At 50.0% G+C, this 57,671-nt stretch carries 43 protein-coding genes (1 of these 43 running past the window's edge); 12 read left to right on the forward strand and 31 right to left on the reverse strand.

Annotated elements, in window-relative coordinates:
* Nucleotides 1-399: 399 nt before the first annotated feature.
* Nucleotides 400-954, forward strand: coding sequence for a hypothetical protein (locus tag A8O25_RS08285; RefSeq protein WP_066833447.1), 555 nt, complete (start codon nucleotides 400-402; stop codon nucleotides 952-954).
* A 414-nt stretch (nucleotides 955-1,368) separates the two neighbouring features.
* Here the strand turns inward: A8O25_RS08285 and A8O25_RS23775 are convergent, their stop codons facing one another.
* The 8 genes from A8O25_RS23775 to A8O25_RS08325 all read right to left on the reverse strand — a co-directional run bounded on the left by A8O25_RS23775 (nucleotide 1,369) and on the right by A8O25_RS08325 (nucleotide 13,257).
* Nucleotides 1,369-1,992, reverse strand: a complete 624-nt coding sequence (locus A8O25_RS23775; protein ID WP_241498967.1) for a YqaE/Pmp3 family membrane protein — start codon at nucleotides 1,990-1,992, stop codon at nucleotides 1,369-1,371.
* 387 nt (nucleotides 1,993-2,379) lie between these two features.
* Nucleotides 2,380-4,023 (reverse strand): ABC-F family ATP-binding cassette domain-containing protein, encoded by a 1,644-nt coding sequence (locus A8O25_RS08295; protein ID WP_066833450.1) that lies wholly within the window; start codon nucleotides 4,021-4,023, stop codon nucleotides 2,380-2,382.
* Nucleotides 4,024-4,175: 152 nt separating this feature from the next.
* Complete coding sequence (locus tag A8O25_RS08300) at nucleotides 4,176-4,589, reverse strand: response regulator (protein ID WP_066833452.1); 414 nt, start codon at nucleotides 4,587-4,589, stop codon at nucleotides 4,176-4,178.
* 8 nt (nucleotides 4,590-4,597) lie between these two features.
* Entirely contained in the window at nucleotides 4,598-7,132 is a 2,535-nt protein-coding gene (locus A8O25_RS08305) for a PAS domain-containing sensor histidine kinase (protein ID WP_074987955.1), read from the reverse strand.
* A gap of 491 nt (nucleotides 7,133-7,623) precedes the next feature.
* Nucleotides 7,624-8,802 carry a Na+/H+ antiporter NhaA gene (nhaA, locus tag A8O25_RS08310; protein WP_066833458.1) on the reverse strand — a complete coding sequence of 393 codons (1,179 nt, stop codon included), beginning with the start codon at nucleotides 8,800-8,802 and terminating at the stop codon, nucleotides 7,624-7,626.
* Nucleotides 8,803-8,957: 155 nt separating this feature from the next.
* The gene (treF, locus tag A8O25_RS08315) at nucleotides 8,958-10,562 is read right to left on the reverse strand and encodes an alpha,alpha-trehalase TreF (protein ID WP_082893524.1); all 1,605 of its coding nucleotides are present in this window, start codon (nucleotides 10,560-10,562) and stop codon (nucleotides 8,958-8,960) included.
* Nucleotides 10,563-10,735: 173 nt separating this feature from the next.
* A complete protein-coding gene (locus tag A8O25_RS08320; protein WP_066833460.1) occupies nucleotides 10,736-11,422 on the reverse strand; it encodes a potassium channel family protein in 687 nt (228 codons plus the stop codon).
* A gap of 11 nt (nucleotides 11,423-11,433) precedes the next feature.
* A complete protein-coding gene (locus A8O25_RS08325) occupies nucleotides 11,434-13,257 on the reverse strand; it encodes a TrkH family potassium uptake protein (protein WP_153042655.1) in 1,824 nt (607 codons plus the stop codon).
* Nucleotides 13,258-13,695: 438 nt separating this feature from the next.
* Between A8O25_RS08325 and A8O25_RS08330 the strand changes: the two genes are divergently transcribed.
* Complete coding sequence (locus tag A8O25_RS08330) at nucleotides 13,696-13,992, forward strand: sll1863 family stress response protein (RefSeq protein ID WP_066833463.1); 297 nt, start codon at nucleotides 13,696-13,698, stop codon at nucleotides 13,990-13,992.
* Nucleotides 13,993-14,178: 186 nt separating this feature from the next.
* Nucleotides 14,179-14,628: a DUF2750 domain-containing protein gene (locus A8O25_RS08335; protein ID WP_066833466.1), complete on the forward strand. Its 450-nt coding sequence runs from the start codon at nucleotides 14,179-14,181 to the stop codon at nucleotides 14,626-14,628.
* Nucleotides 14,629-14,781: 153 nt separating this feature from the next.
* Here the strand turns inward: A8O25_RS08335 and A8O25_RS08340 are convergent, their stop codons facing one another.
* The 3 genes from A8O25_RS08340 to paaN form a co-directional block, all read right to left on the reverse strand.
* Nucleotides 14,782-15,192, reverse strand: coding sequence for a response regulator (locus A8O25_RS08340; protein ID WP_066833469.1), 411 nt, complete (start codon nucleotides 15,190-15,192; stop codon nucleotides 14,782-14,784).
* Entirely contained in the window at nucleotides 15,185-17,089 is a 1,905-nt protein-coding gene (locus tag A8O25_RS08345) for a PAS domain-containing sensor histidine kinase (RefSeq protein WP_082893525.1), read from the reverse strand. The genes A8O25_RS08340 and A8O25_RS08345 overlap by 8 nt, the downstream gene beginning before the upstream one ends.
* A gap of 748 nt (nucleotides 17,090-17,837) precedes the next feature.
* Nucleotides 17,838-19,541 (reverse strand): phenylacetic acid degradation protein PaaN, encoded by a 1,704-nt coding sequence (paaN, locus tag A8O25_RS08350; RefSeq protein WP_066833475.1) that lies wholly within the window; start codon nucleotides 19,539-19,541, stop codon nucleotides 17,838-17,840.
* Between the two features lie 184 nt (nucleotides 19,542-19,725).
* Between paaN and A8O25_RS08355 the strand changes: the two genes are divergently transcribed.
* Nucleotides 19,726-22,554, forward strand: coding sequence for a S8/S53 family peptidase (locus A8O25_RS08355; RefSeq protein WP_066833479.1), 2,829 nt, complete (start codon nucleotides 19,726-19,728; stop codon nucleotides 22,552-22,554).
* Between the two features lie 97 nt (nucleotides 22,555-22,651).
* Here the strand turns inward: A8O25_RS08355 and A8O25_RS08360 are convergent, their stop codons facing one another.
* Nucleotides 22,652-24,925: an aconitate hydratase gene (locus tag A8O25_RS08360; RefSeq protein WP_066833481.1), complete on the reverse strand. Its 2,274-nt coding sequence runs from the start codon at nucleotides 24,923-24,925 to the stop codon at nucleotides 22,652-22,654.
* A gap of 154 nt (nucleotides 24,926-25,079) precedes the next feature.
* On the opposite strand from A8O25_RS08360, the gene A8O25_RS08365 reads away from it, so the two are divergent.
* The gene (locus tag A8O25_RS08365; protein WP_082893526.1) at nucleotides 25,080-26,333 is read left to right on the forward strand and encodes a peroxiredoxin family protein; all 1,254 of its coding nucleotides are present in this window, start codon (nucleotides 25,080-25,082) and stop codon (nucleotides 26,331-26,333) included.
* Nucleotides 26,334-26,511: 178 nt separating this feature from the next.
* On the opposite strand, the gene A8O25_RS08370 is transcribed toward A8O25_RS08365, so the two are convergent.
* A complete protein-coding gene (locus A8O25_RS08370; RefSeq protein ID WP_241498968.1) occupies nucleotides 26,512-26,940 on the reverse strand; it encodes an SRPBCC family protein in 429 nt (142 codons plus the stop codon).
* Nucleotides 26,941-27,097: 157 nt separating this feature from the next.
* Nucleotides 27,098-28,075, reverse strand: coding sequence for a polyprenyl synthetase family protein (locus A8O25_RS08375; protein ID WP_066833484.1), 978 nt, complete (start codon nucleotides 28,073-28,075; stop codon nucleotides 27,098-27,100).
* A 438-nt stretch (nucleotides 28,076-28,513) separates the two neighbouring features.
* Here A8O25_RS08375 and A8O25_RS08380 point away from each other — a divergent pair, with 438 nt between their 5' ends.
* Both A8O25_RS08380 and folK read left to right on the forward strand, forming a co-directional pair.
* Entirely contained in the window at nucleotides 28,514-29,374 is an 861-nt protein-coding gene (locus A8O25_RS08380) for an alpha/beta hydrolase family protein (RefSeq protein ID WP_066833485.1), read from the forward strand.
* A 78-nt stretch (nucleotides 29,375-29,452) separates the two neighbouring features.
* Nucleotides 29,453-29,854: a 2-amino-4-hydroxy-6-hydroxymethyldihydropteridine diphosphokinase gene (gene folK, locus A8O25_RS08385; RefSeq protein WP_338152739.1), complete on the forward strand. Its 402-nt coding sequence runs from the start codon at nucleotides 29,453-29,455 to the stop codon at nucleotides 29,852-29,854.
* A 353-nt stretch (nucleotides 29,855-30,207) separates the two neighbouring features.
* Here folK and A8O25_RS08390 read toward each other — a convergent pair whose 3' ends face one another.
* The 3 genes from A8O25_RS08390 to A8O25_RS08400 all read right to left on the reverse strand — a co-directional run bounded on the left by A8O25_RS08390 (nucleotide 30,208) and on the right by A8O25_RS08400 (nucleotide 35,910).
* The gene (locus A8O25_RS08390; protein ID WP_066833486.1) at nucleotides 30,208-32,118 is read right to left on the reverse strand and encodes a polysaccharide biosynthesis protein; all 1,911 of its coding nucleotides are present in this window, start codon (nucleotides 32,116-32,118) and stop codon (nucleotides 30,208-30,210) included.
* A gap of 34 nt (nucleotides 32,119-32,152) precedes the next feature.
* On the reverse strand, nucleotides 32,153-33,019 hold the full coding sequence (gene fabD, locus A8O25_RS08395) for an ACP S-malonyltransferase (RefSeq protein ID WP_066833488.1): 867 nt from the start codon (nucleotides 33,017-33,019) through the stop codon (nucleotides 32,153-32,155).
* Between the two features lie 146 nt (nucleotides 33,020-33,165).
* Nucleotides 33,166-35,910 carry a T9SS type B sorting domain-containing protein gene (locus A8O25_RS08400; protein WP_066833491.1) on the reverse strand — a complete coding sequence of 915 codons (2,745 nt, stop codon included), beginning with the start codon at nucleotides 35,908-35,910 and terminating at the stop codon, nucleotides 33,166-33,168.
* 345 nt (nucleotides 35,911-36,255) lie between these two features.
* Between A8O25_RS08400 and A8O25_RS08405 the strand changes: the two genes are divergently transcribed.
* The 4 genes from A8O25_RS08405 (at nucleotide 36,256) to A8O25_RS08420 (ending at nucleotide 40,837) form a co-directional block, all read left to right on the forward strand.
* A complete protein-coding gene (locus A8O25_RS08405) occupies nucleotides 36,256-36,942 on the forward strand; it encodes a succinate dehydrogenase cytochrome b subunit (RefSeq protein WP_066833493.1) in 687 nt (228 codons plus the stop codon).
* Nucleotides 36,943-36,954: 12 nt separating this feature from the next.
* Nucleotides 36,955-38,868 (forward strand): fumarate reductase/succinate dehydrogenase flavoprotein subunit, encoded by a 1,914-nt coding sequence (locus A8O25_RS08410; RefSeq protein ID WP_066833496.1) that lies wholly within the window; start codon nucleotides 36,955-36,957, stop codon nucleotides 38,866-38,868.
* Between the two features lie 143 nt (nucleotides 38,869-39,011).
* Complete coding sequence (locus A8O25_RS08415) at nucleotides 39,012-39,764, forward strand: succinate dehydrogenase/fumarate reductase iron-sulfur subunit (protein WP_066833499.1); 753 nt, start codon at nucleotides 39,012-39,014, stop codon at nucleotides 39,762-39,764.
* A 548-nt stretch (nucleotides 39,765-40,312) separates the two neighbouring features.
* Nucleotides 40,313-40,837 carry an NADPH-dependent FMN reductase gene (locus tag A8O25_RS08420; protein ID WP_066833508.1) on the forward strand — a complete coding sequence of 175 codons (525 nt, stop codon included), beginning with the start codon at nucleotides 40,313-40,315 and terminating at the stop codon, nucleotides 40,835-40,837.
* Between the two features lie 613 nt (nucleotides 40,838-41,450).
* On the opposite strand, the gene ftsZ is transcribed toward A8O25_RS08420, so the two are convergent.
* The 14 genes from ftsZ to mraZ form a co-directional block, all read right to left on the reverse strand.
* Nucleotides 41,451-42,971, reverse strand: a complete 1,521-nt coding sequence (gene ftsZ / locus A8O25_RS08425) for a cell division protein FtsZ (RefSeq protein ID WP_066833511.1) — start codon at nucleotides 42,969-42,971, stop codon at nucleotides 41,451-41,453.
* 22 nt (nucleotides 42,972-42,993) lie between these two features.
* Nucleotides 42,994-44,319: a cell division protein FtsA gene (gene ftsA, locus A8O25_RS08430; protein ID WP_066833514.1), complete on the reverse strand. Its 1,326-nt coding sequence runs from the start codon at nucleotides 44,317-44,319 to the stop codon at nucleotides 42,994-42,996.
* 9 nt (nucleotides 44,320-44,328) lie between these two features.
* Nucleotides 44,329-44,913, reverse strand: a complete 585-nt coding sequence (locus A8O25_RS08435; protein WP_241498969.1) for a cell division protein FtsQ/DivIB — start codon at nucleotides 44,911-44,913, stop codon at nucleotides 44,329-44,331.
* Between the two features lie 163 nt (nucleotides 44,914-45,076).
* On the reverse strand, nucleotides 45,077-46,486 hold the full coding sequence (gene murC / locus A8O25_RS08440) for a UDP-N-acetylmuramate--L-alanine ligase (protein ID WP_066833520.1): 1,410 nt from the start codon (nucleotides 46,484-46,486) through the stop codon (nucleotides 45,077-45,079).
* Nucleotides 46,483-47,589 (reverse strand): undecaprenyldiphospho-muramoylpentapeptide beta-N-acetylglucosaminyltransferase, encoded by a 1,107-nt coding sequence (gene murG, locus A8O25_RS08445; protein WP_066833522.1) that lies wholly within the window; start codon nucleotides 47,587-47,589, stop codon nucleotides 46,483-46,485. The genes murC and murG overlap by 4 nt, the downstream gene beginning before the upstream one ends.
* Nucleotides 47,582-48,751: an FtsW/RodA/SpoVE family cell cycle protein gene (locus A8O25_RS08450; protein WP_066833524.1), complete on the reverse strand. Its 1,170-nt coding sequence runs from the start codon at nucleotides 48,749-48,751 to the stop codon at nucleotides 47,582-47,584. Before A8O25_RS08450 ends, murG begins: the two co-directional genes overlap by 8 nt.
* A complete protein-coding gene (murD, locus tag A8O25_RS08455) occupies nucleotides 48,748-50,091 on the reverse strand; it encodes a UDP-N-acetylmuramoyl-L-alanine--D-glutamate ligase (protein ID WP_066833527.1) in 1,344 nt (447 codons plus the stop codon). Before murD ends, A8O25_RS08450 begins: the two co-directional genes overlap by 4 nt.
* Before the next feature lie 49 nt (nucleotides 50,092-50,140).
* Nucleotides 50,141-50,521, reverse strand: coding sequence for a four helix bundle protein (locus tag A8O25_RS08460; RefSeq protein WP_066833610.1), 381 nt, complete (start codon nucleotides 50,519-50,521; stop codon nucleotides 50,141-50,143).
* Nucleotides 50,522-50,561: 40 nt separating this feature from the next.
* Complete coding sequence (gene mraY, locus A8O25_RS08465; protein WP_066833530.1) at nucleotides 50,562-51,779, reverse strand: phospho-N-acetylmuramoyl-pentapeptide-transferase; 1,218 nt, start codon at nucleotides 51,777-51,779, stop codon at nucleotides 50,562-50,564.
* 60 nt (nucleotides 51,780-51,839) lie between these two features.
* Nucleotides 51,840-53,306 (reverse strand): UDP-N-acetylmuramoyl-L-alanyl-D-glutamate--2,6-diaminopimelate ligase, encoded by a 1,467-nt coding sequence (locus A8O25_RS08470; protein WP_066833533.1) that lies wholly within the window; start codon nucleotides 53,304-53,306, stop codon nucleotides 51,840-51,842.
* Nucleotides 53,245-55,398 carry a penicillin-binding protein gene (locus A8O25_RS08475; RefSeq protein ID WP_066833536.1) on the reverse strand — a complete coding sequence of 718 codons (2,154 nt, stop codon included), beginning with the start codon at nucleotides 55,396-55,398 and terminating at the stop codon, nucleotides 53,245-53,247. The genes A8O25_RS08470 and A8O25_RS08475 overlap by 62 nt, the downstream gene beginning before the upstream one ends.
* Nucleotides 55,388-55,828: an FtsL-like putative cell division protein gene (locus A8O25_RS08480; RefSeq protein WP_082893527.1), complete on the reverse strand. Its 441-nt coding sequence runs from the start codon at nucleotides 55,826-55,828 to the stop codon at nucleotides 55,388-55,390. The genes A8O25_RS08475 and A8O25_RS08480 overlap by 11 nt, the downstream gene beginning before the upstream one ends.
* A gap of 20 nt (nucleotides 55,829-55,848) precedes the next feature.
* A complete protein-coding gene (gene rsmH / locus A8O25_RS08485; protein ID WP_066833539.1) occupies nucleotides 55,849-56,796 on the reverse strand; it encodes a 16S rRNA (cytosine(1402)-N(4))-methyltransferase RsmH in 948 nt (315 codons plus the stop codon).
* A gap of 5 nt (nucleotides 56,797-56,801) precedes the next feature.
* The gene (gene mraZ / locus A8O25_RS08490) at nucleotides 56,802-57,269 is read right to left on the reverse strand and encodes a division/cell wall cluster transcriptional repressor MraZ (protein ID WP_066833541.1); all 468 of its coding nucleotides are present in this window, start codon (nucleotides 57,267-57,269) and stop codon (nucleotides 56,802-56,804) included.
* A 328-nt stretch (nucleotides 57,270-57,597) separates the two neighbouring features.
* On the opposite strand from mraZ, the gene A8O25_RS08500 reads away from it, so the two are divergent.
* Nucleotides 57,598-57,671: the beginning of a hypothetical protein gene (locus A8O25_RS08500; protein WP_153042656.1), read on the forward strand. Its footprint extends 382 nt past the window's final position; the window shows 74 of its 456 coding nt (coding positions 1-74); it begins with the start codon at nucleotides 57,598-57,600; its stop codon lies off the right edge, out of view.

Below are 57,671 nucleotides of genomic sequence, written 5' to 3' on the forward strand. Positions count from 1 at the left end.
CGGCTGTTTTTGGAAAAACAGGCCGAAAACAGAATACCTCTCCACCCTCCTGTGCCTTGAAACCGGTAATCTTTAAAAGCAGGCAGTGTCTCTACCCCTCTTTCTTATGTTGCCAATAGTGATTGCCCAATGCAGCTCTGAAACTGCAAATTGTTCCTGCACTCTGTAGAAGCTATTCCAGATGGGTGAACGTTGCGTAAAACGAGGAGCGAACCACTCCACAAAATTACCTAGACAACAAAGCAGAAACCCTTTGTGGCCACCCATTTCTTAAAGCTGGGTTCTGTCATCAACCTGCTCCCTAAGCCACCGTCACCATTCCTGACAGAAACGAACATAGTCTTTGGGTTCCCGTAAGCACCTAGCACATAACTTGTTTAGGCCAAACATGTACCTGCTATGAAAAAGAGTATTACACTGTTTCTGTCACTTGTCGCCTCCTTCACAGCCCTCTGCCAGGATTTTCCGGTGGAAGGGAAAAAGAATCACATTGTCTATAGGGGGAATAAAAGAGATACGGTCAAAATAGACTATGACCTGAAGCCGAAAGTCAAAGAATGGCTCAAAGAAAATAAAGAAAAAGCCCATGGCTTTACCTTTCACCCAGAATCCAACACCTATACCGGCACCTTTCATACTGTGCTTAAATATGTTGATGCACAGGGGGTGGAGCAGCGGTATCCGTTGTATTTCACCATGAACCTTGCAGTGGTAGAAAGCAGCGTCCTGAAAGAGAGCACCTACAGATATGAGCTCAAAGATTTTCAAGTACTGGGTAAAAAAAGGAAGGCGTTTCCCGCCGAACAGCTTTTGATCAACGGGGAGAATGATAAAAAAGACCAGATACCCGCTGAAAAATTACATGAGATACAGCTACAGGCCACCACTTTTATAGACAACCTGTTGGAGAGCCTCCACAAGAAGATGCTGGCCAGGGCAATTGCCCAAAATTAGCAGCCCCACCTCATTGTTTCTTTGCAGTAAATTTATGAAAGGGGAACGCTTCTTTTGCATTGGTTATAAATCCCGCCCCCTTGTAGTTCATTTTCTAACCACTGGCAATCAAATTAAACTAGAAGTCATTTCTTAACCACTTCGGTAGGACTTGCAGCTTTCTACAACACAAATAATGTCTTTTGTTTTTGGCCTGTTTTTAGAAAAGCAGGCTAAAAACAGAAAAAGGCATTGGGTATAAACCATTGATGAGACAGCTTCTTAACAAGAAGGCCCGGCAGACTACATCTGCCGGGCCTTCTTGTTAGGATAAGTTTTACCTTGGAGCAATTCTAACCCATAGATGCGTGAACAAAAAAAGGGGTAGGCTATGATATGCCTACCCCTTTTTTGTTCGCATAGATTTCAATATCACTAGATGGTATCAGTCACCACTAACAGGGCGTAGATCATACCTGGTATGTAGAATAGCAGGGTAAGCAAAAGGCTGATCCAGAAGCGGGAAGTGATGCCTTCATACAGACCAACGGCCAACGGCGGTATCAGAATAGCCAGTATAATCATAAGAATATTGCTGGAGGCATTGGCATCACGAAGGGTATTTTTTACCTCTTTCCTGAATTCGCGTTTCTCTGCTTTGGTCATGGAAGCCAGTTTTTCTTTGGCCATCACCAGCACCTCTTCTTCCTTGATAGTTTTCTTCTCAGCCGGGGCAACAGCCGGTTTCACCAGTGGGGCTTTGCTTTCAGAAAGGTTTCTTTTTTCAAAGAGCACAGGCTTGGGGGCTTCGGCACTGGCTTCCAGATGGGCTTCTGCCTCTAGCAGTGATTGACTCTCTGTGACAGAGGCCAGCTGCTCAGCAGCCGGGGCTGGGGCGGCTTGCTCCATCTCTGGGGTGGCTGCCGGCTTGGCTTTTGTTTTCTGGTAATAGTCTGGCTTGGTAGCTGAGAAGCGGTAGTACTCTGCAGTACTGCAAGAGAATAAAAATTGCCCTACGGTGAGTACTGCAATCAACTGTAGTAGAACTTTTGACTTCATAAAAAAAGAAATAAGGGTTAAACAAAAAGTATAGCCTTCCCCCTCTTCCTTTCTGCCGCGTTCATGAAGGCTACTTCTTTTACTCCCCTTTTGCCAGATAGTTCTACTGCCCTTTAAACTTTCTTCAATTTTTTATTAACATTCAAAAGTTTTGGAGCTTACTAGTTCATCCTCTGTCATGTTGAACGGAACCAGATCCCAAACCTGTCCTTCTACCTTTACCACCTTGGCACCAACTCTTTATAAAACCCAGAAAACTGGCTGTCAGGCCTTTATGACTCACTTGTCAGGCCTCCGCAACTTCTACAAAACTTAGCACCTTCATCATCATGGAAGAGGGCAGCCCTTGCGGGGCTGCCCTCTTCCATGTTTTGCAAAGGGTGAAAACTACGCAGTCACTTTTCTTTCAATGTCCCTCAGGTTTTCCATTTTTTTGTTTCTCAGGAAGCCGTTAATGTCCTCAAAGTGCTCTTTTATGCGTTTGTTGCCAAACTCAAACACTTTTTCAGCTAAACCGTCCAGAAAATCACGGTCATGGGAAACCAGGATTAACGTACCGTCAAAGGCTTTGAGGGCATCTTTCAGGATATCTTTGGTTTTAATGTCCAAATGGTTGGTGGGCTCATCCAGAATCAGCAGGTTTACCGGCTGCAACAGAAGCTTTATCATGGCCAATCTGGTCTTCTCGCCCCCAGAGAGCATTTTCACCTTCTTGTCAATGGCATCACCACTGAACATGAACGCGCCCAGGATGTCTTTGATTTTGGTCCTGATTTCCCCCACGGCAATTTGGTCTATGGTCTGGAAGATGGTAAGGTCTTCATCCAGCAAGGCCGCCTGGTTCTGCGCAAAATACCCGATCATGGAGTTGTGCCCTAACTGAAGCTGCCCCTCATAGTCAATCTCGCCCATGATGGCTTTAATCAGCGTAGACTTCCCTTCCCCGTTCTTCCCTACAAAGGCCACCTTCTGGCCCCGCTCAATGGTAAGGGAAGCGTCCTGAAACACCGTATGCTCCCCGTACTTCTTAGTAAGGCCGTCTACAATAACGGGGTAATTCCCGGAACGGGGCGCTGGCGGAAACTTCAGGTTCAGGGCAGAAGTATCTACCTCGTCTACCTGAATGATTTCAATCTTCTCCAGCATTTTCACCCGTGACTGCACCTGCAGGGTTTTAGAGTAAGTTCCTTTGAAACGCTCAATGAACGCGGTGATTTCTGCTATCTCTTTTTGTTGATCATCATACTGGCGCTGCTGCTGCTCCCGCCGCTCTTTGCGCAGCTGCAGGTACTGGGTGTATGGCACCTTGTAATCATAGATCCGGCCCATGGTCACTTCAATGGTACGGTTGGTGATATTGTCTACAAAGGCTTTGTCATGGGAGATGACTATCACCGCTTTGGCGTTGTTTACCAGAAAATCTTCCAGCCACTGCACAGATTCAATGTCAAGGTGGTTGGTAGGCTCATCTAGCAGAATCAAATCTGGCTTCTGCAACAGGATCTTGGCCAGCTCAATGCGCATGCGCCAGCCCCCGCTGAATTCCCGGGTGGAACGGGCAAAGTCTGGTCGCAGGAAACCAAGCCCCAAAAGGGTCTTTTCTACTTCGGCGTCAAAGTTGATCTCCTCAATGGAATAGTATTTTTCACTCAGCTCTGAGACCTCTTCAATGAGTTTCATGTACCCGTCAGACTCATAGTCTGTACGCGTCTCCAGTTGGGTGTTCAGGTCCTCCATCTTCGCCTTCATCTCCAGGATATTGGCGAAGGCTTTAGACGCCTCTTCAAACACGGTGCAGTTGTCTTCTGTGAGCAGGTGCTGGGGCAGGTAGGCAATGACCGCATCTTTGGGCGCAGACACTTTGCCTTTGGTGGGCTTGTTCACCCCGGCAATAATTTTCAGGAGGGTTGATTTTCCGGCCCCGTTCTTCCCCATGAGGGCAATGCGGTCGGTTTCATTGATATTGAACGTTACGTTACTGAAAAGCGCTGAGCCGTTGAACTCAACAGATACTGCGTCAACTGAAATCATCTTTTTGGGAAAATAAGGACGCAAAGATACTATTTAGTTCCCCTTGTTGTATATTCTTCACTTGCAGATAGAAACACAGGGGAAGGAACTCAGCACCCATACCTTCTCAATATCCGTTTTGGGGCTGTTTTCTGAAAAACAGCCCCAAAACGTCAAGCCTGCAGCTCGGCCTGTAACTGGCTGGATTGCATTTCCTCTAAGATAAGGGCAATGTCTTCCTGCTTGAGCGGCTTGTGCAGGAGCCGTTGCACCAGCGGGAACTCATTGCATTTTTCCAGATCAGACTTGGCCAACGATGATGTTAGAATATAGAACCTGCTGGTCTGCGCTAAGACAGGGGTGTACGGCTCTAACGCTTTTAAAAACTCCCACCCGTTCAAGACCGGCATCTCTAAATCTAAAAATACCAGCATGGGGGCTTTATGCGGAAGGGCCTGCACCACGGCCAGGAACGCCTCTTCTGCAGATCCAAAGGGAACCACCTGAGCACCCAGCCCTTCCAGGGATAGTAGTTGTTCTGTCAGAAAAAGACTGATGGGATCATCATCAATTAAAAATGTTTTCATGGGTATGCTTAACTCAGGGTGATTATAAAACGGGTTCCTTCATTCAATTTACTTTCAACGGCAATCTTCCCACCCATGGCCTCTACCTGGGTTTTCACAAGGTAGAGGCCTATGCCCCTGCCCTGTTTGTTTGTATGAAACCTCTTATAAAGTTTAAAGACATTGTTCCCGGCTTTTGCCTGGTCAAAACCAGTGCCGTTATCAGAGAAAATGATAGTCTTCCCCTCAGGAATGTGGTAAGCTTTGACTTCAATTTGCAACGGCCTGTGGTCTGACCGGTATTTGATGGCATTGGAGATGAGGTTATAGAAGATGCTGAACAGGTAGGCGCGGTCTGCCTTCACTGACAGACCAGTCTCTATGTCAAACCGCATGGAACCGCCGCAGCCGCTCAATGACTCCTGAAAATTCTGCCAGGCCTGCTCACAGATATCAGCCAGACTCACCGGTTCTTTTTCAAGCACCTCCTGTTTGTCTCTGATGGAAAGCACCAGACTCAGGTCCCTGAGAATGGTGTCTAATTTAAATACGCTTTTTTTGAGGTTGGCCAGCGCCTGTTCAAAGACGTTAGAGGTTTTGTCTACTTTGGTGAGCAAATCTGCCAGGCCCAACGCATTGGCCACTGGCGCCCGCAGGTTATGTGACACAATGTAGGTAAACTGTTGCAGGTCTCTGTTTTGGTGGAACAGGTCCTGGGTCATTTTAATCTGGCTGGCCTCAATCTCTTTTCTGAAGGTCACATCTGTTTGTATGGTGATGAACTTTGCAATCTGCCCATTTTCATCTAAAACCGGGGTGATATCCAGGTTCAGCCAAATCTTCTCCCCGTTTTTGCAGTAATTGAGGACTTCTTCAGAAACGGGCTGCGCAAGCTTCAGTTTTTCTAACATCTGATCTAGCACATGCCCGTCTGTCTCCGGCCCCTTTAACAGCTCTAAGGGAAATTCACCCACTACCTCCTCCAGCTCATAGCCCGTGATATTGGTAAAGGCCTGGTTAATCCATTCGGCCCGGCCTTCTGCATCTGCAATCATAACGCCGTTGCTAGTCTTGCTGGCTACCAGAGAGAGCTTTTCCAACTCCTGGCGTGACTTTATCTGCTCTGTGATATCTGAGAAGTAAACTGACAGCCCCTCTTCAGAAGGATATGCTTTTACTTCTAACCAAGCTCCCAGCTTCTCCAGGAAAGCCTCAAAATGCACCGTGGTTCCCGTGGCCATGGCATACTGGTACTGCCTGTAAAACTGCCCGCCCAGGTCCTCAGGAAACACATCCCATAAGTTTTTACCTAATTGGTCTCCTCCTGGGGAAAGGTTGAGGAGTTGTCTGAACTGATCGTTGATAAAGATAAAATTCCAGTGCTTGTCAACGGCGAAAAAAGCATCTGTTATGCTTTCAAAAACATTTTTCAACTCAGACGCCTGTTTCTGAATGGTTCTTTGGGCCAACGCCACCTCTGAGACATCCCGTAAAACAGCATACACCGCCATTACTTCTTCCCCCACCACAATAGGGATTTTGCTCAGGTGTAAGATAACTTTTTGCCCGCTCCCCCCCGGCAATTCTATCTCACAGGAGACTTTATTCCCCTCAAAGGCTTCCCGCAGTTTCTGCTCACAAACGGGGGCCACCTCGGGGGGCAAAAATTCAGACTGGTGCCTGTTCACCACTTCCTCCTTTGACAAGTGCAGCGTGTCCAGAAAAGTGGGATTGGCTTCTAGAATGTTCCCGTTCCGGTCTTCTACCAGAATCATATCTGGGTTATTCTCAAACAGAGCCCTGAATTGCTGCTCACGTTGCTGCAGCTGCTCCCTATGGTAGATTCTCTCCGTTATTTCCCGTGAGCTTAGCACCAGCGCATTGATATAGGGGTTCTGCAACTGATTTCTCCCAATGGTTTCTACCCACACCCAGTTGCCGCTTGCAGTCTTACATCTGAATTCAATGACAGAGGTATTCTCTTCTTCTGAAAGCTGTCGGAAAATATCTAAGATCCTGGGCTGGTCTTCTGGGTGCACAAAACTTAAGACATTTCTGCCAAGCAACTCTTCTAACCCATAACCCAGCGTGCGAAAAACAGCTCCCCCGCAGTGAAGGATCCCTCCCTGTGGGTCTACCAGGGCAAACATATCTGCTCCGCTTTCCATCAACGCCTTGTGAAGCTCCTCCTGCTTGCGAAGCTGTTGATGGGTTTGGCTCTGCTCTGCTGTCTTACGCCCTATACCAAAGTGCGCCTGATCTTCTTCCAGCCAGGAGAAAGACCATATCAGGTTAACTGGCGCACCATTTCTCTGTAGTAAACAATTCTCTAAAAAGTCTTTGGGTGTCTTTCCATTCTCTATCTGCTCCAGGTATTGCCCGGTCTTCTTCTGATCACGCGGGTGCACATGGGTTATGAAAGAGGTGCCTTCCAATTCTTTTGAATCATACCCTAGAATGGGAACAGCAGCTTCACTGACTTGTAGAATGTTACCGTCTATACCAATGGCACAAATTAAGTCAAACCTATTGCACATGATTTGATCCCTTACATTGAAAGCCATAGTACTCCTATTGGTATATTTACAGTTTTCCTGTTTGATTTTTTATAAAATAAATAGTTTTATAAAGATAGCTCTGTTATTTATTTAAGTCAATAAACTATTCTATAAATTGAATTTTAACTATACATAATCATATTTTATCCATTTCAAGCACCTCCTATAAACGTTATTTTTATTATGTTTAGTAATTGCACTTTAATAATCCTTCTCCATTATCAACCATAATACTGGCTTTAAAAACTACGGCATCAGGAGCCATTTAGGTAACTATGTTTATCATAAAAAAAATGAAGTATTACTGTCTTTTAAGGCAGGTAGAAGTAAGAGAAAGATTAGTGGACACTTTATTTGATGAGTTTCCGGTTCTGTTTTAGGCCTGTTTTCTAAAAAACAGGCCTAAAACAGAATACCCTTAACAGAGACATAAGCGGTTGGCCCACAAGTGACGGGTCTAATTGACAGCGGCTGTCCCCAAGAACTACAAAGCGTTTTTATGCCTTCAGATTGCCAATGGCTTTCTTTAAGACTAAAAAGCCTGCCAATCCGCTGATAAGGGAGGCCACCAGAATAGCAAACTTGGCATTGGTCTGCCATTCCTGGTTACTGAAGGAAAGCAGCGCAATAAAGATAGACATGGTGAAACCCACGCCAGCCAATAGCCCCACCCCCAGCATCTGCCCCCACTGCACCCCCTCAGGAAGACTGCTGATCTTAAGTTTCACCGCCAGCCATGACATTACCAAAATGCCCAAAGGCTTGCCCAGGCACAGCCCCAACAGAATACCCAAGCCTAGTTTGTTTGTTAACCCCTGCAGCATTCCGGCCTCAAACTGTATGTTGGTATTCACAAATGCAAAGATGGGCATGATCAAGAAATTGACCGGCTTTACAATGGCATGCTCCAGCTTCTCCAGCGGACTTTCGTCGGCGGTGGGGTTGGTAGGTACCGTAAGGGCCGTCAGTACGCCAGCAATAGTGGCATGAACCCCTGAGTGGTGCACAAAATACCACATGACGGCTCCGGGGATCAGGTAAAAGACCAGGCTTTTGATACCCAGTTTATTGAAGACAATGAGTAAGGCAAAGATTCCCCCAGCATAAAGCAGCGCATCTACATGCAGCTCTTCTGAATAGAATACGGCAATCACTACAATCGCCACCAGATCATCTACAATGGCCAGTGCGGTTAAGAATATGCGGAGGCCCAAGGGCACCCGCCGGCCTAAAATAGAGAGAATGCCTATGGCAAAGGCAATATCAGTAGCCATTGGAATTCCCCAGCCGGCTGCGGTTTCAGAGTTGTTGTTAATGGCATGGTATATCAAAGCGGGCACAACCACCCCGCCTATGGCCGCTAAAACGGGCAAAGACGCCTGCCTGACAGAAGCAAGCTCCCCTTCTATCAGCTCCCGCTTAATCTCCAGGCCTACCAGTAAAAAGAAAATTGCCATTAAACCGTCATTCACCCACAAAAGCAGGGAGTACTGAAGGTCTATCCCGGCCGGCCTCCCCCCTATTTCAGTGGCAAGAAGCGTTTCCAGTTGGCTGCTTAAAGGAGAATTGGCAACAAGAAGAGAAACCGCTACAAAAAACAGGAGAATGAACCCTCCTGCGGAGGCTGACCTGAAGAAATTCTTAAAAACTGTTAAATTGATGAATTGACGGATCATAAAGAATGGATTGAATTGTACTGAGGCACTTGCTTCTCCACTTCCCTTTCCCTCCTGACCTATCTTCTAAGGTACTCTGTCCTAGCCAAAACGTTACGCTTTCGCCTTGATTCAAAAGATAATCCTAGTTTTTGAGAAGCTTTTGCAAAACACTGTTATTTAATTGTTGCCTGCTTTTGCAGAAGCCGTAGCAGTACGCCGTTAGTCCAGCCAAACCCATCTTGGTTAGGGTACTCTCCCCCACCGCCCTCTTCACCAGCAACCTCCACGTTATATTTCTCGGTTAGTTTACCGGTACGCTGGTACACCTGCACATTCTGCTCAACCCAACGCTGGGCAATGGTATTGGCGAGTGGGTGATGCTTGTATGCCCTTAACCCTTGAATGCTCATCCATTGCAGCGGGGCCCATCCGTTTGGGGCATCCCATTGCTGGCCCGTATGGTTCAAGGTGGTGGCAAGCCCCCCCTGCTGCAGAAATTCATCCTTTAAACGTTGGGCCACCGCCTCGGCCTGGGCTTTTGTGGCGATGCAGAAAAACAGAGGCGCCACCCCGGCCAGGGTAGCCACGTTTGACGTAGTTTGCTTTTTCAAATCATAGTCAAAGAAAAACGCCCCGGCCTCACTCCAGCAGTATTTTAAAATTGCGTTTCTGCGGGCTTCTGCCATACGCCGGTAGTGACGCTCCTCAGACTTGTTATCTTGCAAATGGGCCATATCTGCCAGCGTGAGCTCCATGTGGTAGAGTAGGCAGTTTAAATCAACCGGTACCAACTCCGTTGTCCTGATGGTAGCAAGGCTTTTACCATCTCCAAACCACCTGCTGCTAAAATCCCAGCCAGATTCTGCGGCGGCTCTCAGGTCCCGGTACACCTCCTGCTCGTTTCGGCCGGAGGCGTGGGCCACCTCTACATCTTCCTTGTAGGCTTCTGGCCTGGGGGAAGGGTCATCATCCCAGTACCGGTTTAGGATGCTCCCGTCTGGCAGCCTGACCACCCTTCTATGGGCTGGGTTCTCACTGCTCAAACTTTTGGCCCCCTCCATCCAGAAGGCATACTCTTTCAAGAGCACGGGAGCGTAAGACGTTAAAACCTCCCGCCCTTTTTCCTTCGCCAGAATTCGCAACATCAAAGCAAAGAAGGGCGGTTGAGACCTGCTTACATAGTAACTGCGGTTGCCGTTGGGAATATGCCCAACAGTATTGATCAGGTAGGCGAAATTATCTACCATGTGCTGGATAAGCGCTACCTCCCCGCTCTCCTGGAGCCCCAGCATGGTAAAGTAGGAGTCCCAATAGTAGATTTCCCTAAACCTTCCGCCAGGAACCACATAGGGCTTGGGCAACGGAATCAGGGAACTCTGCTCAGGGCTGGGCTGCCGGGTGAGCACGGGCCAAAGGCTTTTTATATGGTCTGCCACGGGTCTACTGGGGTCTGATTGGAAGTTGGTGGCAAAGGCGGGCGGCATCTCAAAATAGGTCAGCACAAAGCCTTTCAGGTCAAACCCTGCTTTACTTTTTTCCTGTTCATACGCCTGCAGGATTTTCTCAGGAGGTGCCTTGGGAATACAGTCAGTGAACGTTTTAGAATCTGGAAAGACCGGCTGCAGCTGAACTGCCTTAAACAACGGGCCCAACTGCTCATGTGGCCTGTATTGAGCCAAAACCCCTGCTTGCAGGCTGGCCCAAAGCAATACGGGAAGTATAATTCTAAACAGGAAAAACAGACGGGTAAAAGACGCGGCAGAGACAATGTGCTTCATGTACTTGAGGTAGTTTGCTCCACTATTGTACGCACAAAGCCTTCTTTCCGGATATAATCTGGGTATCACGCCAGGCAAACGGGTTCTGTTTTCGGGCTGTTTTGCAAAACAGCAAAACAGAACCCGCTCCAAACTTCATTATGGCGTAAGATCAGCCTAGCTGAAAAGTGGAACTACCTTTCATGCAGCAACCGGTCAATGTCTTGAATTTTGCCAAAAACCACCAGAATGTCTCCTGCCTCAAAGACGGTGTCACCACTCACCACCCCCAAAACGGTTGGCTTAGGCTGGGACCGGCCAAAGATGTTCCGGCTCTCCTTGTTGCGCAGAATGGTCAGCACGTTGACCTGGTAGCGCGCCCTGAAGTCTGACTGAGCTATGGTTAAGCCCACATACCGCTCAGGCACGGTGGCTTCAATGATGTTGTAGTCTTCTGCCAGGTCAAACGAATCAATCACCCCGCGCATCTCCAGCTTCTTGGCCAGCCGCTCTGCACTTTCCTGCTCCGGCCTGATAATCTGATCTACCCCTATGGCCTCTAACACGGTCTGGTGCAGCGGAGAAATGGCACGGCAGATCAGGCGTTTCACCTGCAACTGCTTAAAAATAGCGGTAGCCATGACAGAAGCGCCTAAATCCTCGCCTATGCCCACCAGCACCACGTCTGTCTCAGCGGTAGGCAAGGTAGAAAGCGACTGGAAATCACTGGCATCCAGACAAACCGTGTGCGTCACCTGGTCTTTGTAGAACTCCACCTTCTGCATATCCCGGTCCACGGCAATGACCTCATGCCCCATTTCGGTGAGCCGGATGGAGAGGGAGGACCCAAAGTATCCTAATCCTATGACAATGTATCGCATAGCGCAAATTTTTACGTGATAATGATGGTTTCTGTGGGATAGCGGTACCGCAGCGTTGAAACCTTTCTCAACAAACCAATGATGAGGGTCAGGGTGCCCACTCTCCCTAAAAACATGGTTACAATCAAAACAACTTTGCTGGGGGTGCTCAACAGGGAGGTGATCCCCACTGAAAGCCCCACCGTGCTAAAGCCTGAAAAACACTCAAAAGCCACGGCCGCCAACCCCAGCTGCGGGTCAAAGAGCGTCACCAGGAAGACAGAAAGGCCAATCACCAGCAAGGACAGCAGAATGATGGCGAAAGCTTTGTAGACAGACTCCTGCTCAATTTCACGCCTGAACACCTCTACCCGGTCTTTGCCCCGGGCCAGGCTGATAATATTGAGAATGGCAACTGCAAACGTGGTGGTTTTAATACCGCCCCCCACAGAGGCAGGGGAAGCCCCTATCCACATTAAAAGGAGATACAGCAGAACCGTGGGAGCGGTCAAGGCCGCCATATCAACGGTATTGAAACCAGCGGTACGGGGAGTAACCGACCCAAAAAATGCCCCCACTATCTTACCGGCCAATGTGTGCTCTGCCAGGGTGTTGTTGTATTCCAGCAGAAAATACAGCACCATGCCCACCACCAGCAGCACCAGCGTGGTGATTGTGACCAGAAGGGTGTTTACATTCAGCACCCGCGGAGTATGCTTTACCGTTCTTTGATTACGGAATCTGTTGTACAGGCGAAGGAACAACTGCCGCACAAACCGGTACAGGTTAAAAACAATTGGAAACCCTAACCCCCCCATGATCACCAGAAAGGCAATAACCAACTGCAGCGGGTAGTTAAACCGGATCATGGGGTCATAAAGCCCCATGCTGAGGGTAGAAAAGCCGGCATTACAGAAGGCAGAGACCGCATGAAACAGTGAAAAGCTGATCCTGTCTGGCATCAGCTCACTGGACAGGGGTTCCAGGCAGAGATAAATCAAGCCCGCGCCCAGCAGTTCAATGCCCAGGGTAATGGTGACTATTTTGAAAAGGGTTCTGGTAATCTGGCTCAGGTTGTCTTCATTGAGCCAGTCCCGCATGAACAGTGAACTCTGCAGGGAGGAACCTTTGAAAAAGATCCCAAAGAAACTGGCAAAGGTCATAATGCCCAGCCCGCCCACTTGAATCAGAATAAGGATCATCACCTTGCCCGTAGGCGTAAACACCGTGGCCGTGTCAAGGGTGATCAAACCGGTCACGCAAACGGCGCTGGTGGCGGTGAACACCGCATCAATAAACGAAATACCTTCATACGTGGCCTGCGGCAGGAGCAGCAGACCGGTTCCCACCGCCACCAGAAAGACAAAACTCAGGATAAACAACTGCGCCGGATGAAAAGAGGGACGGTAGAAAAGCAATGTCTTCTTAGAGATCTCTACCAGAAAGACATAGAAAATAACAAAGTAGATGACTTGCTCACTGTCAAAGAACCGCAAGAGGGTACTGGCACTGGTGATCTGATTCTTCAGTATAAAACGGGCAATGACCGCCACTGCCATAAAAGACAGCAACAAACCTTCAAAAATAAGGGAAGGGCGTCTGGACAGCTCCTTCCGCATGAGGTAGGTTCTCACCCCCAAACTTCCCAGAACTGTCAGGAAGAAGGCATGGTAAAAGTAATGAAGCAGCGTTGAGGAGGACTCTTCCTTTTCAAAGCCAATGTCATACAGAAAAAGCAACAGCCCGAAACTGCTAAAGTAAAGAAGGAACGAATCAAGAAAAGACACTATGCGGGGCGACTGGCCCAAAATGGCCAGTGTGGGGGAGTGTTTTATCCTGTCCTGCTTATTCTTCATGCTTTAATATATAACGAAAATAATGGCGCGGGTGGCCAGGGGCCCGTATTTGTTTTAACTGTACCCTTAACTAAATAGTAATGCACTTTCTGTGCCTCTTTTGAGCCCCATACCTGCATTCTGAAGGTGATCAAAAGTTCTGGAAGCCCTCTCGTAACGACTTGGGCATTGCTTTACGAGTTTTACTGGACAAGGAATGTCTTTCGTTTTTGGCCTGTTTTTTAAAAAGTAGGCCAAAACAGAAAAGAAAGCTGGCCTACTCCAGGCTGGTGACAACTTCCAGGCAGCCTTACGGATTTCTATTGCCGCGCAACGCCCAACATGCCCTACTTCTTAGACGTTACCCAAAAGGCATTTAGGCAAATGTAGGCAAAGCAGAACATTTTTACCGATTGCCAGTAATTTAAATGCAACCACAGAACCTTAAACCGAAAAACTATGGATACTTATAACCTTCGCCCGGAGAACATGCGGGCCCCAGAACACTTAAACGAGAAGGAGGCCAGACAAAGTTTAGAGGAACTGGACGCCAAGATAAAAGTGCTGAAAGGCCGGGCCAACGCCACCACCGCCGACTCTAACCACACCTACCATGAGCACATTTCGGCCTTAGAGGCCAAACGCACTCTGATTGCGCAAAAGCTAGAAAGCTCCTCTACGGCCACTGAGAGCACCTGGCAGGAAATCAAGAAAAGCCTGGAGGAGCTAGGCGAAGGAATCAGGAAACTCTTTTAAAATCCTGGGAACAGGCAACTCTTTTTATACGGTTAAAACTCTCAGTTTCTGTTTTAGGGCTATTTTCCTAAAAACAGGCCAAAAACAGAAACCTGTAGGCTAGCTCAGAGAGCCAGGCTGGCCATTACAGTAACAGGCGTTCTACCTGGGACTACACTGTAGTTAGCCGTAAACTTAAAAAATGAAATGATACAGGATTCTTTGATTATCCCTCAAAGACACGAGCGATTCATTAAAAAGATTTGCGAAACAGATATTGTCATTGGACTTGAAAGTGAAGAAGGGTTCGCTACGTCAAGCTCAAACGATTACGAGGACGAGGATGAAAATCCTATACAGATGATTTGCTTCTGGTCAGAAAAGGCATTGGCAAAGGCATGCGCTAAGGACGGATGGGCAAACTATACACCAACTGAAATACCTCTCTCAGAATTTTTGGAAAACTGGTGTGTAGGCATGAACAATGACGGACTTCTGATAGGGACTAATTTTGACCAGAACATGTTCGGCCATGAAGTTGAGCCATTTGACCTTATACTTGAAATAATAGCGGAATTGAAAAGCTCTGGCAAGAACCTTGACTTGCAAAAATTTGAAAAAATAGAAGACTTGGAGACGCAAGTCAAAGAATTGTAAAAAAAGCCTACCGCTAACAAGGTATAAACGTCACCCTTCGGCCAACGGCCTCGCGCGTTGTTCAAATTAGCCGTTAGAGCAGAAGACCCTAAAAAGAAGCAGGCGGAGATTTGATGAATCTCCGCCTGCTTCTTTTTGGTCAGCTAACTTTCCTTATTGCACGGAGTGCTGTTCCGTAATGATATTGAGAATATCTGAGGTCAGTGGTTTTGAGAAGAAATCCCTCACCTCTAGAAGGTTCTTGGCATGGGTAATGTCATTCTTATCTACGGCTGAGGACAAGACAAACAAAAGGCAGTCCTGGGTCAGGTGCTCAGGGAGCTTGCGGTATTCCTCAATAAACTCCCAGCCGTCCATACCGGGCATGTTGATATCCAGAAAGATAATCTCCGGAAAATCCTCCGGGTTTTCAGCCACAATCTTTGACAGGGTGTCTAGCGCCTCTTCTGCCCATAAAAAGCTGGATACCGATTCAGCAAACTGCTGATTTTTGATCACGCTTTCACACAGGAAGTTATGGATCTCATCATCATCAATCAAAAAGACTTTTTGATAGTTACTCATCTTTTGGTGGCGCTTGTAAAAATATCTTAAATGTTGAACCCTCTCCTACGGCACTATCCAGGTCTACCCAGCCGCCCAGCGTCTCTACCTGGGTCTTTACCATGTGCAGCCCCAGGCCTTTGCCTTCAATATACGGGTGAAACCGCCGGTACAGCCCAAAGACTTTATGCCGCTGTTTTGTTAAATCTATTCCCAACCCGTTGTCTTTCAGCAGCAGACACAAATAGGAATCTGAAAATACAGTTTTAATATGAATTTCCAAACGGCGATTAGGGTCTCTATACTTTATAGCGTTGGAGATCAGATTCAAAAAAATACTGTTCACATACCCTTTCACCCCCAAAACCTCTCTCCCCTCATAAAAATCTGAGGTAACAAGGGCATTACAGCCGCTAATTTGCAGGGCCAGGCTTTCCAGCACATCTTTGAGGCTCTCCTTGAGGTCTACCACCTCCATCTTCTGATCTGCCTGGCTTCTGATAGTGAGAATCTCATTTAAGTCTTTGATGGTTGCGTCTAACCGAAGGCTGGTTTTCTCCAGTTTACTGATCAGCACGCTATTGATAGGGTCAAGCGGATTTACCCTGTTGTAGAGGCTGGTAAGGCCTACTATGTTGGCTACCGGGGCCCTAAGGTTATGAGACACAATATAGGCGAACTGCTGCAGGTGTTTGTTTTGCCGTGCTGTTTCTTCTGTGAGGGTGGCTTTTTCCTGCTCTGCCTTCTTGCGCTCCCCTATCTCCCTGATGGAGGTAAAGCTGTAACTCTGCCGGTTGTAGACAAAGTGGTTCCAATGCATTTCTACCGGGTGCAGCTCCCCGTTGCTGGAGATGAGAAAAGTCTCTAATGTCAGGCTTTTTTGGTTCTCCAGCAGCTGCCAGTGCCCCTGCCACTCATTGGCCTCAAACATGGGGGCAATGTCAAACATGGTTAACTGCTCCAGTTCCTCGGCCGCGTACCCTAATAATTTGCAGCAGGCGCGGTTCACCCGTAGAATGCCTGAATCAGGTTTGACCCAGATAAATGCCTCAGATGCCCTTTCAATGGAAAAGTCAGAGAATTTAAGGCCTTCCTCTGCCTTTTTGCGGGCGGTTATATCACTCAGGCTCCCGTTGAGCCGTACCATCACGCCCTTTTCATCTAAGATAGCCGAGCAATGGGTGATAGCCCACTTCTCCTCCCCGTTGATTGTCCTGATCCGGTACTCCAACTGGAACTGTTCACTTGATTTTTTAATGTTGGGCAGGGCAGCCTCAAACAGATGACGGTCTGCCGGGTGAACCAGATTGAACCACAAGTACTTGTCCTGGTAGAAATCTTCTGGAGAATACCCTAGAATAGAATTGCATTGCGGGCTCACATAGATCATCTCCATGTTCCCGTTGAAAGAGAAAACTATTTCTACAATGTTGTTGAGAATGGTCTGTGCCTTTGTTTCTGATTCCCGCAACTGCAGTTCGGCCTGCTTACGGGCAGTAATGTCATTGGCCACCACTAACCGGCGGGCAATTCCTTTATCAGGGGGGAGCACGTGCGAGCAAACCTCCACAAACAACAAGGAACCGTCCCGTTTAAGGTGCACCCATTCGCCGGCATGGTTCAGGTCATTTCTCTGGCTGGAGACTTCTTTGATCAGGGCAGTAAGTTGTTCCTGGGGTCTGATGTCCTTAATGGTCATCTTCAGGAATTCTTCTTTAGAATACCCATACAGACTGACAGCTGAGTTATTGACCATTAAAAACCGCAGGCTGTCTGTATCAAACACCCACATTGGGAGCGGATTGTTTTCAAAGAGCAACTTGTAATAGTTTTCCCCCCCAAACCCAGCATCTCCTACAGTCCCGTCTATAAGGTCATGAGAAGTGGCCGCCCTCCTATTTTGCTTTGTGTTCCCCATCTGCTGGTGACCTTAAAAACTATACAAAGTTATATAGACAATTTTCTATTCTATGATAAAATACAGGGGGAATGTATTGTAGGCCGGTGAATTTACAGCCTTCTTTCAAGGCTAACAGAAGAGTAAAATTACTTCCCTTCCCCTGCTCCCTATTGAGGCTAAAAATCAACCGTGGTGTAAGTTATAATTTAACAGGTGTATTTAAAATAATATTAGTCTCTTTTCACTTTTTCTCCTGCTAACACCCAATTTTAACAAGGATATTTTAAAATGAGGCTCAGGAAGGAAAGGGGCTGCCCATTTTGCCTTCATGTTTTCTCCTATTTTAGGGCGGCCCATGTCAGGCTATGGCAATCACCCAAATAGAAGGCTGGAATGCTTTCCTGTTTTTGGCCTGTTTTCCCAAAAACAGGCCAGAAACAGAGCTCCCCCTACCCGTGCAGAACCATAACTCTTCATCTTGCATAAATGGGACAGGTTTTAGTAGTAAGCCTCCTCCCTTATAGCGTAAGCGGTAAGGAGCAGTAGCATTTGTGCAATCTGGCAAGGGGAGCAGCGCCCTCAGGGGTAGCTCAACTATTTCTTTTATAGGTTCTCCAGCTTTTGGAGGAGGTAAAACCTGTGTAGACAAACTCATCTTGAGCAGGAATATTCTTAAGAATAATGAAAAGAATCTTCTTTATTGCGCTTTAAATTCAAACAGAAAACAGGAACAGAGTTCAAGAGAGGTTGTAAAGGGAATGGCCGGTTATTGCTGAACAGGCTCTCTAAACCCTACCCAGGTGAACCGCTTGATCACAAATTCTGGGTTTGTGAAAGAAGCATTCCCAGCGGGGTTCCCCCCCGTCACGTGAAAGTCAGAGAAACTGGCGTTCTGGTTCAGGAAGATACCGCCGGTCAGGTTAAAAGACACCGGTGTACCCGCCAGCCCCATCTGGTCCATGATCAGCTCCTTCATCTCCTGATCAGTAGTGTACGCGCCGCATGAAATAGCACCGTGCTCTAACGCCATTTCCTTGGCCAACGCCACAGATTCTTGGGTGTTCTTTGTTTTAATGACCAGCGCAATTGGCCCAAACAACTCTTGGCTGTACACCTCTCTGTCCTCACTGTTCACTTCATAGAGAACCGGGGTGCAGATACGTGCCTTCTCAAAACTGGGGTTGCTGATCTCGCAGGTATCAAGCAGGCTGCGCCCTTTCAGGGAGCTTAACTCTTTCACCCGCTGTTGGGTCACCTGGTTCTGGATAGCCCCCAGCACATGCGGACCCGCCTTGGGGTTGTTAACCACCTGCGTAACGGCTTCACCTAATTTGGCAACCACCTCCTCATAAGGCACCTGCACACCGGCAACCGTTATACCACCCTCCGGAATGAAGAAGTTCTGTGGGGCCGTACACATCTGCCCGGAATATAAGGTTAAAGAGAAGGCCAGGTTCTGCATTACCTTGTCCAGGTCTTCAACAGAATCAAGAATCACTGAATTCACCCCGGCCTTTTCTGTAAACACTGTTTTTTTGGCAAGGCTTTCCAGGTAGTTGCCGAAAGCGGAGCCACCGGTGTAGTCAATTATTTTTACCAGAGGGTGCTCCGCCAGCTCTTTGGTGATGAGTTTTTCTGCAGGGTCAACGGCAAGTTGGCAAATGGCCGGATCCAGACCGCATTCTGCCAGCACCTTTTGCACCTCTGCCACCACAATGGCAATAGGCAAGACCGCTTTGGGGTGCGGCTTTACAAGAACGGGGTTTCCGGTGACCAAACTGGCATACATGCCAGGCACCGTGTTCCAGGTGGGGAAGGTGGAGCAACCAATAACCAGTGCCAGGCCTTTGGGTACCGGTTTCCAGGATTTCTGCAGCTTCAGGCTGTATTTTCCCATAGGCTTTTCCCATACCTGCTGTTCCGGGAAACGGGTCTGCTCCTCATACCCTGCCGCAACGGCCTCCAAGGCGCGGTCAGCGGCGTGCGGACCAGAGGCCTGAAAAGACATCATGAAGGCCTGCCCTGTAGTATGCATAGTGGCATGGGCAATTTCAAAGTATCTGCTTTTGACGCGCTCCAGGGTTTCAATGAGCAAGGCGGCTCTCTGTGCGGGAGTTACCTTGCGCCACGTGTCAAACGTGTTCTGCCCGTTCTTCACCAACGTCTCTACCGGGTAGTAAGGGTAAGAAACCCCAATGGGCGCCTGTTCATACGGAGACTCCTCCTGCCCAACCCAACCGGCCGGCTCTCCTTGCTGCAACTCATTGAAGTGTTTTCCTGTTAGTTGTTTGTAAGCTTCCAATCCGGCCTGGTCTGCTCCTTCGCCGTATATGGCGGGCGAGGGGTTCTCAGGGTATTGGGAAAAGAAAGTACGTTCATGAATGGCTTGAACAGCCCGGTCAAGAACAGTTTTATGTTTTGTCACCAGTTCAGGCAAGACAGCATTCTCATGTACGGTGGTAGTGGTCATAGATTTGAACAATTTATTGGTGATTACACGTACTCTTCAAAACTTAAATCTAAAACGAAAGTTATTAACTAACTACTAAACGTTAGCTTAATTTAAACCGCCTATTTCCATCATTTAACCTGTTAGCGACATAATCAAACTAAATATTTCCGCTCTACCTGATAAAAAATTTACCTTTCTGGTGATGAAGTCTCTATTCATTTTTTTTGCTGCCTTGTTATGGGCTGTTTTTGGGTTCTTCAGTCTGCCAGCCAAGGGGCAGTCACTGCAGAAGCCCCTGCCTTATACGCTGGTTTTCAAATTGAAACCTACGGCCTCTACGGCGCTTGCCAGAGCCTCAGAATCTAACTCTGTGCAGAAGGTACTGAAAAAAGTAAGTGCGCAGCCAGCCTTCCAAAAGTTTCCTGCCAATCAGGCTAATGCGAGAAGCAGTGCGCCAAAAAAAACAAGCATAGACCTTTCGCTCATTTATGAGCTGCACCACTCCCCTACCCACAGTTTTGAAGAGATTAGAAAGCAGCTGCTTGCCACAGGCCAGGTAGAATATGTAGAACGGCTAAACCACTATGAGCCACTCTATCAACCCAATGACCCCCACGCTGACTCAGTGTCTGGGGGGCAACGCCTCTATTTGAAGAAAATCATGGCCTATGCTGCCTGGGACATCACCAAGGGAGATCCGGAGGTGGTGATTGGCATTATAGACACTGGTGCCCGGCTAACCCAGGAAGACTTGGTTAACAAAGTAAAAGTAAACGAAGCGGACCCCATTGACGGAATTGACAATGACGGCGACGGATACATTGATAATTATAGAGGTTGGGACGTTGCTGACAATGACAATGACCCTACGGCAGATGCCAGCGGCCATGGTACTTCTGTAGCGGCAGTGGCGGTGGCTGAGGCAGATAATGGAAAAGGAATTGCCGGGGTAGGGTTCAATTGTAAGTTTTTACCCATCAAAGCGTACCCCTCAGTTGCAGGCATAGGAACATTTAAAGGGTATGAGGGAATTGTCTATGCCGCTGACCATGGCTGCAAAGTCATCAACCTCTCCTGGGGCGGGGCGGGGTATCCCTCTGCCTTTGAGCAGGACATCATCAACTATGCCGCCTTAGAAAAAGATGTGGTGCTTGTGGCCGCCGCCGGCAACACCAACGCCGAGCTTGATTTTTACCCGGCGTCTTACCAGAATGTTGTTTCTGTAGGTGGTGTCACCAAAAATGATGTTAAACACTCCAACCATACGTACAGCTACGCCATTGATATTGCAGCGCAGTCTTCAGAAGTTTTTTCTGCCTACAGTAGTGATGACAGCTCTTACGGGAATAACTCTGGCACCTCTATGGCCAGCCCAATTGTAGCAGGTGCCGCCGCTTTGGTTAGAAGCCATTTTAAGAATCTGACAGCATTGCAGGTGGGGGAGCTACTACGTGTCACCGCAGATGACATCTATACGATTGCTGCCAATGAGCCCTTTAAAGAAAAGCTGGGCACAGGGCGCTTAAATGTAAAAAGAGCTTTAACAGAGGTGAATGCAAAATCGGTTAGAATCCAGAAATGGAATTTGGCAGATCAACTGGCCCTCAAACCAGGTGACCAACTGCAGCTTTTTGCCACTTTCCAGAATTTCTTAGCCCCTCTTTCTGCCCTGTCTGTCAATCTAACCACCAGCAGCCCTTATTTACAAGTTGAAAGAGGCACTCAAACCGTAGGGGCCATGGCCACCCTGGCAACCGCCAGTAACACCTCAAGCCCTTTCCTTCTGAGGGTGGCACCCAATACGCCCCCCAACACAAAAGTGTCTATCAGATTTGGCTTTACAGACGGCACCTATACAGATTACCAGTATATCACCCTTTACCTGAATTCAGACTATATCACCACAGATGTTAACCATGTTCTGGCCACTGTTACCAGCCGTGGCAACGTGGCCTATGACGGGGTTAATTTTTTAGTAGGAAACGGTGTGAAATATAAAAACAGCTCCCTTCTTTTAGCGGAGGCAGGTCTGTTGATAGGATATTCGCCAACGCAGGTGTCTGATAATGTCAGAAATGAAAAGGGCGTCATTGACCAGGACTTTTATGCCACCTCAGTCTTCCAGAGAAAGTTTCCATCAGTACATGCAGACTTTGAGGCCTATAGTATACTAGAAGACTCCCTGAATGAGCGCAAGCCCTTGAGTGTGCAGATACGGCAGAATGTATTTGCCTGGGCAGAGGCCCCTCACCAGGATTTTGTGGTGCTGGAGTATATTCTTACCAACCGAACCGCTCAAAGGATTGAACAGGCTTTTGCCGGCATTTTCGCCGACTGGGATCTGGTGGCTTCCGGAAAGAATGTCACCGAGTGGAACAATGAGTTACAACTGGGTATTACCCGGCATGTGACAGATGCCAGTATTTGGGCTGGCGTTCAGCTGCTTTCCAGGAAAGCTCCGGGCTTCTATGCAATAGACAACACAACCTCTCCGGCCAACACCATTAATATCTCTGACGGCTTTAGCACCGCAGAAAAATACCAGGCTCTGTCTGGCGGGGTACAAAGGGAGATAGCCGGAAATGCAGACACCGGTAAGGATGTCTCTTTTATTATTTCCGCCCCAATTAAGGCCTTGGCCCCTGAGGCCCGGGATACCGTCACTTTTGCCCTGGTTTTTGGCAACTCCCGCAGTGAAATCTTAGCCCATGCCCAGGCCGCAACAGATAAGTACCGGCAAATGGTGGAAAGAAGAATCACAGGCTTGCCCACAGAGACCGCAACGCCGTCAGTCTCTGTGTTTCCCAACCCCACCACTGGTGAACTATTTATCTCACTGCCCGCCCCCCTACAAAACTCAGTTCAGTCTTTACAGCTCATTGATGCCCAAGGCAGAGTCGTTTTTCAGCTGCCAGCCCCAATCACCTTAAACACGCCCCTCAATTTATCTCATCTAAGCGCAGGGGTTTACTTTTTAAAAATAACCACACCTTCAAAACTCTTCACTAACCGCATTGTGCTCACTAAATAAACAGGTTCCTGTTTTAGGGCTGTTTTCTGAAAAGTAGCCTAAAAACAGAAAAGGCGGCCAATTGGCCGCCTTTTCTGTTTTTATACAAGTGCGCTACTTACGCGTTCTGCTGCAGACGGATCAAGTTCAGGGCAGAGCCGGCTTTGAACCATTCAATCTGGCCTTGGTTGTAAGTGTGGTTGGCCTCAAAGGTGTAGGTAGTACCATCAGCGTGGTGCAATACCACTTGCAACGGAACACCCGGCGTGAAGCTGGTCAACCCTACTACGTCAATGATATCATCTTCCAGCACGCGGTCATAATCTTCTTTGTTCGCGAAGGTCAGGGCCAGCATACCTTGTTTCTTCAGGTTGGTCTCATGAATACGGGCAAAAGATTTCACCAGCACCACGCGAACGCCCAAGTGACGGGGCTCCATAGCGGCGTGCTCACGCGAAGAACCTTCACCGTAGTTCTCATCACCCACTACAATAGAACCTATACCGGCGGCTTTGTAGGTACGGGCTACTCTTGGCACTTCGTCATGGCCTTCTCCCTGTACAAGGAAGTTTCTCACACTGTTCGTCTCGCCGTTGAACGCGTTCACGGCACCAATCAACATGTTGTTAGAGATATTGTCCAGGTGACCGCGGTATTTCAACCAAGGACCCGCCATGGAGATGTGGTCAGTGGTACACTTGCCTTGCGCCTTGATCAACAGTCTTAACCCGGTCAGGTCAGTACCTTCCCAAGGTTTGAAGCCTTCCAGCAGTTGCAAACGGTCAGACGCTGGGTCTACCACTACCTGCACCGCGCTTGGGTCTGCCGCCGGAGCTACGTAACCCGCATCTTCCACATCAAAACCGTTCACTGGGAACTGGATACCAGTTGGCTCATCCAGCTTCACTTGCTCGCCGTTTTTATTAGTCAGCGTGTCTGTTAACGGGTTGAAGGTCAAGTCACCGGCAATGGCAAACGCAGTTACAATCTCTGGGGAGGCCACAAACGCGTGGGTGTTCGGGTTACCGTCATTCCGCTTGGCGAAGTTACGGTTGAATGAGGTGATGATGGAGTTCTTGCGTTTTGGGTCATCTGTATGGCGCGCCCACTGCCCAATGCACGGACCGCACGCATTCGCCAACACCACGCCGCCAATCTCAGAGAAAGTCTCCAAAATACCATCGCGCTCAGCGGTGTACCGCACCACTTCAGAACCTGGGGTAATGGTGTACTCTGCGTTTACCACCAAGCCTTTCTCAACGGCCTGGCGGGCTAGAGAAGCGGCACGGGTCAAGTCTTCATAAGACGAGTTGGTGCACGAGCCAATCAATCCTACTTCCAGTTTGGCTGGCCAGTTGTGCTCCCGCACGGCCGCGGCAAACTGAGAGATGGGCCAGGCCGCGTCTGGGGTGAATGGTCCGTTCACGTGTGGCTCCAGCTCACTCAGGTTGATTTCAATTAGTTGGTCATAGAAGGCCTCTGGGTTGGCCAGAACCTCATCATCGCCGCGCAGGTGCTCAGCTACCTGGTCAGCCAGCTCGGCAATGTCGCCGCGCTCAGTCTGTCTCAGGTACTCGGCCATGGACTGGTCATACGCGAAAACCGAAGTGGTCGCGCCAATTTCGGCCCCCATGTTACAGATGGTTGACTTACCAGAGCAGGAGATTGACTCGGCGCCCTCGCCGAAATATTCTACAATGGCCCCGGTACCGCCTTTCACGGTCAGGATACCGGCCACTTTCAAGATAATGTCTTTGGGTGCTGTCCAGCCGCTCATTTTGCCGGTCAGTTTCACGCCAATCACTTTCGGGAATTTCAGTTCCCAGGCCATACCGGCCATTACGTCTACGGCATCGGCACCGCCCACACCAATGGCGATCATGCCCAGACCACCCGCGTTCGGCGTGTGCGAGTCCGTGCCAATCATCATTCCGCCCGGGAAGGCGTAGTTCTCAAACACCACGGTGTGGATGATACCCGCACCCGGCTTCCAGAACCCTATCCCGTATTTATTAGACACAGAGGCCAGGAAATCATACACCTCTTTGTTCTCAGCATACGCCTCAGCCAAATCCTGATCTGCCCCTACCCGCGCCTGGATCAAGTGGTCACAGTGTACCGATGATGGTACGGCGGCCTGTGGTTTACCTGCCTGCATGAACTGCAACAACGCCATCTGGGCGGTGGCATCTTGCATGGCTACGCGGTCTGGCGCGAAATCAACATAAGATTTGCCCCGCTCATAGGCCTCAGTAGCAGAGCCGTTGTACAGGTGAGCATAGAGGATTTTTTCGGTCAAAGTCAAAGGACGGCCTACTGCCTGGCGGGCCGCAGCTATGCGGTCTCCCAGTCTGGCGTACACTCCTTTGATCATGTCTAAGTCAAATGCCATAGAAATTTGCTTTGTATTTAAGTTCAGCGCTAATCGTTCGCGCACAAAAGTCGCAAACAAAACACTTTTAAACAAACGTTTAAAACACCACCTTTTCGGTAGGAATTATAGGTGTGATACCCAGAGTTTCGCGTTGGCGTTTTACCTTTGCCCCATGAACAAAACACTACGTGCGAAACAGCTATTCTCCACCCTTCTAATACCCTTCGGCCTTGGCCTCACGGCTTGTTCTTCCAACTCTGGCTCCGGCACCCTCACCCCGGGTGACTACCGTGGTATCATTGAGTTAAGCGGGCAGCAGATGCCGTTCAACTTCACTGTGTCTGAACAAGATGGCCAGCCGGTGGCTCATCTTATTAACGGAGATGAGAAAATTTTGATTAACGAAATTTCTTACGCCCAGGACAGTGTGCGCCTGCAGATGCACATTTTTGATGCCGCCCTCATTGCCAAAGTAGACGGTAACCAGCTCAAAGGCCGCTGGGAGCGGAAAGACCAGACCCAACCGTACAGCCTCCCGTTCACTGCCGAACGCGGGAATACCAGCCGTTTTTCCCAAAACCCGGCCAAACCAGCGCTGGACGTGACCGGCAAGTGGGAAGTGCATTTCTCTGACGAGGCCGGTAAATCTTACCCCGCCATTGGCGAATTTACCCAGAAAGGCAATGTTTTAAACGGAACCTTCCTCACCACCACCGGCGACTACCGTTATCTACAGGGCGAAGTGAGCGGCCAAGATCTGAATCTCTCTGCCTTTGACGGCGCCCACGCGTTTCTGTTCACGGCCCAGGGTCAGCCAGACGGTAGCCTGAAAGGTGATTTCTACGCCGGCCAATCTGGCCACGAAACCTGGGTTGCCCAACGAAATGACGCCTTTCAACTGGCTGCCGCCGATTCTCTGACGTACCTGAAACCCGGCCATGATCGCCTCAGCTTCTCTTTTCCCGATTTAACCGGCAAGAATGTTTCTCTGGAAGACCCACAGTTTAAAGGCAAAGTAGTGGTGGTCCAGATATTGGGGTCTTGGTGCCCCAATTGCATGGACGAGACAAAGTTCCTGGCACCCTGGTATGCCAGGAACAAAGACCGCGGCGTGGAGGTGATTGGCTTAGGCTACGAGGTGAGCCCGGAGTTTGACAAAGCCAAAGCCCGCATTGAAAAGATGCGCGACCGCCTCAACGTGACCTACCCGCTGCTGGTGGCCGGGACCAAAGATAAGGAACTGGTGGCAAAATCGCTTCCGGCGCTAAACCATGTGCTCTCCTTCCCTACCACCCTCTTCATTGACAAGCAGGGCAAAGTCAGAAAGATTCACACCGGCTTCTCCGGCCCCGGCACCGGGAAATATTATGAGGAGTTTGTGCAGGAGTTCAACCAGACCATTGACGGGTTGTTGGCAGAGAAATAATGAATCTGTACATCTGGTAAACAGAAACGGCGCAGCTTTTGGTAGCTGCGCGTTTCTGTTTTTGGGCTGTTTTGGCTAAAATAGGCTGGAAACGGAAGATCCTAAATGACTTCTTCCATAGAAATCATGAATTATATCACCTAAGATTGCTTTCCACTTATCAGATTCAGCCACTTCCTTAATCACGGCATTCCTTCTTTCCAGCAAGGCCATTGTATTTCTTTAAAAATAATTTATCGGTTATTTTACCCAGAATCCCTAACGGAGAATCATAATCAAAATGGTCTTTCAGACGTGTTCCGCGCTGCGTTTCTTCAAAAGAATGCAAATGCCTAAACCGTTTGAAAGCGCCTTGTACCATCTCATCAACAAAGAAATTGGGTAAATCAAAGGCAGTAATCTTGGATGATAAGTTTTGATAGATACCCAAATGCTTCGCCCGCCAGGTTACAGATTCGTTCAATTCAATTAAGCCGCTTGTTCTCCCGGCTATGGCTACCTCATTTGTATGTTCAGTAGAGGCCATGTGCAGATTAATGCTTCTGGCCAGATTAAACACAAGGAGTCTATCTGCGTTGATTTCTGTGACTAATTCAATGACTGGCATAACTTCCCAAGAAATTTACTGGAGGTACATTGTACTCAAACTTGAGCGTATAGTTCTGGAATAACTTAAGCATTAACGCGCAGAAGATTTTCTAAGAAGTGACTCGCTTCCCGTTTCCCGCCTCTTTTCCCCAAAACAGCCCGAAAACAGAAACCGGCTACTTCTCCCGCTCTATGGTATAGCGTATGAGTTGCTCCAGAGAGTCACGCGAGGGCGACGGCGCGAAGGTGTGCAGGATTTGCAGCGCCTCCTGGTGGTAGGCATTCATCACCTGAATAGAATAGTCCAGCCCCCCAGACTGTTTCACGAAGTCAATGACCGCATTGATGCGTTCGGCTTTGCCGTTGTTGTTCTTGACATTGTAGATAATACGGCGTTTGGTGAGCCAATCGGCTTGCTGTAGGGCGTAGATGAGCGGGAGCGTCATCTTTTTCTCTTTGATGTCAATGCCCACGGGTTTGCCAATTTCGGCGGTGCCGTAGTCAAACAAATCATCTTTAATCTGGAAGGCAATGCCCACCTTTTCGCCAAACAGGCGCGCACGCTCCACGGTGTCAGCATCTGCGCCTACTGAGGAGACGCCCACGGCGCAGCAGGAGGCAATGAGTGAAGCGGTTTTCTGCCGGATGATGTCAAAATAGACTTCTTCGGTGATGTCCAGGCGGCGGGCTTTCTCCATTTGCAGCAGTTCGCCCTCGCTCATCTCGCGCACGGCGTTGCTTACAATCTTGAGCAGCCCGAAATCGTCGTTGTTCAAAGACAGCAGCAGGCCTTTGGAGAGAAGGTAATCGCCCACCAGCACGGCAATCTTGTTTTTCCAGAGGGCATTTACTGAGAAGAAACCGCGGCGGTAGTTGGCGTCATCAACCACGTCATCATGCACCAGCGTAGCGGTGTGCAAGAGTTCAATGAGGGCGGCGCCGCGGTAGGTGGCGTCTGGCACCTGCTCCTGAATGAGTTTGGCGGTGAAGAACACAAACATGGGCCGCATCTGCTTGCCCTTGCGCTTCACAATGTAGCCCATGATTTTGTCCAGCAACAGCACGTTTGACCGCATAGACTGCCGGAACTTCTTCTCGAACTCCTGCATCTCCACCGCAATCGGGGCCTGAATCTGGTTTAAAGCGCTGCTCATCTCTCGGGCGCAATATTACGAGCCTGCCGCCTTGAAAGCAAACTCCGGGTTTGCTTTTCCCGTTATTCCCGCGTTACTTCGTCGGCTTTTTAAAAAGTAACCGGGCTGCCGCCGGGGATGATTAGAAATACAGTTCAAACTATACATTTTGTCATCCTGAAAGGATCTTGTGGGCGAACTAGATTAGCTCTACGTTATGGCTACTGCCGTTCGCCACCCAGATTCTTCCAGAATAACAGATAAGAGAAGATTGTATCGCCATTTATCTCCAAGGGCTTACTTGATATGCCCGTTTACACCTGGCAGACGGTCGGGAATTGGCTTCTGTTTTTGGCCTGTTTTCAGGAAAACAGGCAAAAACAGAAAAGTAACCCCTACGGCTCGCGCCGATGCAGCTGCAAAAAAGTACCTCTGCTCATTCGCTTCAAATGATTGCTTATGCTCACTCGCGCTGATTTTCTCCTCTCATCGGCCCACGGCCGATATTTTTCTGTAGACGCCCGCTGGCTCCAAGACGGTCAGCCCAAACCGGTGGCGGTGTTTGTGCACGGCTTCAAAGGCTTCAAGGACTGGGGCCACTTCAACCTGCTGGCCGATTATTTTGCGCGCCACGGCTTTGTGTTCGTGAAACTCAACCTCTCGCACAACGGCGTGGAGCCGGGCGGCGATGACCTCACCAATTTGGAGGCCTTTGGCAACAACAACTTCTGCATTGAGCTGGACGACGTGAAAACCGTGCTAGATGCTTTGCAAACCGGCTCCGCCGAAATCCCGGCCCAGGAAATGGCCCCGGAATACACCTTCCTGATTGGCCACAGCCGCGGCGGCGGGTTAGTGCTACTCAAAGCCGCCGAAGACGCCCGCGTGACCGGCGTGGCCACCTGGGCCGCGATCAGCGACATTGACCGCCGCTGGTTCCCAGAGATGATGGAGCAATGGCAGCGCGACGGCGTGCAGTACATCACCAACGCCCGTACCGGCCAGCAAATGCCGCTTTACTACCAACTGGTGGAGAATTTCCAGGCCAACCGCCAGCGGCTGGACATACCAAAAGCCGTGGAGAAACTGCAAATCCCGCTCCTCCTTATTCACGGCGAGGCCGATGAAACCCTTCCTGTACAGATGGCCCACGACCTGCACGCACAGAATCCGTTTGCAGAGCTGTACCTCATTCCGGCGGGTGACCACTCCTTCGGCGGCAGGCACCCATATGACAGTGCAGAACTTCCCGCCCTGGCCAAAGCCGCCGCTGACAAAACCATTCAGTTCTTCCAAGAAGCCATTGAGCGCCTGCCATGATCCAACTTTTCCTGTTATTGGGCGGCAACCTGGGCAACCGCGAAGCCATGCTCTCGGAGGCCGAGGTGCGTTTATCAGGTGTTTTTTGGCAAAACAAGCCAAAAATCGAAACTGTATGAAACGGCCGCCTGGGGCCTGGAAGACCAACCTGACTTCCTGAACCAAGCCCTAATTTTTGAAACCGATTTGTCTCCGGAGGAAGTCCTGTACGCCACCCAAAAAGTAGAGCAAGACCTGGGCCGTGAGCGGAAAATCAAATGGGGTGCCCGCGTCATTGACATTGACATCCTCTTCTATGGCCAGGAAATCCTGAACTTACCGCAACTGCAAATCCCGCATCCGCAGCTGCACTTGAGACGATTTGTCTTAGCGCCGCTGGCAGAGATTGCCCCAACTTGGGAGCACCCGGTTTTGAAAAAGACGGTAGTTGAGTTACTGAAAGACTGCCCAGATACGCTAGAGGTTAGGTTATTGGAGTAAATTAAGTGTGCTGTGCTTTAATATGCTGATGGGGTAATGTGCTGATGGGGTAATATGAGAGAAGTGCATTCTATTATTTTGCTGTTTTCGTTACAGCTTTCTTCCCCCCTTTGTCATCCTGAAAGGATCTTGTGGGCGAACGGTAATGGCTTCTGAAAAATAGAATTTCCTTAAAAGCTACAGCCGTTTCTCCTTTCTGCTATCAGAGGAAGTTTGTAAACTTCCGGCATGCCAACCACAAGTTACGCTAACGCTAAACTTGCGGCAGAATTTCTGTTTTCGGCTTGTTTTGGCCAAAACAGGCCGAAAACAGACGCAGCAAAAAATCATTAGCACATTAGCTATTTAGCTTTTTACCTAGGCACATCAAACTTCTGGTACACTGAGTTCTGGCTCACATACTCCGGCACCAGCTGTTTCATCTTCTTGATAACCGCCACGTTGTTCTGGGTAACAAACAGGTCAATCAGCTCCTGAATGGCCTGCAGCACCTGGGTACTCTGGGGTGAGGGCATGTTAGCCAGGCGAATTTTGGGGTGGGCCGTTGGCTGCACTGACTCCTGCTCCAGGAACAGTTCTTCCTCCAGTTTTTCGCCGGGGCGGAGACCGGTATAGACCAGCTGAATATCTTTCCCCAAGGCAAGCCCAGAGAGTTTGATCATCTTCTTGGCCAGCTCTACAATCTTGATGGAGTCACCCATGTCAAAGATGTAGATTTCACCGCCCTGCCCCATGGCACTGGCCTCCAGCACCAGCTGGCACGCCTCCTGAATGGTCATAAAGTAGCGGGAAATGTCTGGATGGGTCACTGTGATAGGCCCGCCTTCCTGAATCTGTTTCCGGAAACGGGGAATCACAGAGCCGGTACTGCCCAGCACATTGCCAAAGCGGGTGGTAATGAAACGGGTCTGTTGCTTATTTGAGTCCTTCAGGTAATGGTCCATGGCCTGCACGTACATTTCGCAGAGGCGTTTAGAGGCTCCCATCACGCTGGTAGGGTTTACGGCCTTGTCAGTTGACAGCAGGACAAATTTCTGGGCCTGGTACTTGATAGCCAGGTCTGCCAGGATTTTAGTACCGAGAATATTGGTGTTAAGCGACTCGGTAGGGTTTTCCTCCATCACCGGCACGTGCTTGTAAGCGGCGCAATGGAAAACCAGCTCCGGACGGTATGTTCTGAAAACGGCCTCCAGGCGGGCAGTGTTACAGATATCTCCCAGCACCACCTCAAAGTTGAGCTTGACGTAGAGCTCCGTCAGCTCCAGTTCCAGGTCATACAACGCTGATTCAGCCTGATCCAGCAGAATGAGCTGTTTGGGCTTGAACTGGATCAGCTGCCGCACCAACTCACTCCCTATGGAGCCCGCTGCGCCTGTGACTAAGATGGTCCTGTTCTGCAGTTCCTTGTGCAGCAACGGCGAGTCAATTTCGGCTACCGGCCTTCCCACCACGTCTTCAATCCGTACCTCCCTGATTTGCTTAAAGCTCAGCTCCCCGTTAATCCATTTATACACCGGCGGCACCACCAGCACCTGCACCCCCGCCTGAAGGCACGCCTCTACCAGCGCCCGCCTACGCGCAGTAGTCAGGCGTTGCACGGCCAGAATCAGCAGGTCCAGGTTCAACTCCCGCAGTTGCGAGGGTAAGTCTGTTCTAGGCGGCTGTATGGGAACCCCGTGGGTGGCCAACCCTGCTTTATCAGGGTCGTCATCTAGAAAGGATACAATCTGGTAATACGTACCCATATCGTGCTGCAGGGTATGCAGCGTAATATCCCCTATTTCCCCGGCCCCAAAAATGGCCACGTTCACCTTCAGGGAGTTGGTGTGCTGCCAGTCATAGTGCACCAGCTTGGCCCACACCCGCAGCAACGACAGCGCCACCATACTCAGCACATAATCAATGAGCAGAACTGATATTGGAATAAAATTCTGGAAGCCGAAGCCTTTGTTGTATACCAGCTGCGCCGCCACCAAAAGGCCAGAACTGGCCGATAGCGAGAAAAAGATCTTACGTAAGTCATCAAGGCTGGTGTAGCGCAGAATGCCCGCGTATGTCCTGAAAAAAAAGAAAGCCCCCATACGAATCCCTAATACAATAGGGAGCATCTGGAAAACCGACAGCTCAGTGTACTTGCTTAAATCAAAGTTAAACCGGAGGAGGTAAGCCGCCAGAAAAGAAAGGGCACACAGGCAGATATCTAAGAAAAAGACCAGCTGCTTTGGCATTTTCTTATGGAATAACTGCTCTATGTGCCCCATCATGTTGACTATTTAAGGAAGCGAAGCCTTAGCTAACCTAGCTCACCTCTGCGTTTCTGTCAATTTTCTTCACCAGGCCCTGCAACACTTTGCCTGGTCCGCACTCTACAAAGAGTGTGGCCCCATCGGCTATCATTTGCTGCACAGACTGTGTCCAACGTACGGGAGCCGTGAGCTGACGGATGAGATTTTGCTGAATTTCTTTGGGGTCTGTGTGCGGTTTGGCATCCACGTTCTGGTACACGGGGCAGATTCCCTGCTTAAACTCCGTCTGCCTGATGGCTTCCTCCAGTTCAGCCTCAGCTGATTTCATGAGTGGCGAGTGGAACGCGCCACCCACCGGCAACACCAGGGCCCGCTTGGCGCCGGCGGCTTTCATACGCTCACAGGCTTCTTCCACGCCTTTGATGGAGCCGGAAATCACCAGCTGGCCGGGGCAGTTGTAATTGGCAGCCACTACCACATCAGCTACCTCAGCACAGATCTGCTCAACTTTCTCATCTTCCAGCCCCAGGATAGCGGCCATGGTAGAAGGTTCTTCCTCACAGGCCTTCTGCATGGCCAGGGCCCGTTTAGAGACAAGGCGCAAGGCATCTTCAAAGGCCAGAACCTTATTGGCCACCAGGGCAGAGAACTCCCCCAGTGAGTGACCGGCCACCATTTCTGGTTCAAACTCCTGTGCCACCGCCGCTTGTATGACTGAGTGCAGGAAAATGGCGGGCTGGGTAACCTTGGTCTGTTTCAGCTCTTCCTCTGTTCCGCTAAACATAATATCTGTGATTCGGAAACCAAGAATCTCATTGGCGCGCTCAAACATGTCTCTGGCAGTCTGGTGCTGCTCATAAAGTTCTTTCCCCATGCCCACAAACTGTGAGCCCTGGCCCGGGAAAACGTAAGCTTTCATGTACTAGTGGTTTAGTTTTCGTTTTTGACCTATTTTCTGGAAAACAGCCTTAAAACAGGAATTTCTCAGACATAGAAAGGCAAAGGTATAAAAATGGCGCCCATTCTGAGAACGGGCGCCAGGCTTCTTATCAGGTACAGGCTGGGTTAATGCACAATTTCTACCCAGCCTTTCACTATTCGCCGGTCAGGGGTACTGCTCCGGCCATAGAATTCCACCTCTACCTGATAGAAATATGTTCCGTCAGGTAAGGCTTTACCGCCATTGTCAACACCAGCCCATTTCAGACCTGGCTCCTGATTGCCTTCAAATACTTTGTTGCCCCAGCGGTTGTACACCACCAATTTGGCGGTTCTGATAAACGCAGCCCCCTGTTTAGGCGTGAAGACATCATTATACCCGTCATTGTTGGGCGTGAAGATATTAGGCAGAATGAAGTTAATACAGTTCTCTTTGCAGATCACAGAGGGGTCAGTGGGGTCTGCAGGATCATAAACACTGGTGTTGCCACTCACGTCTGTGGCGGTAATAGCATAGCAACCGGCGTAGGAAGGCAGATTTTGATGCGTATAGGTAAAGGTATTGCCCGGTATTTGCTGGGCTATGACCTCAAAAGGTGCCTCGTCAGTAGCCTTATAGTACAAGGTGAAGTAGGCTATTTTGCTGGCGTCACAGGTGGGCGGAATCTCCCAGGTGAGCACATTAGAAAACGGCGGATCTGTAGGCGCCAAAGGTTCATTACATGGGTCAATGGTCAGCACTGGTTTACACACGTTTACCACACAGGCTATCTGGCTGTTGTTCTCTAGCGGCTCTGGCAAACGGGAGACGTTATAGGTGCCGCGGGTCATGACATAGGCACAGTATTCCTGCCCCACCTCCAGTGGAATCACTTTTCTGAAAGCCCCACTTTGGGCAGTTACCAATACACTGTCATACCGGACAAACTCTTCATTGGGCCGCTTCAGGAAGATGACATGGTACAGGGGTTTGGCAGACGTACTCACATTGCTCCACGGCACATTGTACGTCCAGTTCAGCACCAACTCTGTGCGCTGAGCAAGGGCGTTTAACCGTACGCTGGAGGCAGAGGTTGAATCTACCAGTATGGTTGGGGAACCTACCGTACCTGAATGGTACAACTCCAGCTTATACGTATAGGCATTGTCAAGCGTGTTTAAATTATTGTCTTCAAAGGAGGTTTCATCTAAGGAGGAGAACTTGGCCACCTCTGTGAACGTGGTAGAGGCCGCCCTACTCTGACCAGGAGCCCGGTACAAGCGGTACTGGAACGGGGCAACCAGAGTCGTCAGACTCTCATTGCGGGGCTTGCTCCACTCCACCCTCATTTTACCGGCAGTAGCACTGGTATTGGTGACACTTACTTTGGTCAGGGCAATAGATTCCAATGTGGCACAAACTTCATTTGAGGCGATGCTTTTCCCGCCCCCCGGGTGAGGGAACTGGGCGTAGATGCGGTAACAGTATTCCTTGTTACGGGCAAGCCCCTGCCCCTTGTTATTATCAATGAAGAAGTTGGTACCGGCAGTCACCTCCCCCACCAGCGTATAGCCGGCGGAGGCCGGAATGCCTACTTCACAGGTGGTGGGAACAAACGTGGAGGGGCCTTCTTTGCGGTAAATAAAAAACTTTTCTGCGTTGGTACAGACATAGGGCTCCCAGTCCAGCCTGATGCTACTGCTGGTTTGCGCCAAGGCACTTTTCAACACTGGTGGCGGCCCCACCACCGTAATCTGCCAGGGCTGAAGATCTACGAGCGGTATCAAACCAGCCGGTGGTCTGTCTTCTGCCCTGAACAATACGCTGTAGGGTGAACTTTGCACATTTTGGCAGGTGGTATTCCATTCAAAGACAAAGGTGGTGTCATTTAAAACCTTCCGGAAAGTGGCGGGGGGCAGTATTCGGCTAATGGCTGTTACCACTACCGGGTTACGGTCTGGGTCTGTGACCCTTATGGTGTCTCGGAGCAAGGTTCCTGCCACTACGCAGGTATCCCGGGGAATGATGAGCCTGGGAGGCCTATTTTTAGACTCCAGCACCTGAATCTGCATATCCCGCACCACAGTCCCTATTAAACGGCCGTTCCGCCACTCCTCCACAATGAAGGCTATATTGAATTCACCTACTATGCTGGGGGTATTCCAGGTAAGCTGGCCATTTCTGGGATTTAATGAAAAACCAGCCAGGGGACCATTGGCCGGTCCCAGATAATTCTCCAACCCACTGTACCCAGGTACTGTTCTGGGCAGTGGATTGCCACAGGCATCACGGCCAGCGTCTACCTTTGGCTCATACATTTTAAAGGAAAGGCTGTCGCCATCTGGGTCATAGGCCCCGGGGTTATGCACAAAAACCTGGCCCCGGGCAGCCAAATCTACTGGTGGGTAAGACAGGATAGGTGATCTATTGATGCCCAGTACTGGGTCAATTGTAACTGTTGTCTGCAAAAGGAAGGTCTGTTGTACCGAATTCTGCATATTTACAATGCCCCCGTTTCTATTCTCGCCAACAAAGGTCACCGTAAATGTACGTGCACCGGCATAGGTGTGCTCAAAGTAATAGGTGTTCACAGATGTGTTCCCCAAACCATTCTGGAGTACTACCTCAGAGGCTCTGGGTACGGTCTGGCTGGTACAGTCCCCAAAATAAAGTGTGGCATTATCATCTTCAATCCCACCGTTTACACTATAGGTGATCAGGGTAAAGAAAAACCTTAGGGGATTGCGGTTGGCAGTTGTGTCACTTTTGGCGTATATGTTTCCGGCCCGGAGATGGGTAGCCTGCGCCCCCTGCCCCATAAACAAGAAAATAAACAACAGTCCGGTCAGCCAACGGCCCCAGAATATTGTTCTCCATACTTTTATAGACATAAAGTAGAGTTTTGCATGCAATAACAAAGATAGAAGAATTCGCTAATTGACCATTTTCCACTAGAACAAATCGGGCAGGTAATGGTTACAAGAAGGTAGGTTTATGGCTATAACGAAATCCCCGTTGCTCTGTTGTAATCTTTATACCCAAATATTGTTTTCGGCCTATTTTCCTGAAAACACGTCAAAAACAGAAAGAGAAAGTGTTTTGTAATTGTGGTTTAAGCAATTTAGACAAATTCAAAATAAATGAATCAATTGCGCGGCAAAGCATGGGCATGTACCTTTGGCAAGATTTTACCAATCCTTTTACACCTTACCTAATTTCTAACTTAACACAACAAAATGAGTTGGTTTACTAAAACGTTTACCAGTACCATCGGCCGAAAGGTGTTGGTGGCCGTGACTGGTCTGTTTCTCTGCTCTTTTTTGGTAGTGCACCTGGTGGGCAACCTGCAGTTGTTCCAAGAATCAGGTGACGCTTTCAACATCTACTCCCATTTCATGGCTACCAACCCCATCATCAGGACAATGGAGATTGTGCTGGTGTTAGGCTTTGGGTTCCACATTTATGAGGCTTTGGTGTTGACCCGCCGCAACCAGAGTGTGCGCAAAGTGGCGTATGCCTACAACCGCCCTCAGGACAATAGCAACTGGTCAAGCCGCAACATGGGCTTGCTTGGTACGGTGATTCTGGTGTTCCTCATTGTTCACCTCTACAACTTCTTCTGGAGAGCCCGTTTTGGCGAGCCCAACATGATTCCCATTGAAGGGACCGAGTATGATGACCTGTATTCTGTTGTGGTGCAGTCTTTTCACCTGTGGTGGTATGTGTTGATCTATGTTTTGGGTCAGATTGCCTTGGGGTATCACCTGTATCACGGGTTTCAGAGCGCCTTCCAAACCCTGGGGCTGAACCACAAGAAGTACACTCCCGCCATTCAGAAGTTTGGCGCCCTCTTCTCAATTGTAGTGCCTGCCGGCTTTGCCGCCATGCCTCTTTACTTTTTCATCAAAGACGTTGTTTTGTAATAAGCGAACGCTATGATTTTAGATTCTAAGATTCCTGAAGGGCCATTGGCTGAAAAATGGGAAAAGCATAAATTCAACGTGAAGCTGGTGAACCCGGCCAACAAACGTAAATATGACATCATTGTGGTGGGAACCGGTCTGGCCGGGGCTTCTGCCGCTGCCACTCTGGCTGAACTGGGGTACAATGTGAAAGCGTTCTGCTTCCAGGACAGCCCAAGACGGGCGCACTCCATTGCGGCCCAGGGGGGTATCAACGCAGCTAAAAACTACCAGAATGACGGGGACAGTGTGTACCGTCTGTTCTATGACACCGTGAAGGGCGGTGACTACCGTGCCCGGGAAGCCAACGTGTACCGGCTAGCGCAGGTGAGTGTGAACATCATTGACCAGTGTGTGGCGCAAGGGGTTCCTTTCGCGCGGGAGTACGGTGGACTTCTTGCCAACCGTTCTTTTGGGGGTGCGCAGGTAAGCAGGACCTTCTACGCCCGGGGACAAACCGGCCAGCAATTGCTGTTAGGGGCTTATTCTGCCTTGAACCGCCAGATTGCCTATGGCAAGGTGAAGATGTACCCGCGTACGGAGATGCTGGATCTGGTAATGGTAGACGGCAAGGCCCGCGGTATTGTGACCCGCCACCTGGTGACCGGTAAAATTGAGTCTCACAGCGCCCATGCGGTAATTCTGGCTACGGGTGGCTACGGCAACGTATTCTATCTCTCTACCAATGCCATGGGTTCTAATACCACGGCCATCTGGAGAGCCCACAAAAAAGGGGCGTTGTTTGCCAACCCGTGCTTCACCCAGATCCACCCTACCTGTATTCCGGTGTCTGGTGATTACCAGTCTAAGCTGACCCTGATGTCTGAATCCCTCCGGAATGACGGGCGCGTTTGGGTACCTAAGGCTGTAGGTGATAACCGTGCCCCTGGGCAGATCCCTGAAGACGAGCGTGATTATTTCTTAGAGCGTAAATACCCCTCTTTTGGTAACCTGGTTCCGCGTGATGTGGCTTCCCGTAACGCCAAACTAGCGTGTGATGAAGGCCGTGGCGTAGGAACCACCAAACTGGCGGTATATCTTGACTTTGCTGATGCAATCAAACGTGAAGGCCTTGACAAGATCAGCCAGAAGTACGGGAACCTCTTTGAGATGTACGAGAAAATCACCGGCGAGAATCCGTATGAGCAGCCAATGCGCATTTACCCGGCGGTGCACTACACCATGGGCGGCCTTTGGGTAGACTATAACCTGATGACCACCATCCCGGGTCTGTATGCCACCGGGGAGTGCAACTTCTCTGACCACGGAGCCAACCGCCTGGGTGCCTCCGCTCTGATGCAGGGCTTGGCAGATGGTTACTTTGTGATTCCTTACACCATTGGTGACTATCTGGCGCAGAACCCTACTTCCCGCATTGAGACCAGCCACCCCGCCTTTAAAGAAGCAGAGGCTGCTGTTCAGGCAGATGTTAACCGCCTGTTGAGCATTAACGGTAACCGCACCGTAGATGATTTCCATAAGGCACTGGGCCATATCATGTGGGAGTACTGCGGCATGGCCCGTAACGCAGAAGGTTTGACACATGCCAAACAGGAAATCAGAAAGCTGCGTGACGAGTTCTGGAGAGATGTGAAAGTGGTGGGAACCAATGAAGAATTGAATATCACCCTGGAGAAAGCCGGCCGCGTAGCAGACTTCCTGGAACTTGGCGAACTCATGGTAGATGATGCTCTAAACCGCAATGAGTCTTGTGGAGGTCACTTCCGGGAAGAGTACCAGACCCCTGAGAACGAAGCCCTGCGTGATGATGAAAACTATGCCTACGTAGCGGCGTGGGAGTACACAGGCCCTAACCAACAACCTGTACTCCATAAAGAGGAGCTGAAGTTTGAGAACGTGAAACTGACTCAACGCAGCTACAAGTAATGAATAATTAAGAATTAGGAATTAAGCATTGTGGGGCACGCTTTACCTTATACGTAGGTTACCTCCTTCTTCAATTCCTAATTCAACATTCTTAATTCTTAATTGAAAAAGAAATGGCTGGTAATAACCCAAACAGCAAACCAATGAACCTAACGCTCAAGGTGTGGAGACAGAAGAACACCCAGGCGGCTGGTAGGCTGGAAACATATCAAGTAAAAGATATCTCCCCGGAAATGTCCTTCCTGGAGATGCTGGACGTGCTCAATGAAGACCTGCTCCGCAGCGGGCAGGACCCTATTGCGTTTGACCATGACTGCCGCGAAGGTATATGCGGTATGTGCAGCTTGTACATCAACGGTAGAGCGCACGGTCCAGAGCGCGGCACTACTACGTGTCAGTTGCACATGCGCAAGTTCTCTGACGGTGACACCATCACCATTGAACCTTGGCGGGCCGCGCCCTTCCCTATCCTGAAGGACTTAACCGTTGACCGTTCTGCCCTGGATAGAATTCAACAGGCAGGTGGTTACATCTCAGTGAACACTGGTGGCGTACCAGATGCTAACGAGATTCCCATCCCTAAAACCATTGCTGACAAGGCCTTTGATGCGGCTACCTGTATTCAGTGTGGGGCATGCGTAGCGGCCTGTAAAAACGGTTCAGCCATGTTGTTCACCTCTGCCAAAGTATCTCAGCTGGCCATGCTTCCGCAAGGGCAGGTGGAGCGGAAAACCCGCGTAGAGAATATGGTTGCCCAGATGGATAAAGAAGGATTTGGCGCGTGTACTAATATTGGCTCTTGCGCCGCTGAGTGCCCGGTTGGGATTTCTCTGGAGAACATTGCCATGCTGAACCGTGAGTTCATAAGCGCAAAATTCACATCTGAGAACGTTTAAAAGTACCTCATAATAGTATACAGGCGGCACCCGTAAGTGCCGCCTTTTTTATGCTCCTGTCACCACTACATAATTTCAGAATCTGCAACTGCTTAGGTGTTTGCGTTCCTCAATGGCGAATGCACGTATTGTTGTGCTTTTAAAGAGGCCCATTTCTGTTTTTGGGCTACTTTTCTAAAATCAGCTCAGAAACAGAAACGGTTACCTGGGATTACTTGCGCCAGAAGATCCTCCCACTATATTTCTAAAAACAGGTTCTCTGTATTTGGTTATTAACACGAAAAATATCCCCAACGAGCACCATCAAAGGCGTTTGCAGATTTATGGCTTTCTCACTACCTACACTTAACACCATCGTAATAGCCTCTAACGTGGAGTATCATTCCTATTTTGGGTCTGATTTCCAAAAAGTAACTACATAACAGAAGCAAATAGCTGCATAGAGCGAGGTGCCCTGCAGCATACTCTGTAGCTTGTGGGGCTGCTCTCCGGTAAAAGCTGTAACTTTAAGCCACAACACCTTGTTATCAGTGTAAACTCAGCACCAGATGATCTTATTGATATCAGGCACCAACCGCCCCAATTCGCTTACTCTCCAGATCACCAAACTGTACCAGCAACTGCTAGAGGCAAGAAATGAGGCGTCAGAGATATTAGACCTTCAGGATTTGCCGCTTGACTTTGCCTCACCGGCTTTGTATAAAAAAGAAATGTATTCTCAGGCGTTTCTGGATCTGAGGGCTAGGGTGGCCGCTGTGCAGAAGATTGTGTTTGTGGTACCAGAATACAACTGTTCCTTCCCCGGTGTCTTAAAAGCGTTCATAGACGGCCTGGAATACCCTGCCGCCTTGCGGAATAAGAAAGGAGCCCTTGTTGGGCTCTCTACCGGAAGCCAGGGCGGCAATATTGCCCTAAGCCACCTCACCGACGTGCTGCACTACTGCGGTCTGCACGTGCTGGCCCAAAAACCCCGCCTCCCGTTTATTCACAAACACCTGGCAGAAGGGAACCTCACGTATCCGTTGTACCAGCAGTTACTGGAGGAACAGATAGAGGCGCTGCTCACCTTCTAAGGTTCGCAAAACTAAGTTATCCTATTATCCTCCCTTCTGTGAAACCCCGCTCTTCTTCTCAGGCGGAACTTACCCCTGCCACTTATGCAGAATTTCCCCTTCCTGGGAAAGATAGGGGTCAACTCCTTGCAAACTGCTCAGGTAAACCGCACCTGAAGCCGCTTGATCAATAACTGAAAAAGATTTCAGGTTCTGCACAGGTAAGAGTTCGTTCTGTTTTGGCCTGTTTTCCTAAAAATAGGTCAAAAACAGAACTGATTCCCATTCTATTTATAAAATCGCTGCTGGTAGATAATGCTTTATGAGCAACTCATCTTTTAGAAAAGCCTGTCTGCTGGTTAATGTGTTTCTCTTTCTTACCTGAACTTTGGTTTGGAAGAGGTAGCCTTTCCCTCTTTCAGAAGTAGTTAGAAATTAGACAAAATAAGGTTAAGTAGGCAGGAGCGTAACATTCCTTTCGGCAGAGCAAGAAGAGAGCAAAATGGGTACCGGTAGTCATCGTCCCAGCCTTGTACTAGTAGATTTACAAGGGCTCACACCTATCCTAAAATAAAACAGCCCGGAAACAGAAGTCTGTTTCCGGGCTGTTTTTTGAAAATCAGGGCAAAAACGGCTAGTCTACGTTGTCGTGCAGAAAGCGGTTGTCACCAAGTAGTTCATTGTCATCGTTCAGGTTGAAGCGGGAAATCTGCTGTTCAGCAGACGGGGCCACATTTTCCAGCTGCACGTTTCTACGCAGATATGCAGGTACTTCCAGCTTCTCTTTGATAGCGGCATCTGTGTTCAGATCTGAGCTAAGGCTGCGTAAACGGGCACGGCGGTCCTGCATCTTGCTCTGCATAGACTCCCGCGGATCTTGCGCCTGCGGAGCGGCCACCAATTCCTCTTCGGCGTAGGTGGGGGTGAAAATCTCACTACTGGAGTCCAGATCAAAGATGATCTTGCTGGTTTCAGCGGGGGCGGCAGGCTTTCTTACCGGCTCATTGGCTACCAATTGCGTAGCTGACGCCGGCGGGGTTACAGAATGCGTGGGTACTACCGGCGCAACAGGAGCCACTGCAGGGGCAGCAGCTATCTCAATTTCAGCCTGTGGCTGAGTTGCGCCAACTCCTGGCTCAACCGAGGCTGCTTTTTTTTCTGGTTGGGGCAGGCTTATCACCTCACGGGCAAAGCCTGTGGCTATAACGGTTACTCTTATGCTGGCCCCTAACGTAGTGTCAATACCATGGCCAAAAATCACCTCAGAATCATCACCGGCTTTATCCTGGATGTAATCAGTGATTTCGGTTAACTCGTCCATCTCCAGTTCAGCCTGGTCGCCAGACATGATGGAAAGAAGGATTTTCTGCGCACCGTGAATATCTGTGTTGTTCAAGAGCGGTGAAGACAAAGATTCCTCGGCGGCACGCAGGGCTCTGTTCTCACCTTCTGTGATGGCAGAACCCATCACGGCAGCGCCAGAGTCTTTCATCACCGTCTTCACGTCTTCAAAGTCAACGTTCACCTCAGAGGTTACCGTAATGATCTCGGCAATACTTTTGGCAGCAGTGGTCAACACGTTGTCTGCTTTGGCAAACGCCGCCCTAATGGGCAGGTTTCCAAACATTTCACGTAACTTATCATTCAGGATAACAAGGACAGTATCACAGTTCTCGCTGAGTTCTTTGATACCGTTGTCAGCGGCGGTACGTTTCTTTCTTCCTTCAAAGGCAAAAGGAGCCGTCACAATGCCCACGGTAAGAATGTCCATCTCCTTGGCCACTTTGGCAATCACCGGGGCGGCACCGGTACCGGTCCCCCCCCCCATTCCGGCGGTGATGAACACCATCTTGGTATGGGCACCCAGCAACTCCCTGATCTCCTCTTTGCTTTCCAGGGCGGCTTGTTTCCCGCGCTCAGGATTGGCACCGGCCCCCAGCCCTTCGGTCAAGGTAGTTCCTATCTGAAGTTTATTGGGCACGCTGCTGCTTTTCAACGCCTGTTCATCAGTATTGCAGACCACAAACTCCACGTCCTTAATGCCTTGGTTGAACATGTGGTTCACGGCATTACTTCCCCCTCCGCCAACACCGATTACTTTGATAATCGATTTGGTGTGCGATGGCACATCAAATTTGTACGATGAAAAACTCATATGTTAATTCCTGATTTACGCGTTAGTAATTCTGTTGCTTGTCGTCAAAATCATCAATAAGCATACCTTTGGTGCGCTCAAAGATTTTCTTGAAGAAGTCGCTGCCAGAAGAAGACTTCTGCTGCACGGGCTTGGCCTCGTTCACCGGTCTGCTCTCTGTGTTCGCAATCTCTGAGTAGCGGTTTGCCCGCTCATCAAGCGCCTGGTAGCCCGCCAAAACCAACCCAACCGTGGTCGCATACATGGGGCTCTTCACAGAATCAATCTTGCTCTTGCCCAAATGCTCGTTCGGGTAACCGATACGGGCATCAAGGCCAGTCAAATATTCTACCAGTTGCACCAGGTTCTGGAGCTGCGCCCCGCCGCCCGTGATCACAATGCCCGCCGCCAGTTGGTTGGCGTATCCGCTTCTAACAATTTCTGAATAGACAAGTTCAACAATTTCCTCCATTCTTGCTTCTATAATATATGCAAGGTTTTTGAGGGAAATTTCTTTGGGGGTACGGTCACGAAGGCCCGGGATGGAAACGATCTCATTCTCTGAGGCCTCGTCAGCAATGGCTTTCCCGAAGCGGACCTTCAGCTGCTCAGCCTGGTTCTGCATCACCATGCAGCCCTGCTTGATGTCTGAGGTAATGATATTGCCGCCAAACGGCAACACCGCCGTGTGCCGAATGATGTTGTCTTTGAAGATGGCCAGGTCAGTGGTACCGCCGCCAATGTCAATCAATGCCACACCCGCCTCACGCTCCTCATCACTCAATACGCTCATGCACGAAGCCAACGGCTCCAGTATGAGCTGGTCTATCTCCAGACCGGCACGGTTCACGCACTTGTTTATATTGTTGATGGCATTAGATTGCGCGGTGATGATGTGGAAGTTGCCTTCCAGGCGCACGCCTGTCATGCCCACCGGATCCATGATCCCATCTTCGTAGTCCACTTTGTAATCCTGTGGCATTACGTGAATGATCTCGCTCCCCGGAGGCGTCACCAACCGGTACATATCATTGGTGAGACGGTTCACATCCTCCACGGTAATCTCGCTGTCCAGCGAGGTACGGGTGATGCTGCCATTATGCTGCAAACTTTTGATGTGCTGACCGGCAATACCTACGTTCACCACCTTGATATCAATCCCGCTCTGCTCTTCAGCTTGCCTGATTGCTTTCTTGATGGCCTCAACGGTTTTGTCAATATTGCTCACCATGCCCCGCACAACGCCCTCAGACACGGCTTTGCCCAAGCCCAGGATTTCCAGTTTGCCGTACTCGTTCTTCCTCCCTACCAACGCGCAAATCTTGGTTGTCCCTATATCCAAGCCTACCACAATTTTGTCGTTCTGCATATTGTTTATCTATTCACAAATAATCTGATCCTTGTACTCTACATTCAGCCGGCTGTATTTCTCCCAACCGGTCACTGGCAACACCTCCCTGTAAAAGATAAAAAGCTTCCTGAGCTTCTCTTCAAACCGGGCAGGTTTGCCTATCTCAATCTGCTGGTCTCCCACCTGGGTCAGGAAGCTAACTTTTCCTTTGCCATCAATATGCATGTGGGCCAACTGCGCTCCCCAAAAAGGGTCTTTCTCAATAAACTTAAGAAGATGCAGATAGGGCACCCCTACTGAATCCTGGAAGAACGTTTTGGTTCCGGAGGTCAATGCCGCATCTATGGTCACCGGAATGACATGGGCCGTATACAACTGAGACAAAGGGAGTTGATTCCCCTCTTCGTCCAGATACACGTCTTTGGTAGCACTTAAAACCCGAGCAATGGGCCGGTTCTGCTGTATAAAAACGTTGATATTCCCCTCTAAATCCCTGGAAACTTGCGCCTCCCTCACAAATTTATGCGATTTAATTCGCATTTCCAGCCGCTTGAGGTCAATCTCCCCTTTTTTAGTTCCAATGAGTGGCTGTACACCGTTGCGGGTGAGCAAGGCCTTTACTTCAGACTCACTAAGAAAGTAATTGTTATACTCATTATCAATTTTAACATTGACTTTTTTGCAGATTTTTTCGGACTGTCTATCCCTAGAAAAAGCAGCCAGAAAAACAAACCCTGCGGCACAAAAAACCGCAAAAAGAAGCGCTTTGACCTTTCTATTCCATAACATGGGCCTTCTCCTCCAGTAGTCGTTTAATATCAGGAACTAAGGTGTCAATGTCACCGGCCCCCACGGTGGCCAGCACGTTAAAGTCCAAATCTTTTGCTAACTCGGCTAGCACTGCCTCCTTTTTTAGCAACCGCTTTTTCTCCAGGTTCAACTGATCAAAAAGCAGCTCAGACGTTACGCCGGGCAAAGGTAATTCACGGGCCGGATAAATATCAAGTAACCATACTTCATCTGCCAGTTCCAGGCTTCTGGCAAACCCTTCTAAAAAGTCTCTGGTGCGGGTAAAGAGGTGAGGCTGAAAAATGACCCGAAGCTTCTGTCCCGGATACAAGGCCCTCACTGAACGCAGAAAAGCCTCAATCTCACGGGGGTGGTGTGCATAATCATCTAAATATACACTTTTTCCTATAGATATCACTTTTTCAAACCGTCTTTTTACGCCCGTATAAGCCGCAACTCCAGACTGAATCTTTTGCTCTGGCACCCCCACCAGCGATACCGCCTGCGCCGCCGCCAGCGCATTCTCTACATTATGGAAACCGGGTACCTGCAAAGCGGTCTCAGGCAACTGGAAGTTCCGCCCTTCGGCTGAAAATTTCATGGCTCCCTCCGCTAGCTGCACCTCCCCCGCACGCAGTTCCTCCTTCTCAAGCCCGTAGCGGATCACGGTCACTGACGAAGGCACGGCCTCGGCTATGCTTTGGTCAGCGGTGTGGTTCAGAATAAGGAAACCGTTTGGTTTGATCTGGCTTACAAACTGCCGGAACGACTCTACCAGCGCCTCTTTCTCCCCATAAATATCCAGGTGGTCTGGATCTGTGGAAGTAACCACGGCAATGTCAGGGTGCAGGGTCAGGAACGAACGGTCATACTCATCGGCCTCCACCACGCACAGCGCCCGTTCTTCCTCCGCATGCGGAAGAAGCAAATTAGAACCTACATCTGTAGAAATGCCGCCCAGGAAAGCCGAAGTAGACACGCCTGCATGGTGCAGCAGATGGGCCAGCATGCTGGAAGTGGTGGTCTTGCCATGCGTTCCGGCCACGGCAATCAGGTATTGGTCAGCGGTTAATAAACCTAAAACTTGGCTACGCTTCTGTATAGTAAATCCCTCCCGCTCCAGGTATTGCCGCTCCTGATGAGTCACCGGCACGGCCGGGGTCAAGACCACCAGCGTTTCTGACCTGTTTTTCAGAAAAGAGGCCGGAATCAGGTTTACGTCATCTTCAAAATGAATCTGCGCGCCTTCTTCGGTTAGCTTCTGGGTGAGTGGCGTGGGCGTTTTGTCATAACCAGCCACGGCAAACCCTTTGGCCAGGAACCAACGGGCAATCGCGCTCATGCCAATCCCCCCAATGCCCAGGAAGTAGATATGTTTGAACTGGTGCAGGTTCATCTGATGAGCTTTAAAAGTTCCTGAACAATGGTTTGGGCGGCATGCGGCTTGGCTAAAAGACCAATGTTGTGGCTCAATTGCTGCTGCTTATCTTCATCATTTGCAAGGGCGATGGCGGTGTCCCACAAGGTCTCCCCTGCCTCCACGTCTTTCACCAATACAGCCGCCTCTTTCTGCACCAACGCCATAGCATTTTTGGTCTGGTGGTCTTCGGCCACGTTGGGCGACGGCACCAGCACCGACGGTTTCTGCGCCAGGCACAGCTCAGAGATGGATAATGCACCGGCCCTTGAAATGACCACATCAGCGGCAGCGTACGCCAAATCCATGCGCTTGATAAAGTCTGAAGCGAAGAACTGGTCTTTGGCGTATTCTTTCACCGCGGCTTCTGCGGTAGGAATAAACAGTTTCCCCGTCTGCCAAATCAAGTTGTAACCCGAGGCCTGTATCTTCTGTAAATCCTTCTCAGTTGCCTGGTTCAACGTTCTGGCGCCCAAACTTCCGCCAATGACCAAGAAGGTCTTGCGCGCCGGGTTCAGCCCAAAGAAAGTAATGGCCTCTTCCCGTTTGCCTGCCAACTCAATGATATCTTGCCGCACCGGGTTACCGGTCATGACAATCTTGGCGTTGGGGAAGAACTTATACATGCTGTCATAGGCCACGCAGATTTTATCCACCTTGTCGGCTAACAGCTTATTGGTAATACCCGCGTGCGAGTTCTGCTCCTGAATAAGCGTTGGGATATTCAGCTTGGTGGCCGCGTACAACAACGGACCGCTCGCGTAGCCGCCCACGCCCACTACCGCATCTGGCTTAAAGTCTTTGATAATCTTATAGGAACTCCTGATGCTGGAAATCACCTTGAGCGGAAACGACAGGTTATCTAGCGTCAACCGGCGCTGCAGCCCGCTAATCCAGAGACCTATGATTTTGTAACCGGCTTCCGGCACCCGCGTCATCTCCATTCGGCCTTTAGCGCCCACAAACAGGATATCTGCATTGGGGTGCAGGCGCTTGATTTCATTGGCAATGGCAATGGCCGGGTAAATATGCCCACCCGTTCCGCCACCGCTGATAATGAACTTGAGGGGTCTGTTAGGCATTGGCTAAAACATTTGCAGGTTTATTCATGGCCGGAATGGCTTGTTGTCTGGCTTCATACTCGCTGCGGCTCACGCTCAGGATAATACCAATAGACATTCCGGTGAAAATCAAGGAAGTACCACCCATACTCAGGAGCGGCAGCGGCAGACCCGTAATAGGCCCCAGCCCTACGGCCACGCCCATGTTCACCATGGCCTGTATGACTAAACTGAAACTGAGACCCGCCGAGAGCAATCCGCCGAAGGCGCCCAAGCTGTTGGTCACGGCCACCATGCCCCTGTAGAGAAACGCCAGGTACAGGAAGAGGACCACCGCACCTCCAATCATGCCGTATTCCTCAATGATGATGGCGTAAATAAAGTCAGAGTACGGGTGGGGCAGCACGTTGCGCTGGTCAGAGTTACCCGGTCCTTTGCCCACCACCCCGCCCGTGGCGATGGCGATGTACGACTGTTCCAGCTGGAACACGCTCGCGTTAGGGTCCATAAAGTTCTCAATCCGGCTGATGGCCGTCTGCATACGCTGCCCCACCGCCAAGGCAATAGTCCCGAAGATGGCGCCCACCACAATCATAATCATGATTTGCTTCATGGGCACGCGGCCAATGAACATAAGCAAAAGGCACGTCAAAAACAGCAACAAACCAGTAGAGATGTTACTCATGGCAATCAAGCCGCAAATCAAACCGCTCCAGAGCACCAACGGAATCAACGTCTCTTTGTAGTTGCCAATGTTCATCTGGCGCTTGCTCAACATGCTGGCCAGGTAAGAAATCAGGGCCAGTTTGGCTAAATCTGACGGCTGGAACGTCTGGTTAATCACCGGAATGGTCAACCAGCGCGAGGCCTCATTGATGTTAGAGCCTTTCAGGTAGGTGTAAATCAGCAAGGGCACCGAGAAGATGAGGGCCAGCAAACTGAGCTTCGCGTAATATTTGTAGTTCACCTTGTGGGCCAGCCACACAAAGGCCAAGCCAATGAAAATGAGCGCCGAGTGCTTGAACAGGAAAAACTCAGTGTTCTTAGACATTTTGTACGCAAGCGTGCCGGTGGCTGAATACACCACGGCAATACTGATGAGCGAGAACGAAATCACGATTCCCCACAAGATGGGGTCCCCTTTCAGGTTCTCCCTGAGCCAATTTTTTACCGGTGTTGTCATGCGTCACTTCCTTTCAATGCGGCAACCGCCTCGGCAAAAGAGCGGCCCCTGTGTTCATAATTCTTAAATAAATCAAAGCTGGCGCAGGCGGGCGAGAGCAATACCACGTCTCCTGCCTCCGCAAAATCTTTAGCTAACTTAACTGCCTCGTTCACATCTTGCGTCTCTACCAGTTTGGGGCAGATTTGCGAAAAAGAGGCGATAATCTTGCTGTTGTCTACACCCAGGGCCACAATGGCTTTCACCTTTTCCCGCACCAGCGGAAGCAAGGGCGTATAATCATTCCCCTTGTCGGTGCCGCCCACTACCCACACAATGGGTTTGCGCATGCCGTCCAGCGCGTACCAAACCGCCTCCACATTGGTAGCTTTGGAATCATTGATGAATTTCACACCCTCTATCTCACCCACCGGCTGCAATCTATGGTCGGCATTCTGGAATGTTCCCAAGGCGACCTCAATTTGGGCGGGCTTAATACCTAACAAAAGTGCGGCGCCCACGGCGGCCATAGTGTTGTATTGGTTGTGCTGCCCAATGAGCGGCGAATTCGCGGTGTCTACTTTTGCCTTGATTTGGGAAAAAGAGGCCAGAATCGCATTCCCATCATATTGAATAGCCAAGCCTTCAGAAGCTTTCAACCCAAAAGGCACCTGTGTCCCCGGCACTTCGTGCGAGGTCATGTATTTTTGAATCTCGGCGTCGTTCTGGTTGAACAGGAAATAGTCAGCGGCCGTCATGTTCTGCGCCAGGCGGAATTTTGCGGCCGCGTAGTTTTCCATTTTGTAGCCGTAGCGGTCTAAATGGTCTGGCGTGATATTGAGCAAAATGCCAATGTCGGCCTTGAACTGGTACATATTGTCCAGCTGAAAGCTGCTCAGCTCCACCACATAGTAATCATAGGCATCTTCCAAGACTTTCCCGGCCAGACTTTCACCCACGTTTCCGGCTAAGGCCACTTTCAGCCCTGCGCTTTTCAGCAGGTGGTAAGTTAGCAGCGTAGTAGTGGTTTTTCCGTTGGTGCCCGTGATGCAGATAAACTTAGCATTGGTATAGCGGCCCGCGAACTCAATCTCAGAAATCACCGGAATGTTCCGCTCCAGCGCCCCTTGAATCACAGGCGCTTTGTCCGGAATGCCGGGGCTCTTGATGATTTCTCCGGCCCCGTAAATCCGCTCCAGTGAATGGGTGCCTTCTTCAAAAGGAATGCCCACCTGGGTCAGCTGTGCCCGGTATTTTTCAGCAATTCCGCCGAAGTCAGACACAAACACGTCATAGCCTTTGGCTTGTGCCAACAAGGCTGCGCCCACGCCGCTCTCCCCCGCTCCTAGTATGGCTATCATTTTGTTATTCGTTGTTAGTTATTCGTTGTTAGACTCCCATTCTTACAAGTTACTCAGCTTGCTGTGACTTTGGAGGCAATCCTCTGTAATAATTAATGAGCCCATGAAGCAGTTTCTTGCAATTCATTACCTCCTCTAGAGCTACCTTCAGTTGCTCTTCTGAAATATAATTTTCATCAAAGGCTACATAGAGCTGGGTTTCTACCTCGAAGAGTGAACCTCTTGAGAAATAGAAGAAATTGACCGCATCTTTCGTTGTTTGTCTTCCGCAGCCTTCTGCAATATTTGAAACTATAGAAACAGCCGCTCTTCTTATTTGAAGTGTCAAACCAAATAATTCTTCCTTCGGAAAGCTTCTTGATAACCTATACACAGAGCTAGCAAGAACTCTTGCCTTTTTCCAAACATCCAAATCTGTGTATGCCCTCATTCCAAAACGAACAACTAACAACGAATAACTATCAACTAACTTACCTCAATTTCAAAGTCACCAGCGTCAAAATGGCCAGCATGATACCCACCGTCCAGAAACGGGACACGATTTTCGCTTCATGATACCCCAGCTTCTGGTAATGGTGGTGCAGCGGCGACATTTTGAAGATCCTTCGGCCTTCACCGTATTTTCTCTTGGTGTACTTGAAGTAGCTCACCTGCAGCATCACTGAGAGATTCTCCACCAGGAAAATGCCGCAGAGAATAGGTATCAGGAGTTCTTTGCGCAGAATCAAGGCCAGAACGGCAATGATACCACCAATGGAAAGGCTGCCCGTATCCCCCATGAACACCTGCGCGGGGTATGAGTTGTACCACAGAAACCCCACACAGGCCCCCACAAAGGCGGTACAGAAAATCACCAGCTCGCCTGTGTTAGGAATGTACATGATGTCAAAGTAGTCAGCGAAGACGGCGTTACCAGACACCCACGCGAAGGCGGCCAGGGTGGTTCCAATAATGGCCGAGGTTCCCGCTGCCAGCCCGTCAATCCCGTCGGTGATGTTGGCGCCGTTAGAAACCGCCGTAATGATGATAATCACCAGCGGGATGTATAGAAACCGGGCGTAAGACCCCAACAACGGGCTTGCGAAGCTGAAGAAATGGTGGTAGTCCAGCTCGTTGTTCTTGGTGAAGGGCACTGTGGTAATCATCTTGCGCACATCTGTGTAGGTGCTGCCCACATCAATGGCAGAGATGCCTTTCGCGGTCAGGTATTGGCGTACCACCACGTCTTCAGAGAAGAACAGTGTGAGCCCCACAATCAGCCCCAGCCCCACCTGACCAATAATTTTGAATTTACCAGCCAGCCCTTCTTTGTTCTTTTTAAAGACTTTGATATAGTCGTCCAGAAACCCGATGGCCCCCAGCCACAAGGTTGACACCAACATAAGGATGATGTAGATATTGCTCAACCGGGCCAGCAGAAGCGTTGGCAGCAAAATGGCCAGCAAAATAATGAGACCGCCCATGGTAGGCGTGCCTTTCTTTTCCAGCTGTCCTTCCAGCCCCAGGTCTCTGATGCTCTCGCCCACCTGCTTGCGCTGCAGCATTCTAATGAGGCGGCCACCAAACACCATGGCAATCAGCAAGCTCAGCAATGCCGCCAACGCCGCCCTGAAGGAGAGGTATTGGAAAACGCCCGCCCCCAGGAGGTCAAATTGTTGGTCTAAGTATCTGAAAAGGTAATAAAGCATCTGTTTCGGGTTTAGGATACAGGAGTTATTTTGTCGTTTCTCCCCTCCAAATCAGTCTAGTTACTTCTGCAGCAGCGCAAAGGCCTCCTGCAATACTTGTTTATCATCAAACGGCGATCTTTCGCCTTTTACTTCCTGGTACGTCTCGTGCCCTTTGCCAGCCACCAGAATAATATCATCGGGTTGGGCTAGCAGGACCGCGGTTTTAATGGCTTCTTTTCTATCTACCACAGAAAGCGCCTTTTTCAAATCTGCCGCTTTTACGCCTACCTGCATCTGGTTCAGGATTTCCTGCGGGTCTTCGTGGCGGGGGTTGTCTGAGGTCAGAATCACGCGGTCACTCAGGCGGGCGGCAATGTCGGCCATCACGGGGCGTTTAGCGGCATCGCGGTTTCCGCCGCAGCCCACCACCGTAATCACCTTCTGCTCCGGCTTTCTGATTTGGGCAATGGTTTGTAGCACATTCTCCAGCGCGTCAGGAGTATGCGCGTAATCCACAATGCCGGTAATCTGGTCAGCGGCAGACACCACGTAATCAAATCGGCCGGCGGCCGAAGTCAAATTAGAAAGGCTGGCCAGCACTTCCTGCGGGTCTTCGCCCAACAGCACCGCTGAACCGTACACCGCCAGAATATTATAAGCGTTGAACGTGCCAATGAGCCTAAACCAAACTTCCTGCCCTTCCAGCTCTAGCTGCAGGCCCTGAATGGAGTTGTCCAGCAGGCGCGCCTTGAAATCAGCCTCTTTGCGGAGGGCGTACGTTTTTTTATCGGCTTTGGTGTTCTGCAACATGACCATGCTGCGCTTGTCATCTGCGTTCACCAGCGCGAAGGCTTTTTTGGTGAGCCCGTCAAAGAACAGCTTCTTGGCCCTGATGTACTCGTCAAAGGTGCCGTGGTAGTCCAGGTGGTCATGGGTGATGTTGGTGAACACGGCCCCGGTGAACTGCACGCCCGTGACGCGGTGCTGCACCAGCGCGTGCGAGCTCACTTCCATGAACGCGTGCGTGCAGCCGGCTTTCACCATCTGGGCCAGTAGTGCCTGCAACGTAATGGCGTCTGGCGTGGTGTGAGTAGCCGGAATCACCGTTTCGTTTATCTGGTTCTGAACCGTTGACAGCAAACCGGCATTGTAGCCCAAATCCCGGAACAGCTTGTGCAGCAGCGTGACGCAGGTAGTTTTCCCGTTGGTTCCGGTCACCCCTACCAGTTTCAGTTTTTGAGACGGATTACCGTAGAACTCAGCGGCTACGTACCCCATGGCCTCGGCGGCGTTGGGCACCACCACAAAGGTCACGTGCTCTGGTGCGTTTTCGGGCTGTTTTTCGCAAAACACGGCAGAAACGCCCTGGGCCACGGCCGCATCAATATAGTCGTGCCCGTCCCGTACAGTTCCCCTGATCGCAAAAAATGCCACGCCCGGCCCTGCCTGACGCGAATCCATGGTTAACGCAGAAAGCTCGGGGTTAGTAGGCCCGAGCAATTGCGTTGGCTGGTAAGACTTCAGCAGGTCTTGTAGGTTTGCCATTTCGTTTTAGTGTGATGGTAATAACTGCGCCTTTCTGAAGGGGCGCCCCCGGTGGAATACTTTGGCTTTCAACCCTACCCAGCCCCGCTACCCGCACCTTCAGGCCGTTGTTCTCTAACAAGTAGATGGCGTCCCGGAGGGTCATGTCTGTGACATCTGGCACCTGCCCCATTTTCACGGGGACCGGCTTCAAAGCCACCGAGTGCTTTTGGGTATCAACCCGAATCCAATCCTCCTCGGGGTTCAGCGGATGGGCGCTAATGCCCAGTTTGTTGCATAAGAGCGTGATTTCTTCCTGGCTGCCGGCGTGCAGGCTCGGCAACTTCGGCATCACGCCTGGTTTTCTCCTGGCCATGGGTGTATGAATAGCCAAGTCTTGCGCATAGGCTTTGTCAGCCAGCTCCCTGAAAACCGGCGCAGCCACATCACCGCCGTACTGCGCGTATTTCTGCGGGTTGTCAATGATCACAATACAGCTGTACTTAGGTCTATCTGCCGGGAAGTAACCCACAAATGAGGTAGAGTACTTTCTGGTGTACTGGCCGTTCATGAACTTACGGGCGGTTCCGGTTTTACCGGCCACTTTGTAGTCTTTGCTGCGCACATTCTTGCCCGTTCCGTTCTCCACCACGCCTTCCATCATGGCGCGCAGTTCAGCCAGGGTTTCATCAGAACAGATTTTAGGGTTTAGCACTTTGGCTTCAAATTTCTCCAGTTCCTGGTCAGCGCGTTTAATGCTCTTTACAATGATAGGCTGCACTTTCACCCCGTTATTGGCCACGGCATTGTAAAACGCCAGCGTCTGCAGGGGCGAAATCTTCAATTCATACCCAATGGCCATGGTAGAAAGCGACGGACGGCTCCAGCTGCGGTCTTTGGGCGATTTAATCACCGGAATGGCCTCGCCGTTCATCTGGAAACCCAGCGGCTGGTGCAGCCCAAATTTGTGCAGGTAGTCTACGTACTTCTGCGGGTTTTCCCCAAAGTGGGTCTGAATCAGGTCTGACACGCCCACGTTAGAAGACTTTTCAAACACCTGCTGCAGCGTGATTTTTCCGTAGCCGTGGGTATCTGTTTTCACCGCCCCGGCTATCCGCTTAGATCCGTTGCCGGTGTCAATGGTATCGGTGAGTTTCAGGTCAGTCTCTTCCAGCAAGGCCATCATAGACGCCAGTTTGAAGGTGGAACCCGGCTCGGTACGCCCCTGGTTACCTACGGCGTAGTTGTAGTCTTCCAGATAGAGGCCGGGGCCGTGCTTGCCTAAGTTGGCAATGGCTTTAATCTCCCCCGTGCTTACTTCCATTAGAATCACACAGCCGTGGTGGGCGTCATTCTCTGTGAGCACGCGGCGGAGCGCACTTTCTGCCACGTCTTGCAGGTTAATGTCAATGGTGGTTTGAATGTCAAACCCGGGCATGGGTTTGACCTCGGTCCCGTCATTGATGGGTTTGTTCCCCCCCGCCATGCGCTCATATAATGCCTCCCCATCTTTCCCGGCCAGATGGCGGTTAAAGCTGAACTCCAGCCCCGCGCCTTTCTTGTCTTCATTGATGAACCCAATGGTACGGCGCGCCAACGACCCGAACGGCAGGAACCGGCGGTCAATCTTCTCAAATATCACCCCGCCCTTGTTTTTACCGGCCCTGAAAATCGGCCATTGGGCCATCATCTTCTTGTCCTGATAATTAATCATGCGGCCGTTCAGGCGCACATACTTGCGTTTCTCGCGGCGGGCATTCTTGATTTTGCGCACATAATACGCCTCAGAATGATCACCGTAGAAACGGGAAAGCATCATACCTAAGGAGTCTATGCCTTTGTTGAACACGTCTTCCTTGGGAATAGACGGGTCAAAGGCTACTCTATAAAAAGGCAAAGACGTGGCCATAATCCGGTCATCATCTGAGTAGATGTTGCCGCGGGTGGCGTAGATGGGCTGGTAATGGAACCGCTTCTCATTGGCAATTTCGCGCCAGCGGTCGCCGTCTTTGAACTGGATAACCCCTACCTTATAAATAATAGCAAACGCAAAGAGACAGATAGCCAAAAAGGCCAACCGCACTCGCGTGACAATGGACCTCTTAATATTCATCTTTCTTAATAACTACTTGTACGGGTGGGGAAGAACTTTCAACCAGGCCGTAAGGTGCCACGTTGCGGGCCACCTCAGACTGCTTGCTCGCTTCCATGTAATCAGATTTAAGCGTGGTGTAATCGGCGCGTAAATCCTCTGTCTCGGCTTTGGTTTTGTCAATCTGCCGCAGCGTGCGCTCCGCGAAGTGGGTGTTGCCAATGTAGAACAGCACCACCCCCATCACAAACAGCACCTTGGGCAGGTACTTCACGGGCAGACCATCAGCAAAGAACCAGTCTACTTTGGTGTAGCGGTCCAGCAGCTCAAACAGGCTGGTGCCTTTCTGGCGCGGCGGTCTTGGCGCGCGCACGGGCTCTGCCTTAGGCACTTCGCGCATGGTGTTGGCCTTGGGCCGGTTAACTTGCGGACGTACAGTGTTGACTGCCATATTCAATCTTCGTAAATGTGTTACCTATCTCCTTTTCCTCTCCCCTTATTTGACGAATCCTGCGTCTCCCGTTTTTCTGCCACGCGCAGCTTGGCGCTGCGGCTTCTATTGTTTTCCTGTAGTTCCTGAGCGCTGGGCACAATGGGCTTGCGCGTCACAGAATCCAGGGGTTTAATCTCATTACCGAAGAAGTCTTTCTCCACTTCCCCAAAGAATTTGCCTTTGCTGATGTAGTTCTTCACCAGCCGGTCTTCTAAGGAGTGGTACGAAATCACTGATAGCCTTCCGCCGGGTTTCAACACCTCCACGGCCTGCTCCAACATCTCCTCCAGCGCTTTCAGTTCATCATTCACCTCAATTCTCAAGGCCTGAAAAACCTGCGCCAGGTATTTATTCTCTTTACCCTTTGGCGTACAACCTATTATAGCTTTTTTGAAATCAGCAATGGTCTCAATGGCCTGCACGTTTCTAGAAGATACAATCTCCCGCGCCAGCGTCCTGGCGTTCTTCACCTCGCCGTACAGCCCGAAGATTTTGTGCAGCTGCTCCTCTTCATAGGTATTCACCACCTCGCGTGCTGTCAAAGGACTGTCATTGTCCATGCGCATGTCCAGGGGGCCGTCAAAACGGGTAGAAAAGCCGCGCTCTGCAGTGTTGAACTGATGGGAAGAAACACCCAAATCTGCCAAAATGCCGTCTACCTGCCGAACCCCGTACAGGCGCAGGTATTTTTTCAGGTACCGGAAGTTGGCTTTCACAAACGTAAACTGGTCTGAGATGAGTTTCTCAGACTGCTTCTCGGCATCGGTGTCCTGGTCAAAGGAATAGAGCTGGCCGCCCTGCATCTTACTTAAGATGTGCGCAGAGTGGCCGCCGCCGCCAAACGTGACGTCTACATAGATACCGCCGGGCTTAATGGCCAACGCATCTACCGATTCCTGTAACAAAACGGGCTGGTGGTAGGTCATGGCCTTTACTCAGTTATTGTAGTGGTTGGACCGTCGCCCAAAAACTTCTGCGCCATCTGGGAGAAGTTCTGCTGGTCCTTGATTAAGAATTCGTCGTATTTGTCCGGGTTCCAGATTTCAACCCGGTTGCCGAGCCCCACCACAATGGCTTCTTTCTCAATCTCGGCGTAGCGCACCATGGTTTTGGGCAAAATGAAGCGGCCGGCGTTGTCCAGCTCCACCTCGGTGTTGCCCCTGAAGAAATTCCGCTGAAAATGTCGGTACTCCTCGTTGAACTCATTCAGACCGGCCACCTTGTCGTAAATCACCTTCCACTCGGTTTTGGGGTACAACACCAGGCAAGGCTCAAACCCTCTGGTCAAGACCACCTGATTCCCAGATTCTTCCGGAAGGTTGGCTTTGATTTTAGAAGGCAGCACCAATCTTCCCTTCGGGTCTAGCTTACATTCGTATTCGCCGGAGAGGAAGTTCATACTTGGTTTGGTGGTGACGACAGTCTTTGGTACAAAACAAAAGTAGTAAAGCCAAAGGCAAAGTCAACCACGTTCTCCCACTTTTTACCACTTTGTGGATAAATCATGGTTATCCACCCCACTTATGCACATTATCCACATTCCCACCACCCCACTTTGGGAAAACTTTTGGATATCATTTGATAAAAATTTCATAGCATAATGCGCAAAAACCGCTAAAACGCTGTTTATGAGCCGTTTTTCCCAAAACTCACCCAAAACAGAAACCGTTTCTACCAGGTGGAACAGAAGTGGTGGAAAGTGGAACAATTTTCCGTAACTTTGCGACATGCGGACAAAAAACCGACATATAGTGCTGCTTTTGCTGGTGTTCAGCCTGCTCACAGGTTCTGTGGGAGTGGC

The organism is Rufibacter ruber (genome assembly GCF_001647275.1).
Lineage (GTDB): Bacteria > Bacteroidota > Bacteroidia > Cytophagales > Hymenobacteraceae > Nibribacter > Nibribacter ruber_C.

Bases quoted from the DNA above. Each gene is read 5' to 3' on its own strand.
- A8O25_RS08410 (WP_066833496.1), top strand. From the start codon at position 36,955: ATGATTTTAGATTCTAAGATTCCTGAAGGGCCATTGGCTGAAAAATGG.
- A8O25_RS08475 (WP_066833536.1), bottom strand. From the start codon at position 55,398: ATGAATATTAAGAGGTCCATTGTCACGCGAGTGCGGTTGGCCTTTTTG.
- A8O25_RS08320 (WP_066833460.1), bottom strand. From the start codon at position 11,422: ATGCGATACATTGTCATAGGATTAGGATACTTTGGGTCCTCCCTCTCC.
- mraY (WP_066833530.1), bottom strand. From the start codon at position 51,779: ATGCTTTATTACCTTTTCAGATACTTAGACCAACAATTTGACCTCCTG.
- A8O25_RS08365 (WP_082893526.1), top strand. From the start codon at position 25,080: ATGAACAAAACACTACGTGCGAAACAGCTATTCTCCACCCTTCTAATA.
- ftsA (WP_066833514.1), bottom strand. From the start codon at position 44,319: ATGCAGAACGACAAAATTGTGGTAGGCTTGGATATAGGGACAACCAAG.
- A8O25_RS08325 (WP_153042655.1), bottom strand. From the start codon at position 13,257: ATGAAGAATAAGCAGGACAGGATAAAACACTCCCCCACACTGGCCATT.
- A8O25_RS08380 (WP_066833485.1), top strand. From the start codon at position 28,514: ATGCTCACTCGCGCTGATTTTCTCCTCTCATCGGCCCACGGCCGATAT.
- A8O25_RS08360 (WP_066833481.1), bottom strand. From the start codon at position 24,925: ATGGCATTTGACTTAGACATGATCAAAGGAGTGTACGCCAGACTGGGA.
- ftsZ (WP_066833511.1), bottom strand. From the start codon at position 42,971: ATGAGTTTTTCATCGTACAAATTTGATGTGCCATCGCACACCAAATCG.
- A8O25_RS08400 (WP_066833491.1), bottom strand. From the start codon at position 35,910: ATGTCTATAAAAGTATGGAGAACAATATTCTGGGGCCGTTGGCTGACC.
- A8O25_RS08330 (WP_066833463.1), top strand. From the start codon at position 13,696: ATGGATACTTATAACCTTCGCCCGGAGAACATGCGGGCCCCAGAACAC.
- A8O25_RS08405 (WP_066833493.1), top strand. From the start codon at position 36,256: ATGAGTTGGTTTACTAAAACGTTTACCAGTACCATCGGCCGAAAGGTG.
- A8O25_RS08305 (WP_074987955.1), bottom strand. From the start codon at position 7,132: ATGGCTTTCAATGTAAGGGATCAAATCATGTGCAATAGGTTTGACTTA.
- A8O25_RS08345 (WP_082893525.1), bottom strand. From the start codon at position 17,089: ATGGGGAACACAAAGCAAAATAGGAGGGCGGCCACTTCTCATGACCTT.
- A8O25_RS08480 (WP_082893527.1), bottom strand. From the start codon at position 55,828: ATGGCAGTCAACACTGTACGTCCGCAAGTTAACCGGCCCAAGGCCAAC.
- A8O25_RS23775 (WP_241498967.1), bottom strand. From the start codon at position 1,992: ATGAAGTCAAAAGTTCTACTACAGTTGATTGCAGTACTCACCGTAGGG.
- A8O25_RS08285 (WP_066833447.1), top strand. From the start codon at position 400: ATGAAAAAGAGTATTACACTGTTTCTGTCACTTGTCGCCTCCTTCACA.
- mraZ (WP_066833541.1), bottom strand. From the start codon at position 57,269: ATGAACTTCCTCTCCGGCGAATACGAATGTAAGCTAGACCCGAAGGGA.
- A8O25_RS08300 (WP_066833452.1), bottom strand. From the start codon at position 4,589: ATGAAAACATTTTTAATTGATGATGATCCCATCAGTCTTTTTCTGACA.
- A8O25_RS08295 (WP_066833450.1), bottom strand. From the start codon at position 4,023: ATGATTTCAGTTGACGCAGTATCTGTTGAGTTCAACGGCTCAGCGCTT.
- murD (WP_066833527.1), bottom strand. From the start codon at position 50,091: ATGATAGCCATACTAGGAGCGGGGGAGAGCGGCGTGGGCGCAGCCTTG.
- A8O25_RS08420 (WP_066833508.1), top strand. From the start codon at position 40,313: ATGATCTTATTGATATCAGGCACCAACCGCCCCAATTCGCTTACTCTC.
- A8O25_RS08390 (WP_066833486.1), bottom strand. From the start codon at position 32,118: ATGATGGGGCACATAGAGCAGTTATTCCATAAGAAAATGCCAAAGCAG.
- A8O25_RS08460 (WP_066833610.1), bottom strand. From the start codon at position 50,521: ATGAGGGCATACACAGATTTGGATGTTTGGAAAAAGGCAAGAGTTCTT.
- A8O25_RS08450 (WP_066833524.1), bottom strand. From the start codon at position 48,751: ATGACAACACCGGTAAAAAATTGGCTCAGGGAGAACCTGAAAGGGGAC.
- murC (WP_066833520.1), bottom strand. From the start codon at position 46,486: ATGAACCTGCACCAGTTCAAACATATCTACTTCCTGGGCATTGGGGGG.
- A8O25_RS08340 (WP_066833469.1), bottom strand. From the start codon at position 15,192: ATGAGTAACTATCAAAAAGTCTTTTTGATTGATGATGATGAGATCCAT.
- A8O25_RS08375 (WP_066833484.1), bottom strand. From the start codon at position 28,075: ATGAGCAGCGCTTTAAACCAGATTCAGGCCCCGATTGCGGTGGAGATG.
- fabD (WP_066833488.1), bottom strand. From the start codon at position 33,019: ATGAAAGCTTACGTTTTCCCGGGCCAGGGCTCACAGTTTGTGGGCATG.
- treF (WP_082893524.1), bottom strand. From the start codon at position 10,562: ATGAAGCACATTGTCTCTGCCGCGTCTTTTACCCGTCTGTTTTTCCTG.
- paaN (WP_066833475.1), bottom strand. From the start codon at position 19,541: ATGACCACTACCACCGTACATGAGAATGCTGTCTTGCCTGAACTGGTG.
- A8O25_RS08415 (WP_066833499.1), top strand. From the start codon at position 39,012: ATGAACCTAACGCTCAAGGTGTGGAGACAGAAGAACACCCAGGCGGCT.
- rsmH (WP_066833539.1), bottom strand. From the start codon at position 56,796: ATGACCTACCACCAGCCCGTTTTGTTACAGGAATCGGTAGATGCGTTG.
- A8O25_RS08335 (WP_066833466.1), top strand. From the start codon at position 14,179: ATGATACAGGATTCTTTGATTATCCCTCAAAGACACGAGCGATTCATT.
- A8O25_RS08355 (WP_066833479.1), top strand. From the start codon at position 19,726: ATGAAGTCTCTATTCATTTTTTTTGCTGCCTTGTTATGGGCTGTTTTT.
- nhaA (WP_066833458.1), bottom strand. From the start codon at position 8,802: ATGATCCGTCAATTCATCAATTTAACAGTTTTTAAGAATTTCTTCAGG.
- A8O25_RS08470 (WP_066833533.1), bottom strand. From the start codon at position 53,306: ATGGCAAACCTACAAGACCTGCTGAAGTCTTACCAGCCAACGCAATTG.
- murG (WP_066833522.1), bottom strand. From the start codon at position 47,589: ATGCCTAACAGACCCCTCAAGTTCATTATCAGCGGTGGCGGAACGGGT.
- A8O25_RS08370 (WP_241498968.1), bottom strand. From the start codon at position 26,940: ATGCCAGTCATTGAATTAGTCACAGAAATCAACGCAGATAGACTCCTT.